This window comes from Paenibacillus sp. P3E (assembly GCF_001909045.1).
In the GTDB taxonomy this organism is placed as follows: domain Bacteria; phylum Bacillota; class Bacilli; order Paenibacillales; family Paenibacillaceae; genus Paenibacillus_AQ; species Paenibacillus_AQ helianthi.
Genome location: NZ_LVWH01000165.1, coordinates 115,344 through 162,273, shown reverse-complemented (window position 1 = coordinate 162,273; position 46,930 = coordinate 115,344). Strand labels below are relative to the sequence as shown.

Here is a 46,930-nt window from a genome sequence, read left to right as displayed (position 1 = left end):
TGCAAGTAGAATAAAAAGTGGACACCCGTTAAGAGAGCATGAATAATGAACTTAACGAGGAGGTGTTCACATGGGTGAACAACGGCAACGGTACAATGAAAAGTTTAAAAGAGAAGCCGTCAAGTATATTCAGGAACAGACGAAGACGGTGGTGGAGATTGGGGAGGAGCTGGGCATCTCCCCTGGTGTGCTGCATAACTGGCTGGCGAAGTATCGGGAGTTCGGCAATGAACCTGTAAACAGTGCGGAAAAGGTTCGCGAACTGGAGCAGCGGCTGGCGGAACAAGAAAAAGAATTACTGGCAAGGGCACAGCGGATTGCAGACGTCGAAGAGGAGCTTGCCATCGTAAAAAAAGCCGTGCACATCTTCAGCAAACCAAAGAACTGAGATTTCAGTTCATCGAAGATCACCGCTCCGAGTTTCGAATGGAGAGGATGTGCAGTGTTCTTAAAGTGTCCCGGAGCGGGTATTACAAATGGAAAAGCATTACCGTGAGTCCGCAGGCAGAGCGTAAGGCACGGGTACTCCAGCGAATCCACTATCATTTCAAAGATAGCCACAGACGTTATGGCAGCCCCAAAATCACCGACCTTCTGCGAAAAGAAGGGTACACCCTGAGCGAGCGGACAGTAGGAAAATACATGCGAGAGCTCGGATTACGTTCGTGTGTAGCCAAGCGGTTTCGTGTCAAGACGACGGATTCCAATCACGATCTCCCCATTGCCCCCAACCTGCTGAATCAAAAATTTGCGACAGCCGAACCCAACAAAGTCTGGGTCACAGACATTACCTACATTCCCTGCCGGCAAGGTAGACTGTACCTGGCCAGTGTGCTCGACCTCTGCACGAGAGAAATCGTCGGCTGGAGACTGGAAGAGCTGAACAAATACCGTATGAAGGCGAGCATGAGCCGCAAGGGGAATTGCTATGACAATGCCTGTATCGAATCCTTTCATAGCATCCTAAAGAAAGAGTTTGTCTATTGCACCAAATTCAAAACAAAACAGCAAGCGCAGGATGAGATGTTCCAGTATATTGAGTTTTTTTATAACCGCAAGCGAATCCACAGTGCACTGGGTTATCTTTCCCCTGTCCAATTTGCAGCGAAGTTCAAAAAGAAAAAGACCGCATAAATCTATTTTTTTATGTCCACTTTCTTGACGGAAGTCCAAAAGTAGACTTAATTTAAGCGAATTTACCTGAAAGGGAGGAAATCGGACGAATTAGTTCTACTTTTTCCAACATGTGCTTACTGAGAAGTGGGTGAGGACGAATTAAGTTCACTTTTTCCAATTCGCTCGGCGTCGCGTCTAATGAGGCCATCCGTGCAACTCTAAACTGGAAATTTGCAACGGCTATGCTGTTAAGTGAATACGGTTTTAGCATCGCAACAACGGCAGAAATGCCGTTGCTGTGGCACCGCCGACGGGTTTGCCCCGAAACAACGGCAGAAACGCCGTTGCTGTGGCACCACCGGCGGGCAATCAGACCGCTTATACTGGTGTGAAATGGGTGATTGAGGAGCCGCTGGATACGTGAACCGCATTACGCCCATTTCGCTTGGAGGTATATAGGGCATGATCGGCTTCGGAGAGCAGTTCTTCGAGAGAGAGGTTCTTGCTTGAGGAATCCACCACTCCGAAGCTTGCTGTTACATGAATGGACCCGGAAATTGTATAGACGGAGCTGCGCTCAATATCCTCACGAATCGCTTCAGATAACAGAGCGGCCTGCTTCAACGGGGTTCCTGGAAGACAGAGGACAAACTCCTCTCCCCCGTAACGCCCGAAAATATCACCCTCCCGCAAATGCTTGCTGCATACGGCTACAATATGCTGCAGTGCCATATCTCCATAATGGTGACCGTATCGGTCGTTGATGCTTTTGAAAAAGTCGATGTCCAGCAAAATCACTGAGACCGGCGTCAGGTTGAGTGAAGCTTCCTCCAAAAGCTGTCGGCTGAGCTCCATAAAATGCATCCGGTTGTAAATACCGGTGAGACTGTCGATGGTGGCCAGCTGGAGCAGCTTCTCCTGCAGCAGTGTCCGCTCCGTGACATCAATCAGCATAATCATCCTTCCCACCAGATGTCCATCGTGCTTCTGCACCGGAGAGGATCTGACCTGGTAATAACGGGTTTCACCGTGGATATTCCAGCCCAGCTCACGCTCTTCACTGAGCTGCGGATCGGAGTTCATGACATAGTCAACGGCATCCTGCCCCGCTGGAAGGAAGAGCTGGGCCAAAGGCTTGCCGATGGCTGAGGCATCCAGATCCTGCAGCATGTCCATAGCGGCCTGGTTGTAATCCACCAGCATATCGGAGAGATCCGTAACCAGCACACCGTCGCGCATGCTCTCGAAGAGATTCTCGCGGGCGATCGGAGCGGCGGTCAGCATACCTCTGGAAAGGATAGCCCATATATAGAGGGTCGAGGTGACACTCATAATCACGGGTACGGGGTCCATCCCATAAGGGGTTGCATCCATTAAATAGAGGAATGCCCCCAGAGCCGGGAGAAACTGCCCGATGAAGATGATGGACAGCTGTCTGCGGTAGACGCGCTTCATCCGGTTCCACTGCCAGAGAATCAGGCACATGCCCGCAAGCATACAGCCAAAAGTCAGACTGCCCTGAACAATATACCAGGGTCCCATCACGATATCGATCAGCGGTGTAGGCGCACCTTCCCGGAAATGCATTGACTGATAGAACAAGTGATGATAATCGTTGGTCCATACGAGCAGGACGGAGATGAAGGGGATGACATAGAGCGAGGTAACCAGCCCTTTTTGGATCAGCCGCTCCAGTCCAACAAAATACATAATCATAATCAGACTAGAGGGAGCAATGAAGGGCAGTCCGAGATACTCGACATTAATCCAAAAGCTGATTTCCGGCATGGTCCGGCCCGACAGCTCCAGAGCGAAGCCGAAGGTATAGACTGCTGAAGTGAAGGAGCTGAGGATGAAGGCCCGGGTTCCTGCGAAATCGGTTCTTTTATAATAGGCAAAAAGAGCCAGCAGCACATTCAGCACACCGGAGATCGCAACAATCACAATATAATTCGAAATCATGGATCCCATCGTTCAGACCTCCATGGATGGACGTAAGCGTTGAGCATAGGCAGATTGTCTCCTAATCGTCGAAAGATATAGTGAGATAGCATCAATCATAGATCGTGTAATCTTTGGTATGAAGGTTGTCCGCATGATGATATATACCTACTTTATCGGAAAAAGTCTCAATTTTTAATACTGTATAGGCTCCACCTAGACAAAGTGACGGAATTTTTCAGACGCTATTTTACTTTTTGTCTAGTGAGAGTCACCGGAGCAAAGTGTAACATGTTAGTTAATCCTACATGGATGAAGGAAAGTAATCGTTATGCGCGAACTTGTGTTATGTTATATAACATAAATAAGAAAATAAAATCCGATTCAGGAGTGAAGGGGGAGCTGGATATGTCATTAGTCGCGGCAAGAATTCCTGAAATACAGCTGCAGAACGTAGAGATGCGCTACCAGACCGATACAGCCGATGTACTTGCGCTGCATCAAGTGAGCCTGGATATTGCCAAGGGAGAGTTCGTCTCTCTGCTCGGCCCGTCCGGCTGCGGCAAAACTACACTGCTGAGACTGATGGCAGATCTTATAACACCAACCGGCGGGGACGTTACGGTGGCCGGCAAGAGTGCCCGCGAAGCCCGTCTGGCCCAAAAATACGGCATCGTCTTCCAGAGTCCGGTCCTGTATGACTGGCGGAAGGTGAAGCATAATATTACACTGCCTCTGGAACTGATGGGTGTGAAGAAATCCATACGTGAGGACAAAGCGCTGGAACTGCTGGATCTTGTAGGCCTGCAGGGCTTCGCAGACAAATATCCGTGGCAGCTCAGCGGAGGGATGCAGCAGCGGGTTGCCATCGCCAGAGCGCTGTCGATGGAGCCGGAGATCCTGCTGATGGATGAACCGTTCTCGGCGCTGGATGAATTCACCCGCGAGCGTCTGAATGAGGAGCTGCTGTCCGTCTGGAACAAGGTGCAGAGCACTATTGTTTTCGTAACCCACAGCATTCCCGAGTCGATCTTTCTCTCGGACCGCGTGTTCGTGTTATCTCCGCATCCGGGCAGGCTGTCCGCGATTGTGGATATTCCACTCCCTCGTCCGCGCACGGCGGAGATGAGAAACAGTCCGCAGTTTTTTGAACTGATCGCCCATATCCGCGACAGCTTCGAAGGGGTGTAGAGATGAAGGGGAACAGTACGTTTATGCGGGACCGCGTGCTGCCGCTGTTCGTCTGGATCTTCGGTCTGCTGGTGGTATGGGAGGCGGTGTCCTGGTGGCTGCTGAATGTGGCGAAGACGCCGCTGGCCCAATCCAAGCTGCCTTACGTTCATGAAGTGGCGGCGACCTTATGGAAGTACAGCGGCACGCTCTTGAAGGAGGGGGGAGCCACCTTTGGTAATGCAGGTGTCGGATTTCTGATCGGTGCAGTGGCCGGAGTGGTCCTCGCGGTGCTGATGAGTCTCTCGAAGACGATTGAACAGCTTGCCTTCCCTTATGCGGTTGCCTCGCAGATGATTCCGATTCTGGGCCTGGCCCCGATCATCTATGGCATTGTGCGCGACGAGCAGGTGTCGCGGATAATCATCTCCGGCTACATCACCTTTTTTCCAGTCGCGCTGAATATGCTCCGCGGGCTGCGGAGCGTGGATCTGCCGGCGGTGGAGCTTATGCACTCCTATGCTGCCAAGCCCTGGGCGGTGTACTGGAAGCTGCGCTTCCCGGCTGCACTGCCGGGCCTCTTCAGCGGACTGAAGATTGCAGCTCCGCTCGCAGTAACCGGGGCAATCCTCGTGGAGCTCATGGGCGCACAGCATGGCATCGGTGTCATCATGCTGCGTAATCTCTATTACGGTCCCTCCCATACGTATATGTTCTGGTCAACAGTGCTTGTTGGAGCCTTGCTGGGGATGGCCAGCTATTGGCTGATGAGTCTGGTGGAACGCCTGGTAGCGCCATGGCAACCGGAATTCCGTCCGAAAGGGGGCAGCCGCTGATGGAGAGCAATACTACTGTGCGGGATATACCATTCATTGCATCATCAGGCAAAGAAGCAGCAACGGCTCCGATCACATCAACTAACAACGAAATTACAACAGATCCTGATAAACGTCGAAGTCCCCGGCGGCCATCCAAATGGCTGAATCCGGGTGTGATTCTGCCCCTGCTGGCCGGTGTGCTGTTTCTGATCCTTTGGGAGGTTCAGGTCTTCCACAAGCTCTTTGATCTCAAGAAATATCAGCTTCCATTGCCCTCGGCCATTGCGGAAGCAATACGGGATCATTTCAGCCTGTTGCTCTCCTATACCGGCTATACGCTGACCGAGGCAGTGGTGGGGATGCTGATCGGTTCGGCCTGTGGCTTCCTGATCGCCTTGGCGGCAACGGCCTGGCCCCGCTGGGGCGGAGGGAGCCTGACCCTGGTGGCTGCACTGAACGCTGTGCCGATTGTGGCGCTTGCTCCGATTATGAACCTGTGGTTCGGGGACGGCATCGGGTCCCGGGCCGCAATTGTTACAGCGACAACGATGGCAGCGATGGCTATTAATGCCTACAAGGGCATGGCTGCGGTTGACCCCCTTGCTCTGGATCTGATGCATTCGTATGCAGCCGGCAAGCCGGCGGTATTCCGCTACCTGCGGATCCAGAACAGTCTGCCTTATGTGTTCACCGCGCTGAAGATCAATGCTACCGCGAGTATGATCGGAGCTATTGTCGGGGAATTCTTCTTCTCCTCGCGGGGCCTCGGCTACCTGCTCTCCAATTCCATCAAAGTGGCCAAAATGCCGCTCGGCTGGTCCTGTATCGTGCTGGCAGCCATTGCCGGAGTCCTCTTTTACCTGATTGTGGAGCGGCTGGAGAAGGTGTTCATCAAGTGGCACTCCTCTCAGCGGTCCTGATACCTGAATTCGTTACATCCGGTTTCTGCGAAGAGGGAGATAGAGAACCCCTCCGCAGGCCGTATGCATAGAGCATCACGCTGGTAACCATGCTGTGGCTTTTGCCGAAATGAAAACTCAAACGGGTAGGGGGAGTTGTTTTGATGAACAGGAAGAAGGGCAAGTTTCGTGGCGGGGTGCTGGTAGCGGCGTTTATCATGATGATTTCTTTGCTGGCAGGGTGTGGCGGCAATAATAACAATGCGGCTCCGGCGGCTGAGGCGACGGCCGGAACAGAGGCTTCTGCATCGCCGGAAGCGGCGGCAACAACGGAACCCGCTGCAGATCCGGTCACGGTCAAGCTGCAGCTGAAATGGGTGCCTCAGGCTCAATTCGCCGGTTACTTCCTGGCCCAGGACAAGGGCTATTACGCGGAAGAAGGGCTGAAAGTTGAAATTCTGCCCGGGGGTCCGGACATTGTGCCGGAGCAGCAGGTCGCAGGGGGATCGGCGGATATCGGCGTAGACTGGGTCGCCAGTCTGTTGACCAGTCAGGAGCAGGAAATGCCGCTGGTGCAGATTGCGCAAATCTTCCAGAAGAGCGGACTGGTGCTGGTATCGAAAAAGGATGCGGGCATCAGTGGACCGGCTGACCTGAAGGGCAAGAAGGTCGGCAACTGGATGGGCGGCAACGAGTTCGAGATTCTGGCACTCTTCGATAAATACAAACTGGATTCGAATAAGGACCTGAAATTTACCAAGCAGGGCTTCACGATGGACCAGTTCCTCGGCGGGGAGATTGACGCGGCTTCGGCCATGACCTATAACGAATATCAGGTCGTGCTGGAATCGGGTATTAAGGCAGAGGATCTGAATGTAATCGACATGAATGATGAAGGTGTGGCGATGCTGGAAGACAACCTCTTCGCCAACAAGGAATGGCTTGAAGCCAACAAGGAAACAGCCGCCAAGTTTGTCCGTGCTTCCCTGAAAGGCTGGAAGGACGCGATTGCCGATCCGGAAGCTGCGGTTGACAGTGTCATGAAGCTGGCTGAGAAGGGCAGCACCACCCGGGAGCATCAGCTGACGATGATGACCGAGGTTGCCAAGCTGATTCAGCCGGAAGGCTTCGACGCTTCCAAGATGGGTTATACCGATGCGGCGGCGTTCCAGCAGACGGCAGATATCGCCCTTAAGTTCGGCGTCATCAAGACAGCATCCAAGGTGGATGAAGCCTATACGAACGAAATTGTGGAGATGGCGGCAAAATAACGCGGATACACTCATATTCCTATAGATGACCGCCGGATGGGCGGTCATCTATTATAATCAGCAGCCCAGAAGGCGGAAAGAGGTGCAGAAGATGTCTCTGCTTGTAAGGCAAACGGAGAAAGTAAAGAACTACGTAAATGGGGTGTGGGTGGAGTCCTCCTCCGGACAGCAGGAAGAAGTATTCAATCCGGCGACCGGTGAGGTCATCGCTTATGTGCCGCTCTCCAGCCGGGAGGAGCTGGATGATGCGGTGAAAGCGGCAGCAGAGGCGTACTCTTCCTGGAAAAAGGTTGCTGTACCGCGCCGGGCCCGCTATTTCTTCCAGTACCAGCAGCTGCTGGTTCAGCACTGGAACGAGCTGGCCGGACTGATCACGCTGGAGAACGGCAAAAGCCTGGAGGAATCGCTTGGAGAAGTGCAGCGCGGCATTGAATGTGTGGAATTTGCCGCCGGCATTCCCACACTGATGATGGGCAGTCAGCTGCCGGACATTGCTACCGGTGTCGAGTCAGGTATGTACCGGTACCCGCTTGGGGTGGTCGGCGGCATTGCGCCATTCAACTTCCCGATGATGGTGCCCTGCTGGATGTTCCCGCTGGCGATCGCCTGCGGCAACACCTTTGTCCTGAAGCCCTCCGAGCGTACGCCGCTGCTGATGAACAGGCTGGCCGAGCTGTTTGCGGAAGCTGGATTTCCGCCTGGGGTGCTGAATGTGGTGCACGGGGCGCATGAGGTGGTGAACGGTCTGCTCGAGCACGAGGAAGTCAAAGCTATTTCCTTTGTAGGCTCCCAGCCGGTTGCGGAGTATGTCTATAAGCACGGAACATCGTTCGGCAAACGGGTGCAGGCCCTGGCAGGGGCTAAGAACCATTCCATAGTACTGCCTGATGCCGATCTCGATAACGCGGTCAAAAACATCATTTCCGCCGCCTTTGGCTCAGCAGGTGAGCGCTGTATGGCCTGCTCTGTGGTGGTTGTGCATGAGGAGATCGCAGATAGGCTGGTAAGCCGCCTGAGTGAAGCTGCTGATGGCCTGAAGATCGGCGACGGCAAGGATGAGGGAGTCTTTCTTGGCCCGGTGATACGCCAATCGAACAAGGAGCGTACGATCGCTTATATCGAAACGGGGATTAAGGAACAGGCGGAGCTGGTGCGGGACGGTAGACTGGACCATGCGGCAGCCGGAGCGGGTTACTTCATCGGGCCGACCATATTCGACCGTGTGCAGCCGGGCATGACGATCTGGCAGGATGAAATTTTTGCGCCGCTGCTGGCTGTGGTACGGGTCAAAGATCTGGCCGAGGCCATTGCCGTGACCAATCAGTCCCCTTTTGCCAATGGAGCCTGCATCTATACGGACAGCGCTAAGGCGATCCGGGAATTCCGGGAAGAGATTGATGCGGGAATGCTGGGGGTTAACCTGGGCGTGCCTGCGCCGATGGCCTTTTTCCCTTTTTCGGGCTACAAGAAATCCTTTTATGGAGATCTGCATGCGAACGGCAGGGACGGCGTAGAGTTCTATACCCGCAAGAAAATGGTTACCGCACGTTATTGACTACTATGGAATGTTGAGAGGAGAGAGTGCCATGCAAAGCCTGGGGAACGATAGCGAGCGGGCCATTCAAAAGGATCAGCAGTATTTGTGGCATAATATTACCCCTTACAATGAAAAGAATCCGCCGATGATCGCAGTAGAAGCAAGCGGCTCATGGGTGACGGATATTGACGGCAACAAGTTTCTGGACGGCATGTCCGGCCTGTGGTGTGTGAATGTTGGCTATGGACGCAAAGAATTGGCAGAGGCGGCTTACAATCAGCTCCTTAGCCTGCCGTATTTCCCGCTCACGCAGAGCCATATGCCGGCAATTGCCCTAGCTGAGAAGCTGAATGAATGGCTGGAAGGCGACTATGTTATTTTCTTTTCCAACAGCGGGTCAGAAGCCAATGAAGCAGCCTTCAAAATCGCCCGCCAATACCAGCAGCAGATCGGCCAGCATTACCGTCATAAATTCATCGCCCGCTACCGGGGCTATCATGGAAGCTCCCTTGGTGCGCTCTCGGCCACCGGCCAGGCGCAGCGGAAATATAAATACGAGCCGCTGAGCGGCGGGTTTCTGCATGTAGCCCCGCCGGACAGCTACCGACGTCCAGCGGGAATGACCGTGGAGGAATTCAACCTTCAGAGTGCGCAGGCTATTGAGGATACGATCGTCTGGGAAGGCGTGGAGACGGTAGCGGCAGTTATTATGGAGCCGGTCATTACCGGCGGCGGCGTCATTGTGCCGCACCAGGTTTATCTGGACCGGGTTCAGGAGATTTGCCGCAAGCACGGAGTCCTGCTGATTATTGACGAGGTGATCTGCGGCTTCGGGCGTTCCGGCCGCAAATTCGGGCATCAGAATTTTGGCGTGAAACCGGATATAATCACCATGGCCAAAGGGTTGACCAGTGCCTACCTTCCACTGTCGGCAACGGCCGTCCGCAAGGATATCTACGAGGCCTTCAAGGACAACAGTGACGACTACGGGCATTTCCGCCATGTGAACACTTTTGGCGGTAATCCGGCAGCCTGTGCGCTTGCCTTGCGCAATCTGGAAATCCTGGAACAGGAGAACCTGGTGGAGCGCGCGGATATTCTGGGCAAGAAGCTGACTGCCGGATTCGCTGAACTGCTGAACCATAAGCTGGTGGGAGATATCCGCAGCTTCGGACTTGTCATTGGCATTGAACTGGTAGCGGACAAGGTCACCAAGCAGCCCGCTGATCTGGCTGTCGTTAAGGGGATTATTGCCGAATGCAAAGCGAAAGGCCTGATCATCGGCAAAAACGGCGATACGGTAGCTGGCTTCAACAATGTGCTTACCCTTGCGCCTCCGTTATCCTCCACCGATGCGGATATCCAGTTCATCCTCGACACCGTTACAGCTGTGCTGAACGGGAGCTGGGCAGAGTGAATTTCTCGGGATACAGAAGCTGATAGGCGCGCAGGGCGACCTGGATGGAGATGCGGTTTTCCGGAAGCATGAAGTCTTCACCCAGCAGCTCGGTGATTTTGTCCAGCCGGTAGTAAAGGGACTGTCTGACGATGAACAAATTCCGGGCGGCGATCTGTTTCGAGCCGTCGTGGTCGAGGTAGACGCGCAGGGTCAGCAGCAGCTCGCTTCCTTTCGCCATATCATGGTCGATCAGCGGGCCGAGATAGCTGCGGATGAAGTTCTCCAGTGTCTTGCCGTCATTCAGGCTCAGCAGTAGCTGGAAGACGCCGAGCTCTTCATAGAACAGAATTGACTTCTGATAACAAGAATATAGAGACAGTGCCTGTACGGCTTCCTGGTAACCGGCATAGGCGTGTTTCAGACCCCGGTGGGACTTGCTGACTCCGATGACGAGCTGCAGGTCCTTCAGCTTCTCGTCGGAACGGATGTGCTGCAGCGCATCCAGTGCCTGCTGGAGCCGCAGCTTGCCCGGCAGCTTGGACTGGATATCAAGGGCGATAACCGTGAGGCGGTTATTCTTCAGTGTAATCAGCGGGCGCAGCGAGTACTTCTCGAAGATGGAGCGCAGGATGAGCGACAGGTGAAAGGTGATCGACTCCCAGTCGTTCTCCGAGCTGTTCCATTTCACGTCGCGGGGATTTTCGATTTCGATCAGGCACACGCGGTACGGCAGCTCATTCACGATATTGAAGTCGGGACCGACCAGCCCTTTGAGCCGGTTGTCATCCTGGGTCCGGCCGCCAATCAGCTCATCCACCCACAGATTCTCCGAGAATAGCTTGCGTTCCTCCATATACCGTGTGCGCAGCAGCTCCTGTGCGATGGACAGTGAGGCAGAGTCGAGCAGCAGACAGTCGAATTCCTGCGGCTTGTGATTGCAGACCATCAGAATATAAGCCCAGGTCTGATCGAGCGCGCCTACCGGCTTCAGGGCAATCGTCTTGTGGCCGTAGTCGCGGATATAAGGGGCAGCATCCGGCTGCACGCCTTCCATCTCTTCACCGAAGGCTTCGAAGAAGCTCAGGAGCGGAGTCTGCTCCTCGGGCGGGAGCGCCGGGAAGAACAGGGGTTTCCCTTGCGGCTGCATATATACAATTTGCGTGCGGGTGCTTTTGCATAATAATTGCAGAACCTTGAGCGCACCTTGAGAGGTTAGTGTCAGACGGTGGAACTCACGGGAGATACTTTCTAGCTCCTGAAGCATGCGGTGATGGCGGTTGATAATGAGGGAATGCAGGTCAAGGGTGATATCTACAAAGCGTACCGTGCGGGTGAAAATGATCAGCGGGAAGTCATGCTGGTTGGCGAGATCAATCATTTCCTGCGGAATGCTGCTGAAATAGGCTCCCAGCTCAATGCATAAGCAGGCTGCGTTCTTATCAATCAGATTCTGCATAAAAGATAAGGAAGAGGGCATATCGGCGCTTGCCCCTATGCCGGTGGTCAGAATCATCTCTTCCCCGTGGATCAGACTTTCAAAGCTCGCGCTCTCCAGCACATGCACCCAGCGGATGGCCCGGCCCAGGCCGGTTCTTCCACCGGCGATTTCTGCTTCGGCGAACAGCGGTCTTTTCAGCGCATCACGAATCGTAAATACAAGCTCCCAATCCATAAACTTCCCCCTCGCTTGATGTATGACCGGCTTCCTGCCTGGTGTAGAAAATACACTTTTGAAATTAGACAATCTGTCTAATGTAACGAAAAATGGAATTTACTATAGTTTCAATATAACGTGTTAGGATAGTTAACCTAAACCAAAAGAAAATAGAAATAAAATTAGGTTTATTGTTCATTTTACTACAATAATCCTGAGAAGTAAGTAAAATATTAAGGCAATACTCGTAATAATGTTATATTATATAACACAAACATGCAGTTCAAGCGGAAACCACTCATACAGAAGGAGGGATACGGATGGAGCACTCTTCTCCGTTAAACACATTTACGCCCGATATGTTCATGCGGGGTTTCGCCGAGGCTGAACGTGGCCTTACCCGCAAAGGTGCGATCGAAGAATCCAATCGTTGTCTGTATTGTTACGATGCCCCCTGCATCAAGGCCTGCCCGACCAGCATTAATATTCCTTCTTTCATTAAACGTATTGCCACGGACAATCTGAAGGGCTCGGCACAAACCATCATGGATGCCAATCCGGTGGGCGCAAGCTGCGCACGTGTCTGCCCAACGGAGGAGCTGTGCGAAGGGGCATGTGTGCTGAATGACGCTTCTGCGCCGATCCAAATCGGGCTGCTGCAGCGCTATGCCACCGATTGGGCGATTAACAGCGGGGTGGAATTATTTAAGGCGGGCGTTCCGAACGGCAAAAGAGTCGCGGTGATTGGCGGCGGTCCGGCCGGACTCTCTGCGGCCAGAGAACTGGCGCGTGAAGGTTATGGTGTGGTGATCTATGAAGCGAAGGAGCTTGCGGGCGGACTGGATACACACGGAATCGTCTCGTTCCGGCTGCCGCAGTCCATATCCCTGTGGGAAGTGGAGCAGGTCGGGAAGCTGGGCGTAGAGATCCGTACAGGGGTGAAGGTGGGCGTTGATATCTCCGTGGAAGAACTGAAGGCCGGGTATGATGCCATCGTACTGGCTGCGGGAATGGGCTATGTTCCGCCGCTGGGTATTGAAGGAGAGAAGCTCTCCGGGGTCTATGATGCTATAGAACTTGTGGAAACCACAAAGACAGGCATTCCGGCACTGGAGCTGATGGGCCAGCGGGTCGCCGTTATTGGCGCAGGCAACACAGCGATTGATGCGGCTACCTGCTCGGTACGGCTGGGAGCGGCGAATGTGAAGATGGTTTACCGCCGGACGCTCGCGGAGATGACGGCTTATGATTTTGAATATGAATTCGCCAAGCAGGAAGGCGTGGAATTCAGCTGGCTGACCCTGCCCAAGCGGATTATCGGGGATGAGCTGGGCAATGTGACTGCTCTGGAGTGTGTCCAGATGAAGCTAACCGGAGAGACTGGCAAGGATGGGCGTCTGACACCGATGCCTGTGGAAGGCTCGGAATTCCTCATGCCGGTGGATGCGGTGGTCGTGGCCATCGGGCAGAAACGGCGGGTTGACCTCATTGAAGCACTGGGCCTGGAGCACGAGTGGGGCGTCGTTAAGATCGATGAGCGAACCGGCCTGACCTCCGATCCTCAGATCTATGCCGCCGGGGATATCGTCTTCGGCTCGGGCAAAGGTGAAGCGATGGTGGTCTCCGCTGCCCAGCAGGGTAAGGATGCTGCTTATGCCATTATGAAGCAAATGTCGGGCCTTCAGGATAGCGTGCTGGGCTCTGCCGTATAAATTGGGGTTGCTGTGCGAATACAAGACCGGTTGTTCTTGCCGGACATACATGACAGGGAGGGAACATTAATGGCAGATTTGAGTATTGATCTTGCAGGAATCAAGTCACCCAATCCGTTCTGGCTGGCCTCTGCCCCGCCTACCAATACAGGCTACCAAGTGCAGCGCGCCTTTGAGGCAGGATGGGGAGGTGCGGTGTGGAAGACGCTCGGAGAGCCGGTGATTAACACCTCATCGCGTTTTGCAGCTGTACATTTTAACGGACAGCGCGTAGCGGGCTTTAACAACATTGAGCTGATCACAGACCGTCCGCTTGAGGTGAACCTGAAGGAAATCTATGAAACGAAGAAAAGATTTCCGAATCATGCGATTATCGCCTCCCTGATGGTGGAACCCAAGCAGGAGAAGTGGCATGAAATCGTCAAGCGGGTCGAGGCTGTCGGTGTAGACGGGCTGGAGCTTAACTTCGGCTGTCCGCACGGTATGGCTGAGCGCGGGATGGGCGCTGCCTCCGGCCAGCAGCCTGATCTGGTGCAGGCCCAGACGACCTGGGTCAAGGAAGTGGCGACCACTCCCGTCATTGTGAAGCTGACACCGAATATTACCGACATTACGGTGGTAGCCCGCCACGCTGTCAAGGGCGGCGCGGATGCGATCAGTCTGATTAATACGATCAACAGCCTGGCCGGAGTGGATATCCACAGCTGGAATACCATTCCGAATGTGGGCGGGCAAGGGGCGCACGGCGGTTATTGCGGTCCGGCAGTGAAGCCGATCGCTCTTAGCATGGTCGCTGAATGTGCCCGCGACCGCGGTGTAGGTGTGCCGATCTCCGGGATCGGCGGCATCTCCACCTGGCAGGATGTGGTGGAGTTCATGCTAATGGGTTCAACGGGCATCCAGGTCTGCACAGCGGTGATGCATCACGGGTTCCGGATTGTCGAGGAGATGATCGACGGCCTGAACAACTATCTGGATGACAAAGGCCTCGCTTCAGTCACAGAGCTGATCGGCAAGTCGGTGCCCAAATACTCCAACTGGGGCGATCTGGATCTGAATTACAAAGTGGTGGCCCGGATTAATGAAGAGAACTGCATCAACTGCAATAAATGCCATATTGCCTGCGAGGATGCCTCGCATCAATGTATCGATATGCTGACCAATGCCGAGGGCAAGGCGATTCTGCAAGTGCGTGAGGAAGACTGTGTAGGTTGCAATCTGTGTTCGATTGTCTGTCCGGCAGACGGTGCAATTGATATGGTCGCTCTGGACAGCGGGGCAGCGCCATTGACCTGGAATCAGCGGAATCAGGTGATCAGTGGTTTGAACGGCTCGTACTCGGAAGCGGAGGTGGTATAAGGATGAAGAAGATCATCAAAAACGGCATTATAGTTACCGCAGCAGACACCTATAAAGGAGATATCCTGGTGGAAGACGGGATAATTACCGGAATTGGCCTGAATCTGGAAGCGCCGGGTGCGGAGATCATTGACGCTTCCGGCAATTATGTCTTTCCAGGGGGCATCGATCCCCATACCCATCTGGACATGCCCTTTGGCGGCACGGTAACCGCCGACGACTTCGAGACCGGAACCATTGCCGCCGCTTACGGGGGGACAACAACGGTTATTGACTTCTGCCTGACTGCCAAAGGCCAGCCGCTGCAGCAGGCTGTGGATACCTGGCACCGGAAATCGCAGGATAAGGCTGTCATAGACTACAGCTTTCATCTGATGGTCTCAGAGCTGAACGATACAGTGCTCGGCGAACTGCCGCAGATTATTGAGAAGGAAGGCATCACCTCGCTGAAGGTGTTCATGGCTTACAAGAACACGTTCCAGGCCGACGACGGCGTGCTGTACAAGACGCTGCAGGCCGCCAAGCGGGAAGGCGCACTAGTGATGGTCCATGCTGAGAATGGCGATGTGATTGAATATCTGGTAGAGCAGGCCTTGGCTGCCGGTAATACCGATCCAATCTACCACGCCTTGACCCGGCCTCCGGAGCTGGAGGGTGAAGCTACCGGCCGGGCTGCTTCTCTGACAGAGCTGACCGATTCGCAGCTCTATGTGGTGCATGTAACCTGTGCGGAAGCCGCCTGGAAGATCGCTGAAGCGCGCCGGAAAGGGCTGCGTGTCTACGGAGAGACCTGTCCGCAGTATCTGGTACTCGATCAGACGGCCCTTGAGAAGCCGGACTTCGAGGGGGCCAAATATGTCTGGTCTCCGCCGCTGCGCGAAGCGTGGAACCAAGATGTGCTGTGGGATGCGCTCTGGAGCGGCACACTGCAGACGATCGGCTCCGACCAGTGCTCTTTTAACTTCAAGGGGCAGAAGGATCTGGGTCTGGGTGACTTCTCGAAAATTCCGAACGGCGGACCAACCATTGAAGACCGGTTCAGTGTGCTCTATTCCGAAGGTGTGCAGAAAGGCCGCATTTCTCTTCATCAATTTGTTGATATCATTTCAACGTCCAGCGCCAAGCTGTTTGGGCTGTTCCCTCAGAAGGGCACCATTGCTGTAGGCAGCGATGCGGATATCGTTATTTTCGACCCTGCTGTGAAAAGAACCCTTTCTGCCAGTACCCATCATATGAACGTGGATTACAATGCCTTTGAAGGCATGGAGGTCCAGGGTGAGCCCGTCTCTGTGCTGAGCAGAGGGGAATTCGTCATCCGTGACAAGCAGTATGTAGGCAAGGCAGGGTCCGGCAAATACCTGCACCGCAAACGCTTTGAAGCGGAATCGCCGCGTCCCTCTCAAGCAGAAATCAGCGGAGGAGTGGTCTAAATGTCTGCATATTCTGAATTCGACAAGGAACGGCTGGAGGTTGACACGTTGCTGCGGCAGGGTTACTCCATTACCAGTATCCAGGAGGATCTGGACGGAGCGAGAGTGAAGTTCATCAGCAGTGATCCGGGTAAAAGCTCTCAAGAGCTGCTGCTGCTCACAGCCGATGCGCGCAAGCATGTGACGACACTGCTTTTTGCCGGAATCAAACCAGTTACCGTCATAGAAACACATATCTGAGCTGTCAGAAGCGTTACAAGGCTGCGATCTTAGGATCGCGGCCTTTTTTGGCTATTCCCGTGCCGGGCTTTTCTCCGCTTGTCCATCCGATGTGCGTCAAGACACCGCATCCAGCGAAAAGTATTGTATAATTGAGGCTCAATGTTAAGCCATTTCAACTATGGATGAGGAGAGCGGAATCCTATGTTTTATTTAGATATGATGTCATGGCTTACGGAGGAGCGCCTCCGGCAGCTATTGGAGCAATACCGGTCGCTGGGGCCTCTGCCCGGAGTCGGGCTCACCTTTATGAAGTCCTTTGTGCCGCCGTTGCCGACGATTGCGATCGTGGGACTCAATGGGGCGGTGTACGGGCTGTGGCTGGGTTTTTTGTATTCCTGGCTCGGGCTGGTTGCGGGCTGTGTAACTACGTTCCTGATTATCCGTAAAATCGCCTCGCACCCCTACTTGCGCAAGTGGGCGCTGCGGCCCAAGGTTGCAAAGAGCATGACCTGGGTCCGCAACAGCGGCTTCAGCTATGTGTTTCTGCTCAGCATATTCCCGGTCGGACCGTTTGTCGTAATCAATATGGCTGCCGGGCTGGCCCAGATGCGGCTGCGCTCGTACCTGATTGCGCTATGCGCAGGCAAAGCCATCATGGTGTTTGCAGTGTCCTATATCGGAAATGATATGGAACGGTTCATCCGCCATCCCTGGGAAATCCTCTACGTACTGCTCTTTATCGGAGTCTCACTCTGGGGGGTTAAGGCCATTGAGGCCCGGTTCGCCCGGGCCGCGCGGGTAAGGGAGGAGAATCTTCCTGCCGGTGAATCGCTACAACGCGAATAATTCGCGGACAGCCGTCCCGGTTCCGCCTTCTTCGGCAAAGTGGAGCCAGCTGTTAGTCGTGTGGTTATAACGGTAATCCTGCTGCCATACGCCAATGTGGCGGGCAATGCTGCCGACGGCGCCTATCATCCGCTCCACCTCGCCGTCAGTCATAATAGGGTGCAGGGAGAGGCGGACCCAACCCGGCTTAAGCGACTGGTCGCCAGCATGAATCGCCTGGATAAATTCACGCGAGCGTTCCCGGTCAAGACCCAGCAGATGATGGCCATAAGGTCCTGCGCACGAGCAGCCTCCGCGTGCCTGGATGCCAAACCGGTCATTAAGCAGTTTGACCACAAGATTATAATGAATCCCCTGTACATTGAAGGATACGATCCCATGGCGACGGGTGTGTTCTCCTGCAAGGATCGTGCAGCCCGGGATAGAATCAAGTCCGGCGAGCAGCCGGCTGCACAGCTGGTGCTCTCTCTCCATCATGAATCCGCCATCTCCGTTCATGGCATCCTTCAGCTTCAGGCACAGCGCTGTACGGAAGGCTTGCAGGAACCCCGGAGTTCCGCTGTCTTCACCGACTTCAACCGTATGGATATAGCGGCGCCCTCCCCAGGCGTCGACCCATACCACCGTTCCCCCGCCCGGCTCATCCGGCTGACGGCCTCTCTTTAAATCTGCATCGAAGACCAGTACTCCGCCTGTGCCGGGGCCGCCCAGAAATTTATGTGGTGAGAAGAAGATGGCATCCAGCCTCTCCAGCGGATCATCTGGATGCATGTTGATGGGGATATACGGAGCGCTGGCGGCAAAATCAACAAAACAAACTCCGCCGTGGCGGTGCATCACCGCGGCGAGCCTGTGATAAGGGGTCTGAATACCGGTCACGTTAGAGCAGGCAGTGAAGGAGCCGATCTTGAAGCGGCGGTTCCGGTAGAGCATCAGCAGGTGCTCCAGCTGCCGCAGATCCATCGTTCCATCTGAACCGGCAGGGACGGTGACGACATCACCGATGCCTTCCTGCCACGGCAGCAGATTGGAGTGATGCTCCATATGACTGACAAAGATGACCGGGCGGTCCTCAGGGGGGCAGAGATACTCTTCCTGCATCCATTCCGGAAGTTTCAGGCCCATCAGGCGCATCAGTTTATTCACTGCGCCCGTAGTGCCGTTGCCGCAGAAAAGCAGAGCATCCCCCGGTCCGGCGTTCACATGGTCCCTGATAATTCTCCGCGCTTCATTATAGGCCCCGGTCATCGTCAACCCCGTGGTATTGGATTCTGTGTGTGGGTTGCTTACATAGGGTCCAAAACTCTCCTGGATTTTACGCTCTATGGGTTCATACAGCCTTCCGCTGGCTGTCCAGTCGGCATAGAGCAGTGGCTGCCGGCCATAGGGCGTTGAAATCACATGCCGGCCCCCAATCGTATGCTCGCGAAAAGCTGCGAAATGCTCCTGCAAGGAAACGGGCTCCTCTGCCGTAGAAGTGCGGTGGATACTCAGCACGGACAATCCCTCCAGCCAATAATTTCTTGAAAATATTAGGATGCATGGGTTTCACATCATCAATCATCCTAATATTTCCCGCTGAAACGGATACCGTCCTTAAGTGGCCGGCGAAGCCGTTTCTTCGTATGGCCCCAGTATATGCCCGCTTGCAGAAATAGGTTAAAGCCCAGAACCAGTCGGAAAGGATCTGGCTAGATGAACAGCTGCATATCGCTTTCAAGCGCGTCCTTCAGATAGGTTGCGGCATCAATGATCTCGACCTCGGGCAGGAGCTCTTCCGGCTTGAAGCCCATAATTTCAACACTCAGCTTACAGGCGTAGAACTTGATGTTTTTTTTGCGGGCTCCCTTCAAAAAGTGGATCAGCTTCGGCGCTCCCTGATCCTCAATCATTTCCTCCAGCATCATCTTCCCAAGGCCGCTGAAATTCATCCGCGAGAGCGGAAGCTGCTCCGGCCCCTTAGGGGTAATCACATCCATGAGCTTTTCGTAAATCGTTTTATCCTCCAGTGTCATTTTGTCCGGATCGCGGACCAGGAACAATCCCCAGAACGTGAAGAACATCGTGACCTCGACATCAATATCCCGGGCGGTATTAGCTAGAATCAGCGCCGCCATAGCCTTGTCATACTCCCCGCTGAACATCAGCAGGTTCATTCGTTTACCCATTCCTCTTATCCCTCCATGGATATCCAAGATGTCTTTAGTATGGTTATGGAGGGAGGAAGTATGCTTCCTCAAAAGTTGAATTCCACAATAAAGTAAGGGATTTAATGGTTTGAAATTAGGCAGAGGGAGGGAACTCAGAAAAAGAGACGGCTGTAATTCAACCCGCCGCTTTCGGACCGGAAAGAGCCTGGAGTCTGGCCCGTCAGCTTTTGAAAGACCTTGATAAAGTAGCTGCCGCTGGAATATCCGACCTGGGATGCAATGGTCTCAATGCTCCAATCGGTGGTTCCCAGGAGTTCTACAGCGCGTTCAATCCGGGTCCGGTTCAAGTATTCATTGGGGGTCAGGCCGACATATTTGCTAAATGTACGCAGCAGGTGGAATTTGGAGAGTCCCATTTGCCCGGCAAGCTGCTCTTGGCCGATCATGGAGCTGTAATGGGTGTCGATGAATTGGACGGAATCCCGAATAGCGGCAGGCCATTCCACTGTGTCCCGTGGTCCGCCCAGAGAGAGTCTGCCGAGCTCCATCATGAATTGATGCAGCAGGGAGGAGGCCATGTAGGGATCTGAAATTCTTCCCGAATGGGCTTCACGGGCAATGTCGCGCAGGATACGGATCGGCCTGCTGCCGGGGACAATGGCCGGAGCGGCTCCGAGCTTGGACTTAATGTCTTCCCAGAGAGGCAGGAGGGACTTCGGCCGGAAGAGCAGGAAATAGAATTCCCATGGCACTGAATCACCGGGATGATAATAACGGTGGCTGCCGGGGATTTCAGTCAGGAACGCCCGGCCCGGCCCGATGCGGTGGGTCTCCAGATCCGTCTCGAACATTCCGTGTCCTTCTACGGTATATTGGAACAGCAGCAGTGGTCCATCCGTACGGCTCATGCCGTTCCAGTGATAGGAGGAGTCCGTCACGATCTCATGTCCGACTGCGAAAAGATGGCAGAGTGACAGACGGTCAGGCTCACTGAAGCGGAAGCCGTAGACCCCGTGGCTGTTTTTGTGTGTCACAGAATGCCTCCCTATAGAACGAAATGTTTATTTTAGCTTATTGTACATAGAATCTACGGTATAGAACAACAAATTTAAAATATTAGTTGAGCATGAACTTATTGGGCATCCATGGAGTCTTGATCAAGTAGAACAGTAAGAAAGATGGGGAGAATGGATTGCGCGAAGCCTATAAATTCTTATCTTTATACAAAAACAGCCCCCTGCCGGGAGCTGCTTATAAGATAATAGGGTCGAAGTCAAGCAGCTTCTGCTATTCTTTACCTTCATCCTGCTCAGCAGATTCAACAACCTCTGGACGGCGTAGGTCATAATGGCGGGCGGCCAGCCAAATACTGCCGGTGAACAGCACGATGAGGCCAAGAATGATCCCAAAACGCCAGTCCCCTGCCTTGAAGTTGAGCTGGAGAACTGTCAGCACCAGCGCGACCTGTGTCCAGACCAAAGTTCTTTTGCGGAAAGCGGTAATATCTCCAGCCATATTCGGCATGCCGCGGATGACGCGAAATGCGATCAGGGCAAGAATTAGAGCGAAGGCAATGGTTACAATCCATTCCGGTGTTGTTAGCGTATTCATGTTTCTCAAAATCCTTTCGGCTTAACATCAGGCTGTGCCATCCCCTGAAGGACGGCACAGCCGGTTCTTCTTATTATACTGGCTATAGCTTATGAAGCAACCTTATGAATATCTTCGGGAGGCAGCGGCGGGAAGAACAAGAAGCCCTGGATATGCGGGCAATTATGCTTAATCAGGAATTCAAGCTGTTCCTGCGTCTCCACGCCTTCGGCGATCAGATCATAACCGAGCTGAGAGGCGACGAATACAATGGATTTGATAATCGTTTCATCAATCGAACTGACACCGATGCCGGTAATGAAGGTGCGGTCAATCTTGATTTTGTTCACGGGAAAGTGCTTCAGGTAGTTCAGCGAAGAATATTTGGTTCCGAAATCATCGATCGAGACGACTATGCCATGATCGCGCATCTGCTGCAGCAGCGGATAATGCTCTTCAAGGAGCGCAGTGCTCTCCGTAATCTCGAACTCCAGCACACTGGTCTCCAGTCCATGATGGTCAAGAACAGCGAGTAAGTTCTCGATCAGGTTGCGGTTGTAGAACCAGCTGTTGGAGATGTTGATTGAGGTCCGAAGCAGCGGCAAGCCCATCGCTCTCCATTCACAGAGCTGGCGGCAGACCTCGCGGATGACCCAGTCCGTAAGCTGAATCATCAGTCCAGCTTCTTCCACGGCAGCAATGAAGGTCCCCGGTCCGATCAGGCCCTTCTCGGGATGGTTCCAGCGGATCAGCGCCTCCATGCCAATCATTTTACCGGTAACGGCGTTGATCTGCGGCTGATAATGAAGCACGAATTCTTCACGCTCCAGAGCAGAGTGCAGATATTTGGCGATCATCGTCTTCTGCTCCAGCTTCTCGCGCAGTTCCCAGTCAAAGATGAAGAAATTGGCGTCTTCCAGCGTTTTAGCCTGATACATCGACATGTCTGCGAACTTCAGCAGATCATCCTTGTTCAGCGAATGCTCCGGATACAGGGAGACACCGATACTGGTCGATAAGCTCAAATGCGCGCCGGAAATAAGCAGCGTCTCCGAGATCAGTCCGCTGATCTGGCCGGCAATGACGCGAATGTCCTCCCGGGGAAGGTCTGAGAAGATCATGACGAACTCGTCACCGCCGGTGCGCGCGAACAGTTTGAAGGGCAGCGGGCCACCTTTCAGCCGGCTGGCAAGGGTCTTGATCACCTGGTCCCCGATGGAGTGTCCCAGGGTATCATTGATTTCCTTGAACCGGTTGAGATCGAAAAAGAACAGCGTATAGGTCTGGGTCAGCTCTGCAGATTGCAGCAAGCGTTCGAATTCGTCCATGAAATAACGCCGGTTGGGTATTTCAGTCAGACTGTCGTAATGCGCAAGCTTCTCATACAGACGTTTGGATACGCGCAGATCGCGTGTACGGATGCTGACCACCCGTTCCAGTTCACGGTTGAAGCGGCTCTGATGCCAGAAGATATACAGAATAAATGCGATGACCAGCAAGAAGGCGATGTCGATCCAGAGTACGCTGCGCAGCACCTCCCATTTTTTCTGTGAGGGTACTGGGATGCTCATAAGCCAGTGCTGATTGTAGACGGTAACAGGAACTGTAAGCTGCGTTTCTTCCGCAGGGGAAGGGTTGCCGAACAGAAAGGTATGGTCGTCTGCAGTAACTGAAATTTGGGTGTTCTTCAGCGGGAGCTGGTTCACGATGTTGTCAATCTTCAAAGTGACGGAGACAATGCCGGCAAATGCGCTGTTTTCATAGATGGCTTGCCTGATCACCATACCGTAGTCACCCTGAGCCAGTATCCGTGGTCCGTCTATGGTAATGCCGCGGGAGCGGATCGTTTCCTGTATCATCCCGGGTGAGGAGAGTGCCGAATCCAGTAGCAGGCTCTTGCCCAGAATTGCTGTATTGCCGGGGAGAGGGTATAAATAATGGATGAGGCCGTCCGGAGCGATCATGATATTCATAACGTTGTTAGAATTATTGTGGTATGTGGTGACTAAATATTGGTTAATCAGTTTTGGATCAGCGTCAAAGCCGACCGTTTGAATAAAGGAACTGACGCCTTTGACAATCGAAACTTGTTCTTCAATATTCGATGTTAGCATGACTGCTTGTGAGGACAAATCGGCTTTCTCAGCCCGGTATTCCCGTTCTACTGATAGAGAGTAATAGTAGAACAGAGACAGCTGAAGCACGACTAAGAAGCCGATGATGATGGTTAAGGGCTTTTTATTAATGAAAGCCATGGATTGCCTCCGATATCGAAAAAATTCAACATTAAATTTGTCACAAGTAGAAACAGCTACGCCGTCAGATTGAAAGAGGTTTCGCCCGGGTTCCTGCACCAGAGGAAAATGTCGATATATGTCGCAGGTGTTTCTATAGCATGTCATTTTTATCGTCATTGTGCAAGGGAAAAGCTTACAATGTTCCTACAAAATCAAAACGGATAAACACGTTCTGCCTTAGAGCAGATTGTATTTATCCGTTGCGGTGGAAAAACTATTTTTTGAAGATCCCAAGCGGAGCTCCAACCGGTAGGAAGGTGCGGCCAAAATGAGCGTTAAGCACGGATGCGCCGCAGCCGTAAAGGGATACAATACCAATAGCCATTTCGGAGCAGGCCGCCAGCTTGTGGAAGAATTCAGCAGCGACCCCGAAGGAATCCATGGTCAGGCCGAGGAACAGGAAATCAATTAACACAAAGATGATGAGCAGCACCCGGTTTGCTTCTACCGCACCAAGCGTCATGAATAGTGTGAAGACCAGATATCCGAGAAAAACAAATCCGAGCTGTTTGGGATCTACACCTTCCGCCAGAACTGTTCCAAATACTCCGAGCTTGATCAGCCAGCTTGCAGCCATGCCGAACCAGAAGAATGCATAAGCTCCAAAAGCAGTCATGCCGAAAGTGTTGTTGTGCTTGGCATCCTGAATGGATGCGAACAGCTGGGCGAAGGCTCCGAGGAAGATTGCCCATGGGATGCAGTAGCTAAGACCTGTTGTAATTTCGAGCTTTTGTGAAGAAGCGACCAGGGTAACGATAGCCAATCCGAACAGGCCGATGGCGCTAGGGTCGGCGGTGACGATTTTGACGGATTGAGTGTTTGGCGATTGCGCTGACATAACAATAAATGCCTCCAATTTTCAAAAGTGTTCGCATAGGATAACAGCACCCGGAGCGGGTGCTGTTATCAGCTTGCCTATCATATCATATCACCAGAACCTTGCCTATAAAGGAACCGTTCATTTTCTGAATTTTCCTGTGATAATAAGGGAGGGATTTCCTTGGCTGTAACCGGCTTGCTGATATAGAAGCCCTGCAGCTCGTCACTGCCCAGGCTTCGGAGCATATCGAACTGCTCCGGCAGCTCAATGCCTTCGGACACCACGCACAGCCCCAGATTATGGCTTAGCTCGATAATGGCTTTGACCAGCACGTCGCCTTGGGGTGCCGGGGTCATTTCGGAGACAAAGGAACGGTCAATTTTGATTACATCGACAGGGAACCGCCGCAGATAGCTCAAGGAAGAGAATCCGGTGCCGAAATCATCGAGCGATATACGGAAGCCGTGCGCCCTAAGCTGCTGCAGCGACTGGAGGATGCTGTCACCGGAGACCAGCACACTCTCCGTAATTTCGAGTTCCAGGCAGGAGGCGGGCAGCCCGAATTCATTCAGCAAACCCTGCAGCAGATCCAGCAGCCCGGATTGCATCAGCTGGACTCCTGAAATGTTGACCGCAGCTGTTAGGAATAGGCCTTGCTCGCGGAATTTCTGTAAATCAGTGCAAACCTGCCGGAGCACCCAGCCCCCGATACCGACAATGGAGCCGCTCGTTTCCGCAAGCGGGATGAACTCTACAGGAGAAATGGGCCCATGGGAAGGAGTAGTCCAGCGCAGAAGGGCTTCCACTTTGTGCACCTCCAGGTCCGTACTTCTGAGAATCGGTTGGTAATGCACCTCAAACTCATCCTTAGCCGCTGCAGACAGGAGCAGCTGGGACAACACCTTTTTACGCCGGATGCTCTTTTCCAGGTCTTCGGAGTATTGAAAAATGTTGTTTCTCCCCGTCTCCTTGACATGGAACATCGCCAGATCGGCCTGCTTCACCAGATAGTCCGCGTCCTCCCCATTTTGGGAATAGATGCTGATGCCGATGCTTGCTGTGTTATAGAGGAGGTGTCCCTGGATATGATGCGGCATGGAGAGAGCCTCCTGAATACTCGTTAGCTGAGTGGCCATCGCAGCGGAATCGGGGATGTCTGAGAGGAGTATGGTGAATTCATCGCCGCCAAGGCGTGACACCACATCATGCTGGCCGACAGCCTGTGTAATCCGAAAGGCCGTTTCTTTGAGCATAGCGTCACCAAAATCATGGCCAAGCGTATCATTAACGGTCTTGAAATGGTCCAGATCAATAAAGACGAGCGCAATCTGCCGGCTGCTGTCCTTCGCGGCGGCAATCGCAGCGTTGAGCTTCGCAAAAAAGAGCGAGCGGTTAGGCAGTTGGGTTAGCGGATCAAGCGTGGATTGCTGCCTGAGCTCATCCTGGGCCTGTTCCAGAGAATCAATCATCCGGTTGAACTCATGCTCCACGTCACTGAATTCATCTTTTCCGGTGCTGGGGATCCGGATGGATAGATCCTTACTGCTGCCAATAGCGCGGATATTTGAAATCAGTGAAGACATCCTTTCCAGAATGGAGCGGTTCACGAAGAGCAGACTCAATAGGCAGCTCAGAGCGGTTATCAGAAAAAAGGATATCCGGAAGCTATAGATGGATTCCTGCCCGCTCTCATAGATCTGGCGGGGCTGCTTCAGTGTGATGACCACGCCCGGATTGCCAAACAGATCATCTACGATGGTGTGAGCCGACATCATGCTGTTGGAGACCGGACTCATCCAGAGTGTATTTCCCTTGCTCTGAGCCAGTACTTCTGAGCTCACTCTTGTAATTTGAATACTGGAGGAGCCTTCCCCCCGGATATGGGTGGTTTCCTCCTGGTGAAGCATTCTTCCGGCAATGGCGGTACCGATTACCGGTTGATCTCTGAGGCTGTTGACTATAGGTGTGAGTGTAATTAGCATTGGGCCTTTATCCAGCATCACGATCCCGGACTTACTGTCGTTTGCACCGGAAAAGGCGGGTATCCGGCTGTTCATCAACCTTAATAGCGTTTGAAGCTCCGGTGTCAACAGGGAAATTCTCTTGAGGCTTGAATCATATATTCCTCCATATAGAGGCTGTCCGGACTTGTCCAGCAGGGCAATCATATCGAAGTGATTCACTTCATAGGTTGTCCTATTGAAGGTGCTGCGGATAAAAGCATCGTCTGCCGCAATGGAACCTTCGGACTTACTGCCCGGTTCTACAAACCGGTACGTCTCATCCCGGAGTGAATAATTGAGCAATCCGGTCTTCATATCCCGCAGATCCTCCTGGTAGGAAGAGAGTGTATCCGCCAGGCTGTCCTTCAGAGCGGCTTCATCCAGCTTCTCGAAGCGGTTGAGCATGATGAGGTGCAGAAGCATGTAAGTAACCCCTAAGGAAAGCAAGGCAACAACAAAAGTGAAAATGATCATTTTTTTGCGTAGCTTCATGATGCTCCCCTTTAATGTATTTAAATGAATAGGAAATAAGTACCATATTGAATAGTGTACCACGATTAGGGAATATTTTGCAGCGCTTTTCTCCCTAATGTGTCGAATTTTGATGTATAATAGTTCGATGATAATGATTATTAAATGATAATAGAAGGAGAAAAACCTTGTTCTACCCCGCATTTATTTGACAGATAAGGAAGTATGGACGTGAATGTGAAAAGTTTTTTACGATTTGTCGAGCTGCCGACGAAGGTGGCAAGCATGCTGCCTTTTTTGCTGGGGACCTTGTACGCCTTGTACCGGTTTGAGGATTTCTATGTACTGCGTTTTGTACTGATGTTCGTGTCCCTGCTCAGCTTTGACATGGCAACAACGGCAATCAACAACTATTATGATTTTAAAAAAGCGGCCAAAACTCATGGCTATGGTTATGAAACGCATAATGCTATCGTTCGCCACAAGCTGAAAGAGAGTACGGTCGTTGTTACCATTGCTGTCCTTCTGGTGCTTGCGGTAGGCGGTGGAATTGCGCTGGTAGCCGAAACCGGACTGCTGGTGTTTTTGCTGGGCGGCTTGTCCTTCCTGATAGGCATTCTGTACTCATTCGGTCCGATACCGATCTCACGGATGCCGCTGGGCGAATTGTTCTCCGGGTTGTTTATGGGTTTTGTGATCATTTTCATCTCGGCCTATATTCACTCCGATCAAAGTGTGGTGACGCTCCTGTTCTCCGAAGGCTGGGTCAGTCTGCACGTTAACATCCTGGAAGTGCTGTATCTCTTCTGGTTCTCCATACCGGCGATTCTAGGGATTGCCGGAATTATGCTGGCCAACAATATCTGCGACATTGAGGATGATATGGACAACCGGCGGTACACGCTGCCTGTGTATATCGGACGAAGCAACGCGCTTCTGCTGTTCAAGCTGCTGTACTATGTCTCCTATGTAGACCTTGCCGTGCTGCTGCTGTTGGGAGTGAATCCGGTGTTGGCCGCGCTCCTGCTGCTGACCTTGATTCCGCTGCGCCGGAATATTGCGAAGTTTGCCCACAAGCAGGAGAAGGCGACCACCTTCATACTGTCTGTCAAAAATTTTGTACTGATGAGCGTGGCCCGAATTGTGGTGCTGGGTGCGGCAATTCTGCTGAATGTCCTGCTGTAATAACCGCCTCCATTATTAGAGATATGCCGGATTCTGTGATATTGTTTCAATAGAGACAGCCAGAAAATCTATGATAAGGGAAGGTGTATACCGATGACACAAAAGCTGCGTTGGGGCATCATGGGCTGTGCGCAAATCGCGACAGGCTCGGTCATGCCGGCCATACAGGAATCGGAGACGGGCGTGATTCAGGCGGTAGCGAGCCGGGGACTGGACAAAAGCAGTGCCGTCGCTAAGGAATTTGGCGTGCCGCAGGCTTACGGCAGCTATGAGGAGCTGTTGGCGGACCCGAATGTTGATGCGGTATATATTCCGCTCCCGAACCATCTGCACCGGGAATGGGCGATCCGCGCGGCGGAAGCCGGCAAGCATGTGCTGTGCGAGAAGCCGATTGCCCTGAATAGCCGGGAGGCGGCAGAGATAGTGGAAGCCTGCCGGAAGGCGGGGGTGCATTTGGCTGAAGCCTATATGTACCGGCATCATCCGCGGATTGCCGAGGTGCTGCAGATTATCGCCAGTGGTGAAATCGGTGAACTGCGTTCCATACGGGGAACTTTTACCTACAACGATGCCGAAGACACCTCGAATATCCGCTTCAAATCGGCATGGGGCGGAGGTTCCTTGTACGATGTCGGCTGCTATCCACTCACTGCGGCGCGGCTGTTATTCGGCGCCGAGCCGGAGGCGGTTACAGTCCAGGCGATCTTTTCCCCTGAGCATGATCATGTAGATATGATGGCCTCCGGGCTGGTCGAATTCCCGGGCGGCGTCAGTCTGATCTTCGACTGCGGCATGTGGGCCTACAACCGCCAACTGCTGGAGGTGCTCGGGACAGAAGGACGGATCGAGATTCCGATGCCTTTCAATGCCAGATTTGACGATGCTGAATTTTTTGTATACGCCGCAGGGGAAGTCAGACGTGCCCGGGCAACGGGGGCCAATCCGTACGTCCGGCAGGCCGATAATTTTGCTGCAGCTGTCTTTGGAGCAGAGCCAGCGGTTGCCGCTGATGACCCGGTACAGAACATGCTGCTGCTTGAAACCTGCCTTGCATCCGCACGGCAGCGGGAGAGAATCAGTCTGAAGCCAGAGTGAGAATACAATATAGGGATTCTATATGGAGCGGCCACTGGCCGTTCCTGTTTTCTTTTCACCCATGTTGCAATTCTTTATAGGTGGACGATGTGAAATTTGATAGAATAGGATTTGTGTTAATAATTACATAAATATGGAATTGGATAACGTAATTTTGAAGGGGGCGCAGGTTATGGGACTTACCGAAGAACCGGTCATTTCGATATCAGGATTATGGATGAATTACAGTGACCGGATGGTGCTGCGGGGGATCGACCTCGAAGTTTACAGGGGACAGATTATCGGCTATATCGGACCGAATGGGGCAGGCAAGAGTACGACGGTAAAAATCATGCTGGGTCTGGTGGATGGCTACACGGGTTCGGTACGGATTTTTGGCAGGGATATCGCGGATGGAGATACCGCCTACAAGCGGAGAATCGGTTATGTGCCCGAGATTGCCGAGCTCTATGACAGCCTGACCGCCCGGGAGTATCTGACGTTCATTGGCGAGCTGTATGGCATGAAGCGGAACGAAGCCGATGCCAAGGCAGAACGGCTGATGGGCTTGCTGAATTTGGAAAAGGCCTACGATATGCGGATTGCCTCCTATTCCAAAGGGATGAAACAGAAGGTGCTGCTTATCTCCAGCATGCTGCATGATCCCGATATTCTGTTCCTCGATGAACCGCTCAGCGGCCTCGATGCGAACAGCGTTATGGTGGTGAAGGAAATCTTCGCTTCACTGGCGGCGCAAGGCAAAACGATCTTTTATTCCTCGCATATCATGGATGTCGTGGAGAAAATCAGCAGCCGGATCATCCTGATCAATGGCGGGGACATTGTGGCGGACGGAACCTTCGCACAGCTTCAGGAGCAGAGCAGGGAAGGGTCGCTTGAGGATATCTTTAATCAGTTGACCGGATTCGATAAGTACCGGGATATCGCCGGCGAGTTTGTGGCCGTTCTTGGAGAAGGTGCTACGCATGAATGATTTCCGGGTATTGAAGCTGCTTGACCGGCTGCAGGGCGTATTCAAGAGGGCTGGTGTGGATTATGAGATGCTGCGCAGCATTCTGCAGGTGAAGCTGACCATGGACGGAAGGCGGACACCGACAGTGCTTGGAACACAGAAGAGCGGCCAGGAAACCGAGGGTTCGCCTCTCCGGGTACAGTGGATCTATCTATTGCTTGGACTTATGCTGATCCTCTTCGTTGTACCTGATAGCAACTACATGCTGACCATGAGTGTGCTGTTTGCAGTTGTTATGTTTATGATCACCACCACCCTGATCTCTGATTTCTCTTCAGTCATGCTGGATTTACGGGACAAGAACATTCTGTTCTCCAAGCCGGTGGACCGCAGGACGCTGAACATGGCTAAGAGCCTCCACGTTCTGATTTATCTGGTTTCGCTGACGCTAACCCTGACGGCACCCTCGCTCGTAGTTGCCTTGTTTAAACAAGGGGGGCTGTTTTTTCTGATCTATGCGGTGGAAATTCTGCTGATGGATGGTTTTATTCTTGTGATTACCGCGCTGCTCTATTTGCTGATTATGAGGGTCTTTGACGGGGAAAAACTCAAGGATATCATCAACTATATTCAAATTATTTTGTCCATCGGGATTGCGGTAGGGTACCAGCTGGTTCCGCGGCTGTTCAATATGACAGACCTGACAGGCTCCTTCCAGCCCGTCTGGTGGCAATACTTCATTGCACCTGCCTGGTTTGCTGCTCCGTTTGAGGTACTGGTGGGTGGAAGCAGGGGGACGGAGTTTACGGTGCTGGCGGTACTGGCTGTCATCATTCCGCTGATTCTGCTATATACGTATATCAAGCTGATGCCGCTGTTCGAACGGAGCCTGCAGAAGCTGGCGGAGCAGGGGGCTGCCGGTAAAGACAGTGGCCGCTATCCCCGCTTGTTGTCAGAACTTTTATGCCGGGATAAGGCAGAGGCCATGTTCTTCCGGTTCACCTGGGCAATGATGAGAAATGAACGGGATTTCAAACTAAAGGTGTATCCGACTGTCGGGTTATCGTTAGTGCTGCCTTTTATCTTCATATTCAACCAGGTGTGGAGCAGTGATCCGGCGGTGCATACAGAATCCAAAGCCCATTTGTTCATCTATCTCAGTGCGCTGCTGCTGCTGACTGTAGTACAAATGCTCCGCTATTCTGCCAGCTACAAGGGTGCCTGGATTTACAGAACCATTCCGCTGCCCGAAACAGCTCCCGTGTACCGGGGAATGCTTAAGGCCGCGCTGCTGCGGCTTATGCTTCCATTGTTTGTTCTGGAGTCAGCCGTTTTCCTCTGGCTGTTCGGAGCCCGGATTCTTCCGGATCTGGCCGCTGTAATGCTGGCATTACCTTTATTTGCGTTAATCTGCTTCCGGGTGCTGCCGCCGGCGCTTCCGTTCTCGGAGAAATACGAGGCGGCGAAGCAGAAGGAGTTCTCAGTTAGCGGATTTGTACTGGTCTTTATCCTGATGGGAATGGCGGGCCTTCATTATATGTTCACTCTTATCTCATCGGGGGTTTACATCTATTTGGTAATTTTGGCAGCTGTAAATGTATGGGCTTGGCGCGCAGCCTTTCCTCGTAAAGGTTCGCAGTCCGGACAAATCCCAACCCTCGGCGCATGATGCGAACACGCAAATATGGACATTTTTTGCCGACACTAAAAAAAGGATTCAAGTTCCAGTATTTACTTAGACAGTGTACTAAATACAGGGTAGAATACAGCTAAAGTTAACTTTCAGGGATGGCCTATAATCTTTCCGCACTCTTCCATTTATCTGATATTCGTATATATTTTTTACTTCATACATGTACTGCGGCGACGATGATAATTAAACGGGTAAAGAGGTCGACTATGGATCAAATGGGAATCCAATATAATATATGGATTGTTTTACTATCTTTTGCGCTAGCTGCTTCTGCAGCTTATTCGGCGCTTAATTTGATCTCACAGGCTTCCCGTTCGGCAGGGAACGTAAGACGCTTGTGGCTGCTCTCCGGAGCTTGTGTGCTTGGCAGCGGCATTTGGGCCATACACTTTGTGGGGCTGATGGCCAGCCGCCTGCCCTTCGAGGTTAGATATCAAGGGGGCATGGCTGTTTTGTCGCTGCTCATCAGCGTGCTTGCCAGTTATGTGTCGCTATGGATTGCCACTATGCCCCGCCAGAGAACGGGGCGTTTGTTCCTCAGCGGCATGATTCTCGGCTGCGGAATTTCCGCTATGCATTATTTGGGTATGTCCTCCATGAAGATGGGGGGGAGAATTCATTATGAGATGCCCACCCAGGGGCTATCCGTTGTTGTTGCCTGTTTGGCCTCATATACTGGAGTGTTCCTCTTTCGCAGGTTCAAGGATTATCCCGGGTTCAGCCGCTGGAAATTGTACTCCTCGCTGTTTATCGGGATCGCGGTTACGGGGATGCATTACATCAGCTTGCGGGCCAGTCATTTGGAGGTTAACAGCTGGCTTGGTGCGAGGCCTGTTCTCGTCCAGACAAATGTCATTCTGCTGACGGGGGTTTCTCTTGTCACTTTATTTATGCTTGCGGTATCCGGCGGCGCGGTTCTTCTGGACCGGCACGGGCTGGAGCGCATGGCCTATCATGATCCGTTGACCGAACTGCCGAACCGCCATGGGCTGGAACGGTACTTCAAAAATGAATTTTTTGGCGGGCCCTCAGGAGCAGTGTTCTTTGTCGATTTGGACCGTTTCAAGTCCATTAACGATACCCTGGGACATGATATTGGGGATATGCTGCTGCAGGAAGTTGCTGAGAGATTGCGGAATGTGATTGGTACCAAGGGCAAGGTTTTCCGACTGGGAGGAGATGAATTTCTGATTGCCCTTCCGGTCTGCACCATGGAAGATGCCCGGGAAGAGGCTCACCATGTCCTAGGAGAAGTGAAGAAGTCGTACAGTATTGAGGGGAATGAGCTGTACGTCACAGCGAGCGTAGGCATCAGTATGACTCCTGTCCATGGGATTGACCGCTCTGCCTTGATGAAGGCTGCCGACACGGCACTCTATACCTCCAAGGACTCCGGCAAGAATAAGTTCAGCGTATTCGATCAGGAAATGAACCGCAACCAGCTACGCAGGATGTCGCTGGAGAAGGATCTGCGCAAGGCGCTTGCCCGTTCTGAATTCATGGTAGTATATCAGCCTAAATGGGATTCTCTTATGAATGTAACCGTCGGGCTGGAGGCGCTGCTGCGCTGGAGGCATCCGGAACACGGTATTATTTCACCTGCCGAATTCATTCCGATTGCGGAGGAAACCGGGCTGATTGTGCCGATTACCTATTGGATGCTGCATGATGTATGCAGCCAGAATATGCTCTGGCACAAAGCGGAGGTGGCGAATGTTGCCGTCTCCATCAACATGTCAGCCCGGATGTTTGAAGGCGGCTCCCTGTATGATGTGGTCGAAGAGGCGCTGGTCCGCTCCGGTCTGGAACCTCACTTTTTGGAACTGGAAATTACAGAGTCCATCGCTATGAACAATATGGAAGAGACGGTAGCTCAGCTCTCCAAGCTGCGGAACCTTGGAGTACGGGTATCGCTCGATGACTTTGGAACAGGCTTCTCCTCTCTGGGCAATCTGGATGAAATTCCGGTGAATACGCTGAAGATTGACCAGGTATTCATCCGCAAGAGCAAGATGCATTCCAAGAAGGCGATCATCAGCAATATCATTGCCATCGCCAGCAATCTCAACATGGAGGTTGTTGCCGAAGGCGTGGAGACACCTGAGCAGATTGAGCTGCTGCAGTCCTTGGGCTGCCGGGTGATGCAGGGCTTTTATTACGGAAGGCCGATGCCAGTCAGCGAGCTGGGCCAATGGTTTATTGAGAATACGGCGTAATAAATACATAGGTATAACCTGCCTCAGACAGCAAAAAGCGCAGAACCTCATCGAGGGTTCTGCGCTTTTTGCTTGTATATGAAAGCCTAGATCTTGAACTTCTCTACCAGAACCTGAAGCTTCTCCGCCAGTGAAGAGAGGAAAGCCGCGGAGGACTCTACTTCCTCCATCGCTGCAAGCTGCTCCTGGGAAGTGGCGGAGAGGGTCTCGGCACCTTCAGCCGTATGATTGGAGATCCTGACAATATTCTGAATCGCTTCTACCAGCCCGCCTGAGATGGATCCCAGCTCACGGACTGTCGCAGAAATCTGCTGGCTTTGGGAAGACATGTCAGAGACTGAAGTTTCGATCTCGGAGAAAGACTGGCCGGCAGACACGATCAGTTCCTTGCCTTGCTGCATCTCTTCCGTAGAGCGTCTCATCGTTTCACCGGCATCGTCCATCTGGCTGATAATCAGGCTGACCAGCTCCCCGATTTGTCCGGCAGACCTGGCGGAACGCTCAGCCAGCTTGCGGACGGAGCCGGCGACAATGGCGAAGCCCCGGCCCTCTTCTCCGGCCCGGGCGGCTTCTATAGCCGCATTCAATGCCAGCAGATTGGTTTCTTCGGCAATGCTGGCGATCGTGCCGACAATGTTCTCAATCTCTTTGGAGTGGCTGCCCAGTGTAGTGATAATGTCTGAAAGATCCTGGATGCTTCCGCTCATAACGCCTATCTGTGTGGTTGTGGAGTCAATGGACTGCCGGCCCAGACGGGCCTTTTGGGCGTTGCTCGCAGCAGTATCCCTCGCACTGTCGGCATTGTCGGCGATCTCGGAGATGAAACGGGACATATCCTGCACGGATTTGTAGCTGCCTTCCAGGTCCTTCAGCTGGGTATTCGCGCCATCGGCAAGCTCAATAGTAACATTCACACTGTGTTCGCCGGCCCGGTTCGTCTCCTGGGCGCTGGCAGACAGCTCTTGGGAGGAAGACGCTACCAGCATGGAGGTGTCATTCACCTGGGTGATCAGCTCACGCAGGCTCAACGTCATATCATTGAAGTTGCGGGCCAGTGTCCCGATTTCATCTTTGCTTTTGAAGAGCAGCGGTTCATGGGTAAGGTCGCCTCGGGCGATGGTATTCACAGAACCGGACAGCTTGGTAAGCGGACTGACCATACGACGGATCAACAGATAAGCGGCGAGTATGGCTACGATCAGAATTGATGCGCCGATAATGAAAGGCTGAACAATAATATCCTTGGTCCGTTCCTGAATTAAAGGTCCGTCGAAATTGATAGCCATCAGTGCAATAATGGGTTTGCTGGGATCATGATCCTGATAAATGGGGCCATATCCGGTTTTGAGCGAGGTGTCTTGGTAGGTATATACTTTGGAGTATGCGGAATGCTTCATGGTAGTTATCATAGCTTTATCTTCTTCTGCGAAGTAGAAGGAATCACCGGCTTTGTAGCCTCTTTTCTTCATGCTGGCATCGGCGGCGAGAATCTTACCGTCCAGAGAAAGGATGAATGCTTCTTTGAAAATTGGCTTATGAGCCACAATCCAGCCGATCCGGTCTTCAATAGCAGCCACCTTGCTGTTATCTCCACCAACAAGTGCCGCAATGTCTGCGGGATCAATCAGGCCAGTCGTGATGTTGGCGCAGCCCACCAGCTCGATTCCAGCAGCCTCATCCACTTGATGATAAGCGGTGCGGTAACCAAAGAATCCAATGGAAGACCCGACCAAAAGCAACACAATAAGCATCATCCAGGTTAATTTTGTTGCCAGCTTCATTATTTCTACCACCAACCCTACTTCTAATGTTTTCAGCAATACTACTGTATCACTTCTACGATTATAGCTCATGAGCGGCTTGAGAGAATATAGTATTTTTGTGTCGGGAAATGCCGAATCGTGTAAAAAAAATCATATATAAAAGCATTGAATCATGGACTGTGATAATGTTACGCTTGATCAAGGACAAACGGACTGGAGCTGAAAGGAATGTCGCAACCCATCGATCCGCTGGTAGAACGTTTGGGATTATCCATGTGGAAGGTACAGCGAAAAATCACATCACAGATGTCTTTGCACAAAGAAATGGGACTTACCGTGCCGCAATTTGGCCTGCTTCGTATGATCGCCCAGGAGCAGAATGCCCGTGTGATCCAGCTTGCGGACAAAATGGAGGTCAAGTCAAGTGCGGTAACAGTGATGCTGGATCGCCTGGAGCTGCTGGGACTTAGTGTGCGCGAGCCGGATGAGCAAGACCGCAGAGCCGTCATTGTGACCCTTACCGCCAAGGGGGAAAAGCTGCTGGAGGAGGCGAGATACCGCTACTTGCTGCTGCTTAGCGAGCATTTAGCCATATTGAAGCCGGAGGAGCTGCGCAATTTGGCTGACTATTATCTGATGCTGGAGCAGCAGGAGCGTTAATTTCGGAGGGCAATTGCCGTTCCGGATAAAAATAATAAGGACTTTATAACAAAAGAGCTATCCCATAAGCCATGAAATGGCTGCTGGGACAGCTCTTGTTTTTGGAGCCGGATAGACGGTTGTGCTCGGGGAGGCTCCTTCGCGTATGGACCATTGTTAATCGGTGCCTGGCCCAAAGACGGACACTACCGCTTTTCCGCGGGTCGCTATAACAATTATTTAAACTTCGAATACAACTAGCTTAGAGATGGTTGCATGATATCCGCTTAGCACATCATCTATAATAGCCTTAACGCTTTTAACCTCAGTGATCAAAGGGACAATTTGTCCCGCCATAACAGCACCCTTCTCTTCAACATCACCTTCCAGCATGGCCTTTTTCAAAGAACTTTCAGCAACCTCTTTCAGTTTTACAGCCGCCTCTGTTTTGCTGAATTGGTTCTCGATGTCGATCATTTCCTCAGAGAGTTTGTTCTTCAATTGTCTGCATGGCTCATCCGTTGAATATCCTGTGATCACAGTCTCCATATCACCGGCTTTGATCATGGCATTTTTGACATTTGGATGCACTACTGTTTCATCAGCACACATAAAAACTGTTCCCATTTCAATACCATCCGCACCAAGGGCAATTGCTGCCGCCATTCCCCGTCCATCTGCAATACCGCCGGAGGCTACTAAAGGTATGGATAAACAGTTCGCTGCTTGCGGAACAAGGACCGTGGTTGCCTCATAGGATGTATGTCCTCCTCCTTCCCAGCCTTTTACAATCACTGCATCTGCCCCGGCCTGCTCTGCCGTAATGGCGTCCTGGATTGTGCTTGCTTTCACAATCACTTTCAGGCCTAAATCATGCCAGATTGAAAAGTACTTTTTGGACAATTCCAGATCAAGCCCTAGTAAGGTATCTGCATAAATTACAGGCGGTTTCTCCTCCAGAACCACTTTTGTTACATGATCTAATAGCTCAGGAATCATAATAACGTTAACTCCAAAAGGCTTACTCGTTAATTTTCTCGTAGCTATAATCTGTTCCTTAATAAACTCCGCAGGGGCAAAACCTACTCCCAATACACCAAGTCCCCCGTTATCAGAAACTGCTGCCACCAAAGGTGCTGTTGATATCCAAGCCATAGGTCCCTGGATTACTGGTTTTTCAATCCCCAATACTGCGCTCAATCGATTCTTGGACATACAAACTTCTCCTTCTATGCTTGTGCATGGCTATTTATATGAATATTATAATTAAGGAAAAATATAAAAAATATCAGTAAAGCCTGCCCCGTTTGTTGCTTAAGCAACACATCATATGGAATATGTTGTTCTCAATCTATGATTATTGTGAACATATTGGAGTGTGAACCCTATTGAAGGATATTACAGACTTGCGCGTGATCAAAACCATTGAAAATATAAAGCGGGGATTTGAAGCATGCATTCGCCAAAAAACCTTTTCGTCTATTTCTGTAAGAGATATTACGGCTGCAGCCAGAATTAACCGTTCTACATTCTACAAGTATTATGAGGATAAATACCAGCTGAGAGAATTACTCGTAAAATCAACACTTGGAGACCTTGCAAACAATGTTAATTTAGCCTCTTTTAATCTGGAGAATAAACAAACCAATGAATCACTGAATGCTTTAAGAAAACAACTCGAATTTATGTATGATCATAAAGACTGGTATCTTATTTTGTGGAATAAAAATATGGAGTTATCGATCTATGAAGATATGGTGCGGTTATTTGAAAGAAGGACCCGGGAATGTCTTTGTGAAAACAGGAAGGGAACGGAAACGGGGAAGGAAAAGGAGCTTTCAGAAAAACAAGAGTTATTAACTCGTCTGTTTGCATCGTCTGCAATGACTACGGTGAAGTGGTGGTACGAATATTCACCCCACATGATCCCGGCTGATGTGGCAAATATTATTATGGACAACATTAAATTTGGAATGCATCGAGCCTTTGAGATATAGATTGATCAACGGTTAAACGCAAAAAAAGAAACCACTCTTTTAGTAAAATGGAGTTACTACATATCCATTTCAAAGGAGAGGTTTCTTTTGTATATTTCTGTTGAGGCAAGACTGTTTTTTGGATGGCGTATTATTCTGCAGCCTTAACTTTATCCGGGAGCTGCGTGACGTAGCTGTCCGAGAGCTGGCGCAGGCGCAGCGCACGGTTGTACTCATCCTCGGTTCCGGCCGGAGACTTGTTTCCCGAGGCCAGACGGGATTGCGTATTATCCTCAAAGCTGTTGCCGGGGATCAGCAGCCCGGAGCTGGCGATAAAGGATCCGGTAGGCAGATAATAACGCTGGGGAAGCAGGTTATAGGCCTGGCTTGTCATGTCCTGTCCGAAGTGAATGTTGTTGTCCATGGACACTCCCAGCAGACTAGCTGCGGTTGGCATGATATCCACTTCGCCGCCGACATGATCCAACGTCTGAGGCTGAATCGTCCCCTCATCATGGACAATCAGCGGGATGTTGAGCATATTGGCATATTCGTAGTCATGCCCGTAAATTTCCGTCATTAATTCCTTATCATCATGATCCAGTGAATAGATTGGCAACCCCATATGGTCTCCATAGACCATGATCAGGCTGTCATCCCATACACCATTTGCCTTAAGCTCATCCACGAACTGTCCAAAGGCATAGTCCGCATAATTCTGGGCCCGGACATAATCCCCGACAAAAGTACCTTCATACCGCTCCGGCAGCTTCATCTTGTATTTTTCCTCAGGAATGGTGAATGGATGGTGGGCAGACATTGAAATGACCTGTGCATAAAAAGGTTTGCTGTCCGTATCCATTTCCTTCAGCTTATCAGAGGTCTTGCGGTAGAGCGCCTCGTCAGAGGGTCCGAAGAAAAAAGAATCCTCGTCTCCGAAGAACTTATGATCGTAATAATGTTCCCAGCCGAGTGCGCTGTAGAGCTCACCGCGGTTCCAGAACTCCACATCATTGGTATGGAAAGTAGCTGTCTGATAGCCGTTGTTCTGCAGTAGACGCGGCAGGCTGGGCAGCTCTTTGTCTACATAAGCCATGGTAGCCGCACCCTGCGGCGGAATATAGAAGGAAGAGTTCACTACAAATTCGGCATCTGATGTATTCCCCTGTCCGACCATTTGATAGAAATTGGGGAAATACAGACTGTTCTCCATCAGATGGTTCAGGTTCGGTGTAATCTCTTGTCCGTCCAGCTTAAGCCCAAGCAGAAAGCTCTGGAACGACTCCAATTGAATAATAATAAGGTTTTTGCCCTTGGCTATGCCTTGAAGCGGTGAGACTGCGGCGGTATCTATTCCCTTCAGCTTGTTGATCGCATCCTGGGTGATTTCACTGGCATTCACAAGCTCAGGTTTGTCTTTGGCAAAAATCGTGTACGCCTCATAATTCAGAATGCCCATCTCCTGCGCCTTCTTGATCTCATTCATACTGGCCTTGTTGGGCAGGATATTGAACAGGCAAAGAGCCAGGGAAACTGCAAACAGAAGACTGTGCGAGAGTTTTCCGTTGCGGTGATTAATGTTATCCTTCTTGTAGGTCCGGCCCTTCTTATTAATAAAGAAATAGAAGCCCAAGACGATGATGTCGGCAAAGATCAGCAGATAATACGGATCCATCAGGGAGAATACGCTGTTGCGTACAGCCGTGACCTGATTGACCTGTTCCGCCGCATGGTAAGTTACGATGACGCCGTAATATTTGAAGTACATAATGGCGGCAAAAAAGATTGCGGTGACAAGCAGATTAACCGTCATGTAATAGCCAAGCTTCCGTTTGGAAGCGAAGCGTTCGATCAGGGCAAATAAGGCCCAGACAAAGGGAATCTCTGTTAAGAGTGTTTTCCAGGAGGCCAAATCCCCAAAGATTACGCCCCAGGCAAGAAAACTCTTCAGGATAAAAAGAATGGAGAAAAACACGAATGGTTTGAACAACCATCGTTTAACGGGTAAGGATGACACAGCTTCGCCTTCTTTCTGCATAATAAACACCAATTCCCGGCTAGGAGGAAGAGGTACAAGACATAAGAATTCCATTATTAATAGACCTAATTATGCAGCGCTGGGCGACGATTGTCAAAAATCAGAAATGCCGTATAGCCACCCGGTAAAGAGCAATTTGAAATGCAGACCTGTGAAGCCTGGAAGATTAACGTTTAATGGTGGTATACCGGAGGAAAAGGGCGGAAATAAGGTGGGGTTAGCGGTGGAGGAGGAAGAAACATGGACTGTGCAGAGGTATTTCTTTCGGTACGAACACTCGTGGAATATGCTTTCAGCAGCGGCAGCCTGGAACCGGGTTTCCGGAGCGGCTCAGCCATGGCGGAAGGCACGCGTATTCACCAGCATATTCAGAAGCAATATAAAGAAGGAGACCGCAAAGAGGTCTATCTCAAGACGGAGATTCCTTATGAGGACCTGCTGTTCATCATCGATGGGCGCTGTGACGGACTGTTAGCCGGAGAAGATGGCACTCTGATTGTAGAGGAGATCAAATCCATTGCCGGACCTCTGGATTCCACCCAGGAAGGGCGGGAGGTTCATTGGGCGCAGGCGTTAATGTATGCCTATATGATCACACTTGAGCAGGAGCTTGCTTCAATTGAAGTGAAGCTCACCTATGTTCTTAGGGGCAGCGACGAGCAGCGCAGCCTGTACCGGAAGGCTACCCGCGAAGAACTTGCAGCCTTTGCCGCTGACACGGTTGCAAGGTATGCACCTTATGCGAAACTGAGGATACGCCATGGGGCGCTGAGGGATGAGAGTATCCGGAGTCTGACCTTTCCCTTCCCGGACTATCGGCAGGGTCAGCGGCGTTTCGCTGCCGCCGTCTATAAGACGGCTGCCGAAGGTGTGAATCTGTTCGCCCAGGCACCCACAGGCATCGGTAAAACGATGTCGACCCTTTTTCCGGCGGTAAAAGCACTGGGTGAAGGGATAATATCAGGTATCTTCTATTTGACCGCCAAGACGGTTACCCGGTTTGCGGCGCAGGAATCGGTCCTGCTGCTGGTTGCCGGCGGTCTTCATCTGCATGCTATCACCCTGACGGCCAAGGAGAAGGCCTGCTTCCGGGAGGAATGCGGCAAGGAGGGCTGCCCGTTTGCCGAGGGCTATTATGACCGGGTGAATGCGGCGCTGCTGGACATGCTGGAGCATGAAACCCTGATGACACAGGAGATCATCGCCGGATATGCCCGGAGGCATGAGGTATGCCCGTTTGAGTTCTCGCTGGATGCGGCTTATGCCTGCGATATGGTCATCTGCGACTACAACTATATCTATGATCCCCGGATCAGCCTGAAACGGTTACCGGAGGAACGGAAGAAGAAGACGGTGCTGCTGGTGGATGAGGCTCATAATCTGGTCGACCGGGGCAGGGAAATGTTCTCCGCCTCGCTGACCAAGGCGCCGTTTCTGAGCCTGCAGCGGCAGTATAAGACGGTAAACCGCAAGCTAGGTGCTGCGTCCAAGGCGGTGAATGCTTTTTTCATTGCGCTGCGCAAAAGCTGTAGTGAAGATGGAGGGGGGCAATGGGCTGAATACCCTGAGGACTTGCCGCTGCTGCTGGAGGCCTTTGCCGCTGAAGCGGAATTAGAGCTGCTGAGTCCATCCTCTTCGCTTGTAGCTCTGCCGGATGAAGAGGAAGGCAGTCTGCTGGATACTTATTATGCGGTCCAGGGCATGCTGCGCACATTCAAGACCTATGACGAACGGTATGTCACCTACGCAGAGGTAAGGCGCGGTGATGTATTCCTGAAGTTGTTCAATCTGGACCCCTCGCATCTGCTGCAGCAGATGGCCAAGGGCTTCCGCAGCCAGATTCTCTTCTCTGCTACACTCTCGCCCATGTCTTATTACCGGGACATGATTGGTTCGGCGGAGGAGGATTATAGCCTGCGTGTGGCTTCCCCCTTTCACAAAGAGCAGTGGGAGGTGTCCGTGCTTCCGGTATCCACCCGCTATCATGACCGTGCCCATTCCCTGGTGCCGCTCAGCGATACACTGCGGGGGATGGCTGCGAAAAAGGGGAACTATCTGGTGTTTTTCCCTTCCTACGCGTATTTGCAGAACGTCTTCGAGGTGTTCACGGACAAGTATCCTGAGATCATGACTCTGGTGCAGGGGAGCGGCATGAGCGAGCAGGCGAGGGAGGAATTCCTCTCTTCGTTTCGTCCGGACAACCCGGAGACGCTGCTTGGCTTTGCGGTGCTTGGCGGGATTTTCTCGGAGGGTGTCGATTTGCCTGGAGACCGCCTGAACGGTGTAATGATTGTCGGCGTCGGCCTGCCGCAGGTCGGGCTGGAGCGCAATCTGCTGCGCGGCTATTTTCAGTCCCAAGGCAAGAACGGATTTGACTATGCCTATGTCTATCCGGGCATGTGCAAGGTCCAGCAGGCGGGCGGGCGGCTGATCCGCAGCGAGAGTGACAGCGGGATTATCGTGCTGGCGGATGACCGTTTCCTGCAGCAGCCTTATGCGGACCTGCTGCCCGAAGAGTGGCGGGACTACCTTATCCGCACCTGAACGGGTATAATCTTTGAAAAGGTATACATCCAGAATTACGGGAGGTAAAATGATGACACTTCATATAGGGATTGTAGGAACGGGCTGGTTCTCCAAGGTGCATGCCGACCTGCTGGCAGGAATGGAAGATGTGAAGCTCCAGGCCATCTGCGGCAGCACTAAGCAAAAAGGCGAAGAGATGGCTAGTGCCTACAGTGCCGAAGGGTATGGGGAAATTACAGAGATGCTGGATGCCCACAAGCTGGATGCGGTGTACGTTTGTGTGCCTCCACAGTCTCATGGAACGATAGAGCGGGCGCTGATCCGCAGGGATATTCCTTTTTTTGTGGAAAAGCCTCTGGGCTCGAGTACGGAGATTCCGGCCAGCCTGCTGCAGGATATTAAGGAGCATGGACTCTTGACCTCGGTTGGCTACCACTTCCGCTATCAGGAGAATATTGCCCGGCTGAAGAAATTACTTAGCGGGGATAAGGTGGGGATGATTGTCGGACAGTGGATGGGCGGCATGCCGGGTGTAGCCTGGTGGCGCGATCAGGAGCAGTCCGGCGGACAATTTACCGAGCAGACCACCCACATCGTAGATCTGCTTCGCTATCTGGGCGGAGAGGTGACAGAGGTCTACGGCATGTTCGGCAACCGCATCATGCATGAGCAGCATGAGGGCGTAACTGTAGCAGATGTAGGGACGGTGTCCCTGAAGCTGGACAATGGCATTGTTGCGAATATCTCGAATACCTGCGTGCTGCCGGGTGAAGTGGGCCGGGTAGGACTTAGCTTTTATAATGACAAAGGACTGCTGGATTGGAATCCGGAGCGTCTGCTTGAGGTGCGCAGCGGCGACAGCCAGGAATATGCCAATTCAGGCAACCCCTACGCGGTGGAGAGCGAGGCCTTTCTGCATGCCGTGCGGACCGGTGACCGGTCGCGTATTCTCAGTGACTACGAAGACGGCTACAAGACGCTGAAGGTGACATGTGCAGCTTATGAATCAGCACAGAGCGGATTGCCGGTGAAACTGTAAGAACAGACAGTGAGTAAGCAAGTTCATGCACACAAAGAGACCTGACAGCTCTGTAAGTTGTCAGGTCTTGTGGCCCAAGCCGGGGCGGCCTAGTGGAGGAAAACCGCGAGGAGAGCCGGCGCAAGCCCTATGGAGAACAGCGCGGTCAGAATCATCGCGATACTGGAGATGGTGCCGGTCAGCGAACTCAGCTCGAAAGCCTTGGAGGTGCCCGTACCGTGCGCGGCGGTTCCCAGCGATACACCGCGCGCAATTTCGTTGTCAATGCGGAAGAGGCGAAGGACAGAAGGCCCCATCAGTGTACCCAGCACTCCGGTCAGAATCACGAATACTGCCGTAATGCTGGGAACGCCGCCGATGCTTTGCGAGATACTCATGGCGATCGGTGTAGTCACCGAACGAGGTACCAGACTGGTTGCCAGGGCGCCGCTTAGATGCAGCCATTTGGCCAGCAGCATCGAGGAGAGCACGGCCATAACCGTTCCTGACAGCACGCCTGCCGCAATTTCGGCGGCGTGCTTTTTGAGTACCTTGAAGTTTTTATGAAGAGGGATTGCAAAGGCGATGGTTGCCGGCTGCAGCAGATCCGAAAGCCATTTTCCTCCCGCATTGTAGGATTCATAGGGAATTCCCGTCATCAGCAGAAAGCTGATAACCAGCAATGGCGTGATGATGAGCGGGGAGGTATACATTTTGCCACTGGAAGCGTAGATTCGCTTCGCCAGCAGGTACACAGCGACGGTCAGTGCAAGCAAGAGCAGTCCGGTCATCATGAGCCTCTACGCTCCTTTACTTTAAATATGGCTCCCGTGAGCAGCCCTGAGCTGGCCATAACGGCAAAAGTGCCTACGAGCACAACTCCCAGCACTTGAAGGCCGTTTGCTTCGAGCAGCTTCGAATAATTCATAACACCTATAGCTGAAGGGATAAAGAACAGCAGCAGTTCGGCAAGCAGCCAGGAAGCGCCAACTTCTACCCAATTCAGACGGATGATACCGGATTCCAGCAGTGCGAATAAAAGGATCATGCCGATGATGCTTCCGGGAATGGGAATATGGAGATATGGGGTTAAGGAATTAACCAACATCGAAAATACGGTGAGTCCGGCTACCTGCAGCAAGCCTATGCCAAGCTTTTTCATAAGGCTTCGCTCCTTTCGTTCAGAGGACAGCGTGTGCTTTCCTTGTTACTGAAAGTTTACATCCTTTTCTTTCATAGGTAAAATGAATAGATTGAATAAGTGACATTCCATTTATCTATACATGGAGGCGAAAAATTTGGATATCCGCCAGCTGCAGTATTTTGTCCAGGTTGCCAGGCTGAACAGCTTCTCCAAAGCGGCAGAATCGCTGTACATCTCGCAGCCCACCATTAGCAAAATGATCCGGGGTCTGGAGGTGGAGCTGGGAGCCGACCTCTTTTACCGTGAAGGGAAGAGCATTCGTCTCACAGATGCAGGAGAGATCCTGCTGACCAAAGCGCAGAATATCGTGGAATCATTCGTTAACCTTTCCTCAGAACTGGATAGTCTGCGCAATTTGGAGAAGGGGCATATCCGTATCGGGCTGCCGCCCATGGTGGGTGCAAGCTTCTTCCCGGCAGTCATCGGAGAATTTCACCGCCGCTACCCGGACGTCACCATCCGCCTGCATGAAGACGGAGCCAAAAAGGTGGAGGATGATGTGGAGACCGGGCTGCTCGATATCGGTGCAATTGTTTTGCCGGTAAATACGGCGCTGTTCCACTGCTTCACCTTTGTGGAAGAGAAGCTGGAGCTGCTAGTGCCGGCAGGCCACCGCTTGGCAGGAGCCGCCTCTGTGCCGCTCCGGGAACTGGCGGAGGAGGAGTTTGTGCTATTCCGGGAAGATTTTGCCCTCCATGACCGGATTATTACGGAGTGCGTAAAGGTGGGCTTTCAGCCGAAGGTCGTCTATGAGAGCTCACAATGGGATTTGATCAGCCGGATGGTTGAAGCGGGAATGGGCATTGCCCTTCTGCCGGAGACCATCTGCCGGGATATGGACCGCACACGGATTTCTGTGGTTTCGTTGACCGAGCCAGTCATTCCCTGGCAGCTGGGCATGATCTGGCGCCGGGACCGTTATTTATCCTTTGCGGCACGCGAATGGATTCATTTTGCCATGGGGGTTCTGGGAGAGCGTTACCTCCCGCCCGGAGAAGAGGGACGGCCGCAATTATGAAAATTTCACTTGTGTGATGATCGACATATTTTTCTTTTTTTTCAAAATATGTTTTTTGGCATCATGAATTATGATAAGGGAGAAGTTGATAGAGAGAAGGTGAGTAACCGTGAACCTTTACCAAAATTCTCCGGTTGAACTTGGAAAAGAATATAGAGAAGATGAGTTATTTATTACTATAGAGAGTCTTAGATGTGAATTGTTGGAGGTTGCTCAGGAACGCAGTCTCAGCGATCATGTAGTCCTGGAGCTCAGCCAACGGCTGGACGGTTATATTGTACTGGCCCAGAACAAAATGATGGAGAGTCTGCGCAGCCGCAAGAACACTGTGAACACCTTCGGAAAGAATACCAAGAGCCAGAGAATACGCAATAAAGCTGCGTTACAGCAGTAGTTTGTCCCGGGATAATAGCTTATGAAAATAATGGCCCCATTTTGTTCGGGTCATTTTGTTGTGCTTTCTATAAGCTTCACCTATAATGTCAATTAATAGAAGGTTCATCTTGAAATTGACGGAGGAGGTGCCGGGTGGAGGCAAAGTTGAAGACCATACGCTCTGAAATTGAGAAGCATCTGTCCCGCTCGGGCCATAATCTCGCTTCGTTTGCCAAGGTTTCCGGTCTGAACCGTGGAAGTCTGAGTGCAATTCTGCACGGGAATCCTCCTAAACCGATGTCTCTGGGGCAACTGGATGCAGTCACCAGAGCTTTCGGATTTCCTGAAGGATGGCTGTATCCGCTGTATGTGGACGAATGCTTCAGTGAGGAGCGGATTTCCCGCAGAAGAGTAGAACCTTTTTTGATCCGCTGTGCAGAAATCGGCAAAATGCATTGTGTCGAAGATGTTCTGAACCGGATTATGGAGTACCCCAAGCCACTGGATATCCTGTACTCCGTGGCAGA

Annotated in this window: 39 protein-coding genes (1 of these 39 running past the window's edge); 25 read left to right on the top strand and 14 right to left on the bottom strand. The window is 52.1% G+C overall.

Annotated features, from left to right (window positions below; genetic code table 11):
• Positions 1-70 precede the first annotated feature (70 nt).
• Both A3842_RS15740 and A3842_RS15735 read left to right on the top strand, forming a co-directional pair.
• Complete coding sequence (locus tag A3842_RS15740) at positions 71-388, top strand: transposase (protein ID WP_074102009.1); 318 nt, start codon at positions 71-73, stop codon at positions 386-388.
• Positions 295-1,134 carry an IS3 family transposase gene (locus A3842_RS15735; protein ID WP_305953390.1) on the top strand — a complete coding sequence of 280 codons (840 nt, stop codon included), beginning with the start codon at positions 295-297 and terminating at the stop codon, positions 1,132-1,134. The genes A3842_RS15740 and A3842_RS15735 overlap by 94 nt, the downstream gene beginning before the upstream one ends.
• Positions 1,135-1,494: 360 nt before the next feature.
• Here A3842_RS15735 and A3842_RS15730 read toward each other — a convergent pair whose 3' ends face one another.
• Complete coding sequence (locus A3842_RS15730; RefSeq protein ID WP_074087413.1) at positions 1,495-3,087, bottom strand: histidine kinase N-terminal 7TM domain-containing diguanylate cyclase; 1,593 nt, start codon at positions 3,085-3,087, stop codon at positions 1,495-1,497.
• A gap of 378 nt (positions 3,088-3,465) precedes the next feature.
• Here A3842_RS15730 and A3842_RS15725 point away from each other — a divergent pair, with 378 nt between their 5' ends.
• From A3842_RS15725 to A3842_RS15700, 6 genes are all read left to right on the top strand, one after another.
• Complete coding sequence (locus tag A3842_RS15725; protein WP_074087412.1) at positions 3,466-4,248, top strand: ABC transporter ATP-binding protein; 783 nt, start codon at positions 3,466-3,468, stop codon at positions 4,246-4,248.
• Between the two features lie 2 nt (positions 4,249-4,250).
• Positions 4,251-5,063 carry an ABC transporter permease gene (locus tag A3842_RS15720; protein WP_083606897.1) on the top strand — a complete coding sequence of 271 codons (813 nt, stop codon included), beginning with the start codon at positions 4,251-4,253 and terminating at the stop codon, positions 5,061-5,063.
• Complete coding sequence (locus tag A3842_RS15715) at positions 5,024-5,965, top strand: ABC transporter permease (RefSeq protein ID WP_256701710.1); 942 nt, start codon at positions 5,024-5,026, stop codon at positions 5,963-5,965. Before A3842_RS15720 ends, A3842_RS15715 begins: the two co-directional genes overlap by 40 nt.
• A 143-nt stretch (positions 5,966-6,108) precedes the next feature.
• Complete coding sequence (locus A3842_RS15710) at positions 6,109-7,215, top strand: ABC transporter substrate-binding protein (protein ID WP_074087411.1); 1,107 nt, start codon at positions 6,109-6,111, stop codon at positions 7,213-7,215.
• Positions 7,216-7,306: 91 nt separating this feature from the next.
• Complete coding sequence (locus A3842_RS15705) at positions 7,307-8,770, top strand: CoA-acylating methylmalonate-semialdehyde dehydrogenase (RefSeq protein WP_074102007.1); 1,464 nt, start codon at positions 7,307-7,309, stop codon at positions 8,768-8,770.
• Between the two features lie 31 nt (positions 8,771-8,801).
• A complete protein-coding gene (locus tag A3842_RS15700) occupies positions 8,802-10,169 on the top strand; it encodes an aspartate aminotransferase family protein (RefSeq protein WP_074087409.1) in 1,368 nt (455 codons plus the stop codon).
• On the opposite strand, the gene A3842_RS15695 is transcribed toward A3842_RS15700, so the two are convergent.
• Positions 10,135-11,823 carry a PucR family transcriptional regulator gene (locus tag A3842_RS15695; RefSeq protein WP_074102006.1) on the bottom strand — a complete coding sequence of 563 codons (1,689 nt, stop codon included), beginning with the start codon at positions 11,821-11,823 and terminating at the stop codon, positions 10,135-10,137. The two genes, A3842_RS15700 and A3842_RS15695, sit on opposite strands and share 35 nt — an antisense overlap.
• Positions 11,824-12,125: 302 nt before the next feature.
• On the opposite strand from A3842_RS15695, the gene A3842_RS15690 reads away from it, so the two are divergent.
• The 5 genes from A3842_RS15690 (at position 12,126) to A3842_RS15670 (ending at position 17,374) form a co-directional block, all read left to right on the top strand.
• Positions 12,126-13,517, top strand: coding sequence for an NAD(P)-dependent oxidoreductase (locus A3842_RS15690; protein ID WP_074102005.1), 1,392 nt, complete (start codon positions 12,126-12,128; stop codon positions 13,515-13,517).
• A 69-nt stretch (positions 13,518-13,586) separates the two neighbouring features.
• The gene (gene preA, locus A3842_RS15685; protein ID WP_074102004.1) at positions 13,587-14,876 is read left to right on the top strand and encodes an NAD-dependent dihydropyrimidine dehydrogenase subunit PreA; all 1,290 of its coding nucleotides are present in this window, start codon (positions 13,587-13,589) and stop codon (positions 14,874-14,876) included.
• 2 nt (positions 14,877-14,878) lie between these two features.
• A complete protein-coding gene (gene hydA / locus A3842_RS15680) occupies positions 14,879-16,306 on the top strand; it encodes a dihydropyrimidinase (protein WP_074102003.1) in 1,428 nt (475 codons plus the stop codon).
• Positions 16,307-16,546: a hypothetical protein gene (locus A3842_RS15675; RefSeq protein ID WP_074102002.1), complete on the top strand. Its 240-nt coding sequence runs from the start codon at positions 16,307-16,309 to the stop codon at positions 16,544-16,546.
• A gap of 183 nt (positions 16,547-16,729) precedes the next feature.
• Positions 16,730-17,374 carry a TVP38/TMEM64 family protein gene (locus A3842_RS15670; RefSeq protein ID WP_074087403.1) on the top strand — a complete coding sequence of 215 codons (645 nt, stop codon included), beginning with the start codon at positions 16,730-16,732 and terminating at the stop codon, positions 17,372-17,374.
• Here the strand turns inward: A3842_RS15670 and A3842_RS15665 are convergent.
• The 7 genes from A3842_RS15665 to A3842_RS15635 all read right to left on the bottom strand — a co-directional run bounded on the left by A3842_RS15665 (position 17,360) and on the right by A3842_RS15635 (position 26,726).
• Complete coding sequence (locus A3842_RS15665) at positions 17,360-18,871, bottom strand: aminotransferase class V-fold PLP-dependent enzyme (RefSeq protein ID WP_143186292.1); 1,512 nt, start codon at positions 18,869-18,871, stop codon at positions 17,360-17,362. The two genes, A3842_RS15670 and A3842_RS15665, sit on opposite strands and share 15 nt — an antisense overlap.
• 194 nt (positions 18,872-19,065) lie before the next feature.
• A complete protein-coding gene (locus tag A3842_RS15660; protein WP_074087401.1) occupies positions 19,066-19,542 on the bottom strand; it encodes a DsrE/DsrF/DrsH-like family protein in 477 nt (158 codons plus the stop codon).
• Positions 19,543-19,676: 134 nt separating this feature from the next.
• Positions 19,677-20,558 carry a helix-turn-helix transcriptional regulator gene (locus A3842_RS15655; protein ID WP_074102000.1) on the bottom strand — a complete coding sequence of 294 codons (882 nt, stop codon included), beginning with the start codon at positions 20,556-20,558 and terminating at the stop codon, positions 19,677-19,679.
• A gap of 253 nt (positions 20,559-20,811) precedes the next feature.
• Positions 20,812-21,135, bottom strand: coding sequence for a hypothetical protein (locus tag A3842_RS15650; protein ID WP_074087399.1), 324 nt, complete (start codon positions 21,133-21,135; stop codon positions 20,812-20,814).
• Positions 21,136-21,224: 89 nt separating this feature from the next.
• Entirely contained in the window at positions 21,225-23,369 is a 2,145-nt protein-coding gene (locus A3842_RS15645) for a putative bifunctional diguanylate cyclase/phosphodiesterase (RefSeq protein WP_074101999.1), read from the bottom strand.
• A gap of 256 nt (positions 23,370-23,625) precedes the next feature.
• Positions 23,626-24,249 (bottom strand): acetate uptake transporter, encoded by a 624-nt coding sequence (locus A3842_RS15640; protein ID WP_074087397.1) that lies wholly within the window; start codon positions 24,247-24,249, stop codon positions 23,626-23,628.
• A gap of 80 nt (positions 24,250-24,329) precedes the next feature.
• Complete coding sequence (locus A3842_RS15635) at positions 24,330-26,726, bottom strand: bifunctional diguanylate cyclase/phosphodiesterase (protein WP_074101998.1); 2,397 nt, start codon at positions 26,724-26,726, stop codon at positions 24,330-24,332.
• A 210-nt stretch (positions 26,727-26,936) separates the two neighbouring features.
• Here A3842_RS15635 and A3842_RS15630 point away from each other — a divergent pair, with 210 nt between their 5' ends.
• The 5 genes from A3842_RS15630 to A3842_RS15610 all read left to right on the top strand — a co-directional run bounded on the left by A3842_RS15630 (position 26,937) and on the right by A3842_RS15610 (position 33,846).
• Positions 26,937-27,890, top strand: coding sequence for a 1,4-dihydroxy-2-naphthoate polyprenyltransferase (locus A3842_RS15630; RefSeq protein WP_074087395.1), 954 nt, complete (start codon positions 26,937-26,939; stop codon positions 27,888-27,890).
• 93 nt (positions 27,891-27,983) lie between these two features.
• Positions 27,984-28,985 carry a Gfo/Idh/MocA family protein gene (locus A3842_RS15625; protein ID WP_074087394.1) on the top strand — a complete coding sequence of 334 codons (1,002 nt, stop codon included), beginning with the start codon at positions 27,984-27,986 and terminating at the stop codon, positions 28,983-28,985.
• 172 nt (positions 28,986-29,157) lie between these two features.
• Positions 29,158-29,958 (top strand): ABC transporter ATP-binding protein, encoded by an 801-nt coding sequence (locus tag A3842_RS15620; protein ID WP_074087393.1) that lies wholly within the window; start codon positions 29,158-29,160, stop codon positions 29,956-29,958.
• Positions 29,951-31,606 (top strand): hypothetical protein, encoded by a 1,656-nt coding sequence (locus tag A3842_RS15615; RefSeq protein WP_074101997.1) that lies wholly within the window; start codon positions 29,951-29,953, stop codon positions 31,604-31,606. Before A3842_RS15620 ends, A3842_RS15615 begins: the two co-directional genes overlap by 8 nt.
• Before the next feature lie 230 nt (positions 31,607-31,836).
• A complete protein-coding gene (locus A3842_RS15610) occupies positions 31,837-33,846 on the top strand; it encodes a putative bifunctional diguanylate cyclase/phosphodiesterase (protein ID WP_074101996.1) in 2,010 nt (669 codons plus the stop codon).
• Positions 33,847-33,932: 86 nt separating this feature from the next.
• Here the strand turns inward: A3842_RS15610 and A3842_RS15605 are convergent, their stop codons facing one another.
• Entirely contained in the window at positions 33,933-35,627 is a 1,695-nt protein-coding gene (locus A3842_RS15605; protein WP_074101995.1) for a methyl-accepting chemotaxis protein, read from the bottom strand.
• 210 nt (positions 35,628-35,837) lie between these two features.
• Here A3842_RS15605 and A3842_RS15600 point away from each other — a divergent pair, with 210 nt between their 5' ends.
• Positions 35,838-36,269: a MarR family winged helix-turn-helix transcriptional regulator gene (locus A3842_RS15600; protein ID WP_074101994.1), complete on the top strand. Its 432-nt coding sequence runs from the start codon at positions 35,838-35,840 to the stop codon at positions 36,267-36,269.
• A 219-nt stretch (positions 36,270-36,488) separates the two neighbouring features.
• On the opposite strand, the gene A3842_RS15595 is transcribed toward A3842_RS15600, so the two are convergent.
• Entirely contained in the window at positions 36,489-37,463 is a 975-nt protein-coding gene (locus A3842_RS15595; protein ID WP_074087388.1) for an NAD(P)H-dependent flavin oxidoreductase, read from the bottom strand.
• Between the two features lie 173 nt (positions 37,464-37,636).
• Here A3842_RS15595 and A3842_RS15590 point away from each other — a divergent pair, with 173 nt between their 5' ends.
• Positions 37,637-38,245 (top strand): TetR/AcrR family transcriptional regulator, encoded by a 609-nt coding sequence (locus A3842_RS15590; protein WP_074101993.1) that lies wholly within the window; start codon positions 37,637-37,639, stop codon positions 38,243-38,245.
• Between the two features lie 130 nt (positions 38,246-38,375).
• Here A3842_RS15590 and A3842_RS15585 read toward each other — a convergent pair whose 3' ends face one another.
• Positions 38,376-40,262 (bottom strand): LTA synthase family protein, encoded by a 1,887-nt coding sequence (locus A3842_RS15585; RefSeq protein ID WP_074101992.1) that lies wholly within the window; start codon positions 40,260-40,262, stop codon positions 38,376-38,378.
• 240 nt (positions 40,263-40,502) lie between these two features.
• Between A3842_RS15585 and A3842_RS15580 the strand changes: the two genes are divergently transcribed.
• Both A3842_RS15580 and A3842_RS15575 read left to right on the top strand, forming a co-directional pair.
• Positions 40,503-42,806 carry a helicase C-terminal domain-containing protein gene (locus tag A3842_RS15580; RefSeq protein ID WP_074101991.1) on the top strand — a complete coding sequence of 768 codons (2,304 nt, stop codon included), beginning with the start codon at positions 40,503-40,505 and terminating at the stop codon, positions 42,804-42,806.
• Between the two features lie 52 nt (positions 42,807-42,858).
• Positions 42,859-43,827 carry a Gfo/Idh/MocA family protein gene (locus A3842_RS15575; protein WP_074101990.1) on the top strand — a complete coding sequence of 323 codons (969 nt, stop codon included), beginning with the start codon at positions 42,859-42,861 and terminating at the stop codon, positions 43,825-43,827.
• Between the two features lie 89 nt (positions 43,828-43,916).
• Here the strand turns inward: A3842_RS15575 and A3842_RS15570 are convergent, their stop codons facing one another.
• Both A3842_RS15570 and A3842_RS15565 read right to left on the bottom strand, forming a co-directional pair.
• On the bottom strand, positions 43,917-44,597 hold the full coding sequence (locus tag A3842_RS15570) for a CidB/LrgB family autolysis modulator (protein ID WP_074087460.1): 681 nt from the start codon (positions 44,595-44,597) through the stop codon (positions 43,917-43,919).
• Positions 44,597-44,968: a CidA/LrgA family protein gene (locus A3842_RS15565; protein ID WP_074087383.1), complete on the bottom strand. Its 372-nt coding sequence runs from the start codon at positions 44,966-44,968 to the stop codon at positions 44,597-44,599. Before A3842_RS15565 ends, A3842_RS15570 begins: the two co-directional genes overlap by 1 nt.
• Before the next feature lie 136 nt (positions 44,969-45,104).
• On the opposite strand from A3842_RS15565, the gene cidR reads away from it, so the two are divergent.
• From cidR to A3842_RS15550, 3 genes are all read left to right on the top strand, one after another.
• The gene (gene cidR, locus A3842_RS15560) at positions 45,105-46,028 is read left to right on the top strand and encodes a cidABC operon transcriptional activator CidR (RefSeq protein WP_143186294.1); all 924 of its coding nucleotides are present in this window, start codon (positions 45,105-45,107) and stop codon (positions 46,026-46,028) included.
• 109 nt (positions 46,029-46,137) lie between these two features.
• Positions 46,138-46,422, top strand: a complete 285-nt coding sequence (locus tag A3842_RS15555) for an aspartyl-phosphate phosphatase Spo0E family protein (protein ID WP_074087381.1) — start codon at positions 46,138-46,140, stop codon at positions 46,420-46,422.
• A 134-nt stretch (positions 46,423-46,556) separates the two neighbouring features.
• Positions 46,557-46,930, top strand: partial view of a DNA-binding protein gene (locus A3842_RS15550; RefSeq protein WP_074101989.1) — the 5' end (the start) only. Its footprint extends 1,027 nt past the window's final position; 374 of the gene's 1,401 nt are visible here — the first part of the coding sequence; its start codon is at positions 46,557-46,559; its stop codon lies beyond the right edge, outside the window.

Coding starts and splice junctions, on each gene's coding strand:
- A3842_RS15740 (WP_074102009.1), top strand. CDS start 71: ATGGGTGAACAACGGCAACGGTACAATGAAAAGTTTAAAAGAGAAGCC.
- A3842_RS15730 (WP_074087413.1), bottom strand. CDS start 3,087: ATGGGATCCATGATTTCGAATTATATTGTGATTGTTGCGATCTCCGGT.
- A3842_RS15725 (WP_074087412.1), top strand. CDS start 3,466: ATGTCATTAGTCGCGGCAAGAATTCCTGAAATACAGCTGCAGAACGTA.
- A3842_RS15720 (WP_083606897.1), top strand. CDS start 4,251: ATGAAGGGGAACAGTACGTTTATGCGGGACCGCGTGCTGCCGCTGTTC.
- A3842_RS15715 (WP_256701710.1), top strand. CDS start 5,024: ATGGCAACCGGAATTCCGTCCGAAAGGGGGCAGCCGCTGATGGAGAGC.
- A3842_RS15710 (WP_074087411.1), top strand. CDS start 6,109: ATGAACAGGAAGAAGGGCAAGTTTCGTGGCGGGGTGCTGGTAGCGGCG.
- A3842_RS15705 (WP_074102007.1), top strand. CDS start 7,307: ATGTCTCTGCTTGTAAGGCAAACGGAGAAAGTAAAGAACTACGTAAAT.
- A3842_RS15700 (WP_074087409.1), top strand. CDS start 8,802: ATGCAAAGCCTGGGGAACGATAGCGAGCGGGCCATTCAAAAGGATCAG.
- A3842_RS15695 (WP_074102006.1), bottom strand. CDS start 11,823: ATGGATTGGGAGCTTGTATTTACGATTCGTGATGCGCTGAAAAGACCG.
- A3842_RS15690 (WP_074102005.1), top strand. CDS start 12,126: ATGGAGCACTCTTCTCCGTTAAACACATTTACGCCCGATATGTTCATG.
- preA (WP_074102004.1), top strand. CDS start 13,587: ATGGCAGATTTGAGTATTGATCTTGCAGGAATCAAGTCACCCAATCCG.
- hydA (WP_074102003.1), top strand. CDS start 14,879: ATGAAGAAGATCATCAAAAACGGCATTATAGTTACCGCAGCAGACACC.
- A3842_RS15675 (WP_074102002.1), top strand. CDS start 16,307: ATGTCTGCATATTCTGAATTCGACAAGGAACGGCTGGAGGTTGACACG.
- A3842_RS15670 (WP_074087403.1), top strand. CDS start 16,730: ATGTTTTATTTAGATATGATGTCATGGCTTACGGAGGAGCGCCTCCGG.
- A3842_RS15660 (WP_074087401.1), bottom strand. CDS start 19,542: ATGGGTAAACGAATGAACCTGCTGATGTTCAGCGGGGAGTATGACAAG.
- A3842_RS15650 (WP_074087399.1), bottom strand. CDS start 21,135: ATGAATACGCTAACAACACCGGAATGGATTGTAACCATTGCCTTCGCT.
- A3842_RS15645 (WP_074101999.1), bottom strand. CDS start 23,369: ATGGCTTTCATTAATAAAAAGCCCTTAACCATCATCATCGGCTTCTTA.
- A3842_RS15640 (WP_074087397.1), bottom strand. CDS start 24,249: ATGTCAGCGCAATCGCCAAACACTCAATCCGTCAAAATCGTCACCGCC.
- A3842_RS15635 (WP_074101998.1), bottom strand. CDS start 26,726: ATGAAGCTACGCAAAAAAATGATCATTTTCACTTTTGTTGTTGCCTTG.
- A3842_RS15625 (WP_074087394.1), top strand. CDS start 27,984: ATGACACAAAAGCTGCGTTGGGGCATCATGGGCTGTGCGCAAATCGCG.
- A3842_RS15620 (WP_074087393.1), top strand. CDS start 29,158: ATGGGACTTACCGAAGAACCGGTCATTTCGATATCAGGATTATGGATG.
- A3842_RS15615 (WP_074101997.1), top strand. CDS start 29,951: ATGAATGATTTCCGGGTATTGAAGCTGCTTGACCGGCTGCAGGGCGTA.
- A3842_RS15610 (WP_074101996.1), top strand. CDS start 31,837: ATGGATCAAATGGGAATCCAATATAATATATGGATTGTTTTACTATCT.
- A3842_RS15605 (WP_074101995.1), bottom strand. CDS start 35,627: ATGAAGCTGGCAACAAAATTAACCTGGATGATGCTTATTGTGTTGCTT.
- A3842_RS15600 (WP_074101994.1), top strand. CDS start 35,838: ATGTCGCAACCCATCGATCCGCTGGTAGAACGTTTGGGATTATCCATG.
- A3842_RS15595 (WP_074087388.1), bottom strand. CDS start 37,463: ATGTCCAAGAATCGATTGAGCGCAGTATTGGGGATTGAAAAACCAGTA.
- A3842_RS15585 (WP_074101992.1), bottom strand. CDS start 40,262: ATGCAGAAAGAAGGCGAAGCTGTGTCATCCTTACCCGTTAAACGATGG.
- A3842_RS15580 (WP_074101991.1), top strand. CDS start 40,503: ATGGACTGTGCAGAGGTATTTCTTTCGGTACGAACACTCGTGGAATAT.
- A3842_RS15575 (WP_074101990.1), top strand. CDS start 42,859: ATGACACTTCATATAGGGATTGTAGGAACGGGCTGGTTCTCCAAGGTG.
- A3842_RS15570 (WP_074087460.1), bottom strand. CDS start 44,597: ATGACCGGACTGCTCTTGCTTGCACTGACCGTCGCTGTGTACCTGCTG.
- A3842_RS15565 (WP_074087383.1), bottom strand. CDS start 44,968: ATGAAAAAGCTTGGCATAGGCTTGCTGCAGGTAGCCGGACTCACCGTA.